Raw genomic sequence first — 57,671 nt, 5'->3', positions numbered from 1 at the left:
GTTTTCTACCTTCATAGTTTCCAAGGAATTTGTCGTTTACTTCAAGAACTGCAGTTTTAGATGCTTCATCATAGCTTACAACTTTATATGGTCCAGTTGAAGGATAGCTTTCAAATCTTGCTTTATTGATTCTTTCTTCAAAATTGTCTTTAGTGAAATTGTCAGAAAAATAACAGCCATTTCCATCGTCTTTAATTTCTACTGTGTCATCAGTCCAGAAAGACAATTTTAGAGGCGAAGCACTTACAAGAGTTAGTTCGAAAAAGTAAGGAATATTTTCTGCATCAATAGTAAACGCAAAAGTTTTTTCGTCAATTAAATTAACACCAATAAATTCTTTTGCATTTCCTGTTGAATATTCTTTCCAACCTTTGAGATATTGACCACTAGTATTGTCTCCACCCATTTCACCAACTACAGGTGATGACCAGAACATATAGTATGAAACGTAATCAAGAGCTGTAATAGGGCTTCCATCGTCATAAGTAAGACCATCTTTGATAGTAAAGGCATAGGTTTTAGAACCATCGTCGTTTTCTGTAACTTCATGTTTTTCTACTACGGTGTCATTGATTAAATATTTGCCATCAAAAGTCATATCAACAGTGCCATATCCAGTAATAAAGTTATAAATATCATAGTCTGCTGCATTGTTTTGGAAATAAGGTTCCCAGTCACCAGTCAATTCTGTCGTATTCCCGATAGTTATTTGTCCCATAGGTTCAGTAGGTTCAGTATTTGTGTCTTCTTCCATTGGTTCTTCAGTTTCTTCTTCCACAACAGCAGGGTTTTCTTTTTTGCCACAGCCTGCAGTGAAAATAGTCAGTAGAAGCACCAATGCCAATAGTAATGCTAACTTTCTTTTCATTCCAACACTCCCCCTTAATTCATTTTTTTGAATATTCTTAATATATTGTATTACATCATCGCTAAACAATTTATGTCAATTAAAGACATAATACAATACATTTGTAAATATAACAAAATAATACAAGTTAAGATAAATTGTCCCTAAAAAAGACAAAATGTTTAGAAATATAGATTTAGTTATGACTTATTTATACTTTTTATGACAAAAAAGTTTTAATGCATGTCATATTGTTGAATAAATTAGAGAAAATATATATTTTTTATTGCCATGATAAATGATTGCCATATTTAATAAGTATGCAACTTGTACTTAGACTATGAATTTTATATGATTAAGATTTTGGATTATATAATAGGTATTTGTGAAATGTGATATAATTGTTAAATGAAAATATTATTTTAGGGAGTCTGATAGTATGAAAAAAACAGTTTTGATTACAGGTTCTTCTAGAGGAATTGGGAGAGCCACTGCCAAAAAATTTGCAAAAGAAGGATACAATGTCATTGTAAATTTCCATAAAAGTGAAGACAAGGCTCTTTTACTGGTAGAAGAATTGCTTTCATATGGAGTTGATGCTATAGCTATAAAGGCAGATGTTTCTGATAGAACACAGGTTGAGAAAATGTTTGAAGAAGGGTATAAAAAATTTAGAAACATTGATGTACTTGTGAACAATGCAGCTATAGCTGACATGACTTTGTTTACGGATATAACAGTAGAACAATGGAAAAGAATTTTTGATGTAAATGTAGGAGGAATGTTTAATTGCTGTCAATGCGTTCTTCCAAAGATGATTAGTGAAAAATCAGGAAGAATCATAAATCTTTCTTCCATATGGGGACTTGTTGGAGCCTCCTGTGAAGTACATTATTCTGCAACAAAAGGAGCAGTCATAAGTTTCACAAAGGCCTTGGCAAAAGAACTAGGCCCTTCAAATATATTGGTGAATGCTGTTGCACCAGGAGCAGTATATACAGATATGATTTCAGGTGTTGACAAAGAAGTTCTTGAAGGCATTAGATATGACACACCTCTTGAAGTAATTGCAAAACCAGAAGACATAGCAGATGTAATATACTTCCTTTCAACAGAAGAAGCCAAACTCATCACAGGCCAAATAATAAATGCAAGTGCTGGATTCGTAATCAATTAGGTGGCAAGGGGACGTTTTGTTTGCCACCCTTTTTTGTGATGCACTGGGTGATGCACTGGGGACGGTTCTTTTTGCATCAAAATTAGAGGGACTGATTAAAAGTATAGCCATGAGGTGATATTGTGTACAAGATACTTATAGTTGAGGATGACAAAATTCTTTGTGACAATATAAAACAAGGTATTTCTAAATGGGGATACGATGCGTTTTCTATTGAAAACTTTGAAAACGTATTGGAGGAATTTGCAAAGTACAATCCTCATTTAGTTATTATGGATATAAATTTACCTTCTTTTGATGGATTTTATTGGTGTCAAAAAATAAGGAGTATGTCTAAAGTTCCAATTATATTTCTATCTTCAAGGGACAGCAATATGGATATAATAATGGCGGTCAATTTGGGGGGAGATGATTTTGTGACAAAACCATTTTCCATGGATATATTATTAGCCAAAATACAAGCTGTCATAAGAAGAACTTATTCCTATGGAGAAAATGAAGGCAGTATAATAGAATGTCATGGAGCTATTTTAAGCATAAATGATGGGACACTTGTCTATGAGGAGGAGAAAATAGAACTCACCAAGAATGAATTTAAAATACTTCAACTTCTTATGAAAAACAAAGGCAAGATAATATCAAGGGATAGAATCATGAGAGTGCTTTGGGAAAGTGAATATTTTATAAGTGAAAACACTTTGACTGTAAATGTAAATAGACTTAGAAAAAGGCTGGAAGATGTGGGACTTAAGGATTTTATAGTCACTAAAAAATCTCAAGGATATATGATACCATGAGTTTCTTTAAATATCTAAAAGATTCACTTTGGACAATTTTATATTTTATAGTAATAATATTAATAATTAACTTGATATTGATAAGTAGTACAGCTTTGGACAAATCCTTATCTGATATCCTCTATATGAATATACTCATATTCTCTATTTCATTGATATTTTTGTTAATAGATTATATAAAATGGAGAAACAGTTATAGTGGTCTAAGAAAGGCTCTCTGTAATAAGGAAGATATTGATAGATTACTCCCAAATGGTGAAAAATTGGAACAAGTCCTTATAAGGGAAATAATAGCTTTTAAAAATGATGAAAAATTAAAAAAAACAAATGAATTAATAAATGATTTAGAAGAGATAAATGATTATATAACAAGATGGGTTCACGAGATTAAGATACCCTTATCCGTATGTGAGCTTATAGCTGACAAAATTGAGGAAGAAGAACTATATGATATTTCAGAAGAGTTGAGAGGGGAATTAGAAAGAATAAATTTTCTCACCAATCAAGTACTGTATACTAGCAGGGCTTCAAACTATTCTGAAGACTTTGCAATAGAAGAAATAAATTTATATACATTAGTCAAAAGCGTAATTAAAAACAATATGAATTCTTTTATATCTAAAAAGATAGAAGTAGAAATGGATAATTTGGATTTTAATGTATTTTTAGACATCAAATGGACTTTTTATGTATTAGATCAAATAATAAATAATGCTTGCAAATATACCGATGTGCATGGGAAAATTAAAATTTTTGCAAGGGAAGATGAAGAAAGTATAAAACTTTTTATAAAAGATAATGGTATGGGCATATCTCCTAAAGATATAGAAAGAATTTTTGACAAGGGGTTTACAGGAGATAATGGAAGAAAAACAACCAAATCCACAGGCATGGGACTTTATATATGTAAAAAAATTGCAAATAAGCTAAATTTCAATATAGAAGTATCTTCTCAAGTATCACAATACACAGAATTTAAAATAACTTTTTATAAAATAGCTGATTATTTCAATGTGACAAAGATGTAATATTAAGTTCTATATTGTCACTATAAATGATGGCATACAGACAGGGAAAATACTAGAATATAGACAAATACTAAATAAAAAATCTCTCTTAGATTAAGAGAGATTTTTCAAATGATATAGGAGGTTAGAAAATGGACGTGGTACTTGAAACGAAAAATTTAAGAAAAGAATATGGCTCAAAAGGAATGACTTTTACAGCTGTAGATGATATTGATTTAAAAGTATATAAGGGTGAATTTTTAGGAATAATGGGACCATCTGGAGCAGGAAAGACTACACTTTTAAATCTGTTATCTACTATTGACAGACCTACTTCTGGAGAAATATATTATGAAGGAAATAGTATTTTAAATATGCAAAACAAGGAGCTTTCCATATTTAGACGAAATAATATAGGTTTTATATTTCAAGATTTTAACTTGTTGGACAGTATGTCTATTGAGGACAATATGGCTTTGCCCCTTGCTCTTTCAAAAGTAGATATAAGAGAAATAAATAAAAAGATAGAAGACTTAAGCAAATTTTTTGGATTAAAAGAGCATTTAAAAAAATATCCCTATCAATTGTCAGGAGGGCAAAAGCAGAGAGTAGCAGCAGCAAGGGCACTCATTACTTCTCCTTCCATAGTTTTTGCAGATGAACCCACTGGAGCATTGGATTCAAAATCTTCTCAAGAATTGTTGCAATGCTTATCTCAAATGAATAAGGAATTCAACACGACTATTATCATGGTTACTCATGATGCATTTGCAGCTAGTTATTGCAAGAGGATTTTGTTTATTAAAGACGGGAAAATTCATGCAAGAATAGACAAAGATTCATCTAGCTTTAAGGGAATAGGAGGCTTTAAAATGGAGACTACAATTAAAAAACCATCTGTTTTTACTGCCATGGGTGCAGTTTTCAAAAAAGAATTTAAGATAGCATTTAGATATCCTACTTGGTTTATCTCTATGCTCATATGGCCTATACTATTGCCTCTTGGATATGTATTTACTGCAAAAGCACTATCTGGGACAGATACTAGTTCATTAGTTTCTTTTGCTACTTTAACAGGAACTAGTGATTACAAAACATATATGCTCATAGGTACTGTCATGTGGTCATGGATGAATTCTATACTTTGGTCTTTTGGTACCAGCCTTAGAGTTGAACAAGTAAGAGGTACACTAGAATCTAATTGGCTTTGTCCAGTGCCTAAAATTAGTTTGCTTTTAGGATATTCACTTTTCGATATGATTTTTAGTATAATATATATTCCAATTATAGTATTAGAGTTTAAATTGGTATATAATTTTCATTTTGTAGGGAGTCCTCTTTTAGCTTTGTTGGTTCTTTTGGTATCTATACCTGCAGTTTATGGAATTGGTTTCATATTTGCAAGTCTGGTTATGTGGGTCAAAGAAGCAAATTCTATGGTGTTTTTAGTAAGAGGAATGATCATGGTTTTTTGTGGAATAACTTATCCTTTGGCAGTTCTACCAAATTGGATGAGAAATGTATCTAAATTTATACCTATAACTTATAGCATAAATGCTTTGCGGGCAGTTATTACAGAAGGAGTAAGCGTAGGGGATATAAAAAGTGAAATTTTTATACTTCTCATATTTGGAGCTGTACTCATGACATTAGGTTTATTGGCCTTTAATTATACACAAAAAAGAGTAAAAAGTTCTGGATCATTAGGCCAATACTAAGGGGGGATACAAAATGAATAGGAACAAAATTAAAACTTATATGATGGCAATAGGTGCTATTTTTAAAAAAGATATAAAAATATTTTTTAGCTATCGTGTCAATGCAATATTGAGTATATTAGAGCCTATTATTTGGGTTGTTCCAGTGTATTTTTTGTCTAAATCTTTTCAAATAGGTGGAAAAAACATTGGATTTGCTCAATATACTGGGACAACTGACTATATGGGCTTTTTAGTAATGGGAAGTATAGTATCAAGCTTTGTAAGTGCAGTACTTTGGAGTATGGGATTTTCTCTAAAAAATGAAATGGATGCAGGGGTGATTGAATCCAATTGGCTTACTCCTATTCCTCTTTGGGTGCAACTTGTTGGAAGATCTATTTTCTCATTGGTTTCTACTACTGCTAGTACCCTCATAGTGGCATTTCTTATATGGTTGTTGTTTGGATTTAGCATAAGTGGTAGTATACTTTCTTCAATAGCAACTCTCATTCCACTCCTTATAGGGCTGTATGGTTTGGGATTTGGGATAGCTGGTTTGGTTCTCATAACCAACAATGCCAACAATATAATAGATATAACCAATGCTACATTAAATATGATATGTGGATCAGAATTTCCTGTAACTGTTCTTCCAAAAGGAATTTTAGCAGTATCTTTGATTATTCCTCTGACTTATGGTTATGATTCCATAAGAGGAATACTCTTAGGCACCAAAACTTTGTTACCTATCCACATAGAACAGTTGATATTGGTACTTTTTATGGGCATAAGTATCTATTTAGGCATATTTATACTCAACAAAGTAGAAAAATACTGCAAAACCATTGGAAACATAGGCTTTCATTAATGAGATGCGTTGGGGATGCGTTGGGGACAGTTCTTTTTGCATCACTTTTTGCATCAGATAACCCTGGATTTTTTCCGGGGTTATCTATAAATATCTCCTCTTGAATCTATTTTTAATATTTTTACTTCATCATGGCCATACTACATTTTTCAGTTAAATATTTTACTAATTCTAGTTTTCTAAAGATGCAATTGCCTTACTTCTCTATATTTTCTGTTTTCAAGTATCTCTTTTACCTTTTCTACACTATCTTGATTTTCATTTGACAGTTCTTCATTGTTTTCTATTTTCATAAGTATCCTATCTAATTCTTCATATCCAATTCCAAGAGCAAATTCATCGGTTATTCCTGGTGCAATATCAGGACTGGGTTTCTTATCAATTATTTTTTGAGGAATGTTTAATTTTTTTGCAAGTTCAAATACTTCAGTTTTATATAGATGTCTTATTGGCTCAATATCGCAGGCTTCATCTCCCCATTTTGTATAAAATCCAGTCATTTCTTCAGTTTTGTTGGTACATCCAGCTACGGCATATCCCCTTTTTTCAGCTTCAAAGTATAGCATTATTGTTCTCGTTCTAGGTTTTGCTCTGTAATATGCAAGGCTTTCAGAAAAATTTTTATCTCCTTGAGTAGTTAAGTCTTGTATAAAAGGTTTTTTTTGAGAAGTCCATACATTTCTAGAATATCTATTTTGAATGGTTTTTGGAAAAGGAAAAGCGGGAGGCTTTAAAGAGTAAACTCCTATTTTTCTTATGATTCCAGTCAAGTCAATTATTTTATATTCGATTCCAATATAATCACATACAAGAATTGCATCTTGAACTGTATCTTTGGCAGTGTCCCTTTCAGGAAGTATCAAACCTAAAACCTTGTCTCTTCCCAAGGAGTCTTTAAGTAGTTTACCTACTACAGCCGAATCAATTCCTCCGCTGATCCCAACAACAACACCTTTATACTTATATTTTTCTATATTATCCGCTATAAATTTTTTTATCTCTTCCATTTTACCCAACTCCCAGATTAGATTTAATTTTCAATTATATTATACTACTATTTCTATTGACGATAATATATTTTGTTTGATACTAATTATATTATGTGCAATAATTGACTTAAAAGAAGGAAAGTATAAAGAAATGTAGAAATTTTTCATGAATTCAATAGGCTGGAGGGAAGTTTATGGATAAAAACAAAAATTATCATTTTGATACTAGAACAATACATGGTGGAAGTTCAGGGAAAAACCCAAACAATGCTTTAAATCCACCAATATTTCAAACTTCAACTTTTGTATTTGATGATATAGAACATGTAGAAAAGGTAATGAGTTTTCAGTCAGATGATTATGTATATACTAGGGGAAACAATCCAACGCTGAGATTGTTTGAAAATAGAATGGCTGAATTAGAATTTGGAACTGGAGCTGTGGCTTTTGCTTCGGGAATGGCAGCTATTAGTTCAGTTTTGTTTTCTCTCTTAAAACCAGATGATAAAGTTATAGTTCATAGGACTCTTTATGGTTCAAGCTACAATGTAGTTACCAATATTTTGCCTCAATATAATGTGAAATATAAAATGATAGATCTTGGGAAATTGGAAGAATTAAAATCTTCCATAGATGAAAACACAAAGGTCATATATTTTGAAACCCCATCAAATCCCAATTTATCAGTTATAGACATAAAAGGGGTAGTGGAAATAGCAAAGGAAAGAAATATAAAAGTAGTGGTAGATAATACTTTTGCTTCTCCATATTTCCAAAATCCATTACTATTGGGAGCAGATGTGGTAGTTCATAGTGCTACAAAATACATATGCGGTCATGGAGATGTAGTAGGTGGAGTTGCAATAGCTAAAGATGCGGATTACATAAAGTATTTAAAATTTGATTATATGTGTGAATTTGGTGGAGTCATGAGTCCCTTTAATGCGTGGTTACTTTTGAGAGGACTTAAAACCCTTGGGGTTAGAATGAGGCAACATGAAGAAAATGCAATGAAGGTAGCAAAATTTCTTCAATCTCACAAAAAAATAAATAAAGTTATGTACCCTGGACTTGAAAGTTTTGAGAGCCATGAGATAGCTAAAAAACAGATGAATGGATTTGGAGCAATGATAAGCTTTGAAATAGATGGTGGAATGGAAGAAGCCAAAAAATTTGTGGAAAAATTGAAATTGGCTCAGTTGGCAGTTAGTTTGGGAGATTGTGAGACATTGGTGGAATTTCCGGCAGCCATGACTCATAGAGGATATCCCCATGAGAAATTGATAGAATTTGGACTTACAGAGAGTATGGTTAGAATATCTGTTGGACTTGAAGATTATAGAGATATAATAGAAGATTTAGAACAAGCTTTGGAAAGGTAGCAAGGATGTTTTTATATTTAGAAAAGAGGGACAAGCAATTTTAAATAGAATAATAGATTTATTTCATTTATATATCAAAGAGCCATTAGTAATTGACAATGTTGAAAATATGTCAATTGATGATGTGGTCGAGTCTATGATAGACAAATTTTCAGAAGTTATGGCAACTATATCGGGGAAAGTTAGACTATTTAATCAGTAAAAACTGAGATGGTCCTATTTTTGCTTTTATATAATTTAAAAAGAACAATAAATATTATTGGAGTAAAGGAAATGATAAGCAGGCTATTGCCTGCTTATTAAGTATATAAAAAGGTATTTGCCATTTTTGATACTTTGTTATCTTTCGGAAAATAAATTTTCCTTTGGAATATCATTAATGTCTATGCCAATCATTGCTTCTCCTAAATCTTTTGATACTTCAGCTAGTATTTTAGGGTCATTGTAGTTTTTTACAGCATTAACTATTGCTTTTGCTCTTTTTTCTGGATTTTGGGATTTGAAAATACCTGAACCTACAAATATACCATCACAACCTAATTGCATCATCAAAGCTGCATCTGCTGGTGTTGCAATTCCTCCTGCTGCAAAATTTAGTACTGGCAATTTGCCGTTTTCAGCTACATATACTACTAAATCATAGGGTGCTCCCATTTCTTTAGCTATAGTCATTAGTTCTTCTTTAGGTGTATTTTCCAATCTTCTTATTTGAGACATTACTGTTCGCATATGCCTTACTGCTTCAACTACATTTCCAGTACCCGCTTCTCCTTTTGTTCTTATCATTGATGCACCTTCACCAATACGTCTTAATGCTTCACCTAAATTTCTTGCTCCACAAACAAAAGGTGTATTGAAACTCTTTTTATTTATATGATAGCAATCATCAGCTGGTGTTAAGACTTCGCTTTCATCTATGTAATCTACACCCAAGGCTTCAATGATTTGTGCTTCAACAAAATGACCAATTCGTACTTTTGCCATTACAGGAATAGATACAGCTTTTAGTATTTCTTCTATCAATTTAGGATCTGACATTCTAGCAACTCCACCATCTTTTCTAATATCTGATGGGACTCTTTCCAATGCCATGACAGCAACAGCACCACTGCTTTCGGCAATTTTAGCTTGTTCTGCATTGACTACATCCATTATAACTCCACCTGCAAGCTTATCGTTTAATTCTTTTAAATTTTTCATAAAGTGTCCTCCTTTATATAGATACAATTTATATTTGTACCCATATACTATCAAAAGAGTATGTGCATTGTCAATACAATAAATAAAAATCATATATATATTTATATTTTGTATTGGTAGAAATTTATATATTTTTATGTAAAATAAACAAAGAAGCCCTTTAATCTTAAAGATTAAAGGGCTTTATAGTGTGCCTATTCTACAGGAGCTATCAAATATTCTCCATCTATGAAATTTATGACTATATAGGATTCTTCGTCAAATTCATAGATTAATCCGCCATTTTCTTCTGCTTCAAATTCCAATATAGAAAGGGTATCTATATATTCTTCCAATTCTTCTTCAGTTTCACAATCATCTGGATAGATCCCCATATACTCTAAAAATTTGATAGATTTTTTTCTTAAAATGCTTTGCGGAATCATAAAATCACCTCTTAAATCTTTGTATTCATTCAGTACAATCATACCCTGATTGTTGGAAATTAAAATATAAGTTAAGCTATATTTTACAATGAATGATGTATAAAAGTAAAGGGTTTTATGAAAATAGTTTTAAAAAAGATTTACAATTGTCGAATATATATATACAATTATCATGGAGGTAATTTTAATGAAAATATATGTTCTTGATAAAATATTAGAATACAAAAATGAAAAAAAGTATATAGACAATATATTTGAGGATTTGGGCAATATACTTTCAGATGAAAAATATGCCCTGAGCCATTTAGAAGTGGATGGGAAACATGTTTATGAGGATTTTTATGACTATTTTAGTGAAAATATTCATGATATAAAGGAAGTAAAAGTTTTCATTAAAACTTCAAGAGAATTGGCAAAGGATTTGATTGTATATATTATAGAAACTATAGAAGAGTATGTTCCAGAAATCCAAATATTGTCAAATGAATTTTACAATGAGGCTGCAGAAGAAACTTGGGGAAAACTTGTGGATTTGTTTGAAAAAATAAAATGGATATTAGATGCTACTGAAACATTAGATGTTGATAGAGAAATCAAATATATAGTTAGTGATTATAAATTGTGGAATGCATATGTAAAAGACACTTATGAACTAAGAGAGATTATGGTTGATTTTCAGGATATATTAGCTAATGATGATTTAAATTTTGTTCCAGAGATACTTTCTGGTGAAATAGCTCCATTATTTGAAGATATGAAGGAGAAGTTGGAGCTTTTAGTGAATAGAGAATTGGATATGAGTTTACTTAATTAAAATTATTCATAGGAGTTGATTTTATGATACCATTGTGTGTGGCAGAAATTAAAGGAAATGAGTGGAAATATATAGAGGAATGTTTGAAAAATAATGAAGTTGGTGGAGTAGGAAGTTTTGTAGATAGATTTGAGAAGGATTTTAAAGAATTTGTAGGAGCAAATATGGCAGTAGTAACTCCAAATGGGACCAGTGCTCTTCATTTGGCTTTGAGAGTATTGGGTATAAAAGAAGGAGATGAGGTTATAGTACCATCTCTTACATATATAGCTACAGTTAATCCTATAAAATATTTAGGGGCAGAGCCTGTATTTGTAGATGTATGTAGGGATACTTTTTCTATGGATGTAAAAAAGGTAGAAGAGCTTATAACTCCAAAGACTAAAGCTATTATGCCAGTTCATTTGTATGGGCATCCTGTAGATATGGATAGTTTAATGGAATTGGCAGATAAGTACAATTTGTATGTAATAGAAGATGCTACGGAAGGATTGGGTTCTTTGTATAAGGGAAATTCTGTAGGAAGTATTGGGCATATAGGATGTTTTAGCTTTAATGCCAATAAGCTTATGACTACTGGTGGCGGAGGAATGTTAGTGACCAATGATGTGGAATTGGGGAAAAGGGCCAAATTTTTGTCTACTCAGGCTAGAGTATTCCATGAAAACAATGGATTTAGCTATACGGATATAGGCTACAATTTTAGACTTCCAAATATAAATGCTAGTATGGGATGTGCTCAGTTGGAGAATTTGGATGAGTTTATATTGAAAAAAAGAGAGCATAGAGAATATTATGATGAACTCTTGAAGGATGTCAAGGGAATAACTTTGCCTGTAGAAAAGGAATGGGCCAAAAATGTATTTTGGCTATATTCTATAGTAGTGGAAGATGATTTTAGAATGAGTAGAGATGAGCTTATAAAGGCTTTTTCTGAAAATGATATTGAGACTAGACCATTTTTTGAACCAGTTCATGAGATGATACCCTATAAAAATTGTAGACATGGGGATTTAACTGTTACAGAAGAATTGGGCAAAAAAGGCATAAATTTGCCAAGTTCAGTAGGACTTAAAAAAGAAGAAATAGAGAAAGTGTGTGAAATCATAATAGGATAGCATGGTGGCAAATAAAATGTCTCCATGCAACCAAAGGAGTGTGAAAATTGTGATTTTTCCGGAAAAGCTAAAAAAAGGTGATACGATTGCCATTGTAGCACCTTCTTCTCCTGTATCAAGAGAAAACTTAGATGCTTGCAAGAAATTAGTTGAGGATATGGGATACAAGGTGAAAATGGGAAGATGTACTTATCTATCTATTCATGGATATTCTGCAGGTACTGGAGAAGAAAGGGCAAAAGAAATAAATGAGATGTTTGCTGACAAGGAGGTAAAGGCTATATGGTGTATAAGAGGTGGAGATACTAGTTCTCATATTATGGATAAATTAGATTTTGATTTGATAGCTGCAAATCCTAAAATATTTGTTGGATATAGTGATATTACAAATCTTAATGTAAATTTCAATCAAAGATGTGAAATGGTAACTTTTCATGGCCCTATGGTAGAATCTGATATGCTATATAATTTTGATGATTTTACAATGACAAGTTTCAAGAAGGCTATAAACATGGAAGATGAATTGATACTGGAAAATCCCCCTAGAGAAGATTTCAAGGTTATGGTGGAAGGTTATAGTGAAGGAATCATTGTAGGGGGCAATTTGGCATTACTTACATCTATGATTGGAACACCCTATGAAGTAGATACAAAAGGCAAGATACTTTTTATTGAAGATGTAAATGAAAGTGTTGAAAGACTTGATAGAATGATGTATCAATTGAAATATTCAGGGAAATTAGAGGATGCAGAAGGAATAATATTTGGTGAATTTACAAATTGTATAAATAAATCAGATAGGGATTATACAACGGAAGAAATGTTAAAAGATGTTTTAAGAGATTATAAAAAGCCTGTAATGTACAATATAAAATCAGGACATTGCCATCCTATGTCAACAATTCCACTTGGGACAATGTGCAATATGAATACAAAGACAAAAACAATTAAGTTTACAAGATAACCACTCCGCCACGCCGCCACGGGGACGTTTCGTTTGGCTGGTCTATTTTGGTCCCGCTGTTTGTTATGGCGAATACAAATAAAAAATGATTAGGGGTGAAGGAAATGGGAAAAATATTAGGAGCTTATGTTTCTCCGCATCCTCCTATAATAGTTGAGGAGATTGGAAGAGGCGAGGAAAAAAGAGCCAAAAAAACTCTTGATGGGGTTAAAAAGTTGGCATTAGACATTAAAGGGGAAAGTCCTTCTACTATAATACTTGTCACGCCTCATGGACCTTTGTTTAGTGATGCAATTGCTATTTCTTATGAAGATACTTTGGTGGGCAGTTTTTGGAATTTTGGTAGACCAGATTTAAGTTTTAAATTTCAAAATGATAAAGCTCTTGTTAAGGATATAGTAGATAGAGCAGCAAAAGAAGGTATTACGGTAGCTAAGATAGATAAAAAATTTTCATATATGTATAATGATGTGGATTTTCATTTAGACCATGGAGCGTTGGTTCCATTGTATTTTGTCAATAAAGAATATATGGATTATAAATTGGTCCATATAACCTATGGCCTTTTGTCTCCAACTGAACTTTATAGATTTGGCACTATTATTCAAGAAGCGGTTTTAGCATCAGCTGAAAGAGCTGTGTTTATAGCTAGTGGGGATTTATCTCATAGGCTTAAAGAAGATGCTCCAGCTGGATATAGCCCTAAGGGAGAAGTATTTGATAGAAAAATAGTTGAACTTTTTAAGAATAATGATTTTGAAGGAATAGCAAATTTTGATTTAGAATTGGCAGAAGCAGCTGGTGAATGTGGTTTGAGATCTTTTATAGTTATGTCAGGATTTTTAGATGGATTTAAGAAGAAAACAGAAGTATATTCCTATGAAGGTCCCTTTGGAGTAGGATATTGCACAGCTAAGGTATCTGTATATGAAGGAGGAGAAGATTACAAATTGTTGGACAAAATAAAAAAGGCTAAAAAAGAGAAAATAATTAGTATAAGAGAAAAAGAAGACGAATATGTGAGATTGGCAAGACAAAGTTTAGAATATTATATAAAATATGGGGAAATAATGGATTTACCTAAGAATTTGAGTGAAGAATTATTAAAGAATAGAAGTGGGGTATTTGTATCCTTAAAAAAGGATTCCATGCTAAGAGGATGTATTGGCACTATAGAACCTACTAAAGAAAATATAGCTATGGAGATAATCAAAAATGCAGTGAGTGCTGGAGTTGAAGACCCAAGATTTTTGCCAGTGGACGAAAGTGAATTGGACGAAATTGTATATTCGGTAGATGTACTAAAAGAACCAGAAAAGATTGATTCTATAGAAGAACTGGATGTAAAAAAATATGGTGTTATTGTCAGCAAAGGCATGAGGAGAGGTGTTCTTCTTCCAAATTTGGAAGGCATAGAAACTCCAGAAGAACAGATAAATATAGCTCTAAAAAAGGCTGGAATAAGTCCAGATGAAGATTATAGCATAGAGAGATTTGAAGTGGAAAGGCATATATAGTGGGTGAATAGAAATGAAACTTAAAGAAGCTTTATATTATACTCAACTAGAGGGCAAAAAAGTAAGGTGCAATCTTTGCCCTCATGGATGTATTATAGATGATAAAAATATTGGAATATGCAAAGCAAGAAAAAATGAAGGTGGAAAACTATATACACTAAATTATGGCAAGATAACATCTTATGCTTTTGACCCAATAGAAAAAAAGCCTTTATATCATTTTTATCCAGGGAGCAAGATTTTTTCTATTGGCAGTTTTGGTTGCAACTTAAAATGTGAGTTTTGTCAAAATTGGGAGATAGCTCATGAGAAACCAGTATCTATTGAAATACAAGATGAAGATTTGTTAAGTCTTGCAAAAGCCAATGGCTCTATAGGTATTGCCTACACCTACAATGAGCCTTCTATTTGGTATGAATATGTATTATATATATCTAAAAAAGTGAAAAATCAGGGGCTAAAAAATGTATTAGTCACCAATGGATATATTCAGAAAGAGCCTTTAGAGGAGATTTTACCATATATAGATGCTATGAATATAGATTTGAAATCTTTTGATGAAAGCTACTACAATAGATTGTGCAAAGGGAAACTTTCATCAGTTTTGGATACAATAGAAATAAGCAGAAAATCTACTTGGGTTGAAATTACAACGCTTATAATAGAAGGAGAAAATGATTCTTTAGATGAAATACAAAAGCTTTCTAAGTGGATTTCAGAAATAGATGAAGATATTCCTCTTCATTTGACCAGATATCATCCAGCATATAAAATGTTCAAACCACCGACAAGCTATGATATTCTTGTAAAAGCTAAAGATATAGCTAGAGAGTATTTGAATTATGTATATATAGGGAATGTGTGGGGAATTGATTTAAATACCTATTGTCCTAATTGTGGGAGCAAAATAGTGGATAGGGATTTGCCTGTAGAAATAATTGGAATAAATAATGGGAAATGTGCTAAATGTGGAAAGAATATAGAGATAATATATTGAAATGCAAGATGCGTGAAAGTATCACAAAAGCCTCAGTATCGGGACAAAAAACGACCAGCCAAACGAAACGTCCCCGTGGCGGAGTGGCGGAGTGATGGATATTGATTTATATAAGATAAAATGATATTCTATGAATAGAAAACGTTTACTATTGTTTGTTAGGAGGATGAAAATGGCAAATTTGAAAGATTGGAACAATTTAAAGGTTTTAAAATACAATAGATTAAATAGTAGAGCATATTTTAGTTCTTATAAAGATATAGATTCTGCCCTTAATTTTGGAATGGAAAATAGAAAGGGATTTAAACTTTTGAATGGTATGTGGAAGTTTTACTATTCCCATACTCCAGAAGAGTCTCCACAGAATTTTTATGATAGAGATTTTGATGCAAGAGATTGGGATGATATTAGAGTTCCTGGGAACTGGCAGTTAGAGGGATATGGCTATCCTCACTATACTGATTTAATATATCCTTTTCCCGTTGATCCTCCAAGGGTTCCATCAGAAAATCCTACAGGCTATTATAGGAGAAATTTTTATATACCAAAAGATTGGAATGGTTTGCAAGTCATTATCAGATTTGAAGGCGTAGATAGTGGATTTCATCTATGGATAAATGGCAAAAAAGTTGGATATAGTCAAGGGAGCAGAATGCCTTCAGAGTTTGATATAACTCCATACATAAATACTGGTGAAAATCTTTTAGCTGTAAGAGTATATCAGTGGACGGATGGCAGTTATTTAGAGGATCAGGATATGTGGTGGTTAAGTGGCATATTTAGAGATGTATCCCTTATTGCCAGGGAAAAGATTCATATTGAAGACTTTTTTGTAAAGACTCAGCTTGATGAGAGTTATGAAGATGGGATACTAAATATAGAAACTAAAGTGACAAATGTGGATTTTGTAGAGTATAGAGATTACAAACTTCGATATATATTGTTTGATGAGAATTTGTCAAAAGTTGGGGAAACTGCTATGGATTTAGATTTGGCTTCTCAATGTGAGAAAATAGTGTCATTAGATATACCAGTTAAAAGTCCTCATAAGTGGTCTGCAGAAGCTCCATATTTGTACAATTTTCTTATTGTACTTGAAGATTTAAAAGGAAATATTTTAGAAGTTGTGCCTTCAAAGATAGGTTTTAGGACTGTGGAAGTTAAGGATGGAAATTTTCTTGTAAATGGTGTCCCCATAATGCTAAAGGGAGTTAATCGTCATGAAATACATCCCGAACTTGGAAGAGCTGTACCTTTTCATTCTATGGAAGAAGATATAGTGCTTATGAAAAAATACAATATAAATGCTGTTCGTACTTCTCATTATCCAAATCACCCAAGATTTTATGAACTTTGCGATATGTATGGGTTATATGTAATAGATGAGGCTGATTTGGAATGTCATGGATTTGAGTTAATGGGAGATATTAGCCAAATAAGCAAAGACCCAGCATGGGAGGAGGCCTATGTTGATAGGGTAGAGAGAATGGTTGAAAGAGACAAAAACCATCCTTCTATTATAATGTGGTCCTTGGGAAATGAATCAGGTTTTGGCTCAAATTTCAAGGCTATGGCAGATTGGTGCCATAAAAGGGATTCTACTAGATTGGTTCATTATGAGGGAGATTTTGATGTAGAAGTGGCTGATGTAGTGAGTACTATGTATTCTTCTCATGAAAGAATGGAGGAGTATGGGAAAATGGAAAATATGGATAAGCCTCATATTCTCTGTGAATATGCTCATGCTATGGGAAATGGGCCAGGAGGGCTTAAAGAGTATTGGGATATTTTCTATAAATACAAGAGACTTCAAGGTGGATTTGTGTGGGAATGGGTTGACCATGGTATTAGAAAATATACAGAGGATGGCAGAGAATATTTTGCATATGGTGGAGATTTTGGAGATGAACCCAACAATTCAAATTTCTGTTGTGATGGACTTTTAAGGCCTGATAGAATTCCTACACCAGGACTAATCCAGTACAAGAAAATAATTGAACCTGTAAAGGTGGAAGAAGTTAATTTAAACAAAGGTCAAGTAAAGATTAAAAATATATATGATTTTATATCATTGGATCATTTGAATTTGGCTTGGAATGTTTCAGGGGATGGGAAAATACTTCAAAGTGGAATACTTAATATGCCTCATATTGAAGCTCGTGAAAGCAAAGTGGTTACAATACCTTTTGATTTAAAGAAAAAATACAATTTGAATACAGATTTATGGCTAAATATTGAATTTGTTTTGGCTGTAGATACTCCTTGGGCCAATAAAGGTCATGTAGTTGCTTGGGAACAATTTAAACTTTCTTCAGAATATAAATTGCCGGTTTTAGATATAGAATCTATGGCTAATGTAGATGTAAAAGAAGACTATAAATTTATATATGTAAAAGGTTGCAATTTCAATTTGTTATTTAACAAGTTGAAGGGTCAAATATATAGTTGGAATTATGAAGGAGTAGATATTTTAAAGGAAGGGCCCAAGTTGAATTTTTGGAGAGCTCCAATAGATAATGATATGTATATAGTGAAGGAGTGGAGGAAAAAAGGACTAGATATATTACATCATAGGATAGATGAAGTTGAGACTACTATAGAGGATAAATTGGCAATTGTGAATATAAAAACTTTTATTTCACCACCAAATGGAGATTGGGCTTTAGAATGTAGATATATTTACAAGATATATGGTAGCGGCCATGTAGATATGTCCATAGTAGGTAGTCCTAAAGGAAATATTCCAGGAACTCTTCCAAAGATTGGATTACAGATGAAATTGCCTAAATTTATGTCAAGAGTTAAATGGTATGGGAGAGGGCCAGGTGAATCGTATATTGATAGCAAAGAAGCTAATCCTTTTGGAGTATACAAAAGCACTGTAGATGAACTTTATACTCCCTATGTGTATCCTCAGGACAATGGAAATAGAACTGATGTAAAATGGGTTTCTTTTTCTGATGAATTGGGGGTAGGATTTGTAGTATATGCTGAAGAAAGTTTAAACTTTAGTGCTCATTATTATACTACAGAAGATATAGAAAAGGCTAGGCATCTATCAGATTTAAGCAAAAGAGATTTTATCACATTGAATATTGATTATAAGCATTATGGACTTGGAAGTAATAGCTGTGGGCCTCTTCCACTACCACAACATAGACTTGAAACTAAGGAGTTTCAGTTTAATATTAGATGGAAACCCTATTCTGGGGGTGATGTAGATGGAATTTGATATAAAGGAAATACCTTTTAGTTCTTATGGTTCAACTTTTTCTATATCCTATATTGAAAATATAAAGGATATAGAAGATGGACTGTATATAAGGAATGTAAAAGGAGGAGACAATTTTATAAGTCGACTTTTTAGAATAGATTTAGTTGAAAATGGAGATATTGTTTCTTTTAAGAGCATTTTTAATCCTACTTTGTTGAAATTAGAGAGTTCAAAAGGGTTTGTGGAGTTTTGTATATCTAAGGATATTCTCCGTATTCGTGGCGAGAATACAAGTTTAAGATTGACTATGGATACAAAGTCCTATGACAATGCTATACCTATTGGTAAAAAACAGTGGGAAGTCAATAGCTATGAAGAGCAACTAAAGCTTTTGATTACATCTTTAGAGGGAGAGCTTGTTGTAGATGCACCTTGGAATATAGTTAAATCAGAATATATTGTGGCAAATTTTTCATGTGATGAAAACAATAGATTTGATGCTACTATTGAGGCCTATGAGACGGTTTGGCAAGAAAAAGAATATGATAGTTTTGAAAAATATCATGCAAAAATAAAGGAAAGCTATGATGCATGGATGGATAGTATAGCTGAAGTTTCAGATGAAATAGAAAAGGGAAGGCAATTGGCAGGATATTTTACTTGGTCATGTGTTGTAAATCCAAAGGGAAAGCTTACTAGGCCAGCTATATATATGTCTAAAAATTATATGTCAAATATATGGAGCTGGGATAATTGTTTTAATGCTATGGCTCTTATAAATAGATATCCAGAACTAGCTTGGGATCAAATAATGATATTTTTTGACAATCAAGATGAAAGTGGTTTGATTCCTGATTATATAAATGATGCCTTTGCAAGTTGGAATTGTACTAAACCTCCTATACATGGTTGGGCTATTGATTGGATGATGAAGAAAAGTGATTTTATAACTAAAGAGAAGATGGAAGAAGTATATGAGCCTTTGGTCAAGTGGACTAATTGGTGGTTTAAATATCGTGATTATGACAAGGATGGAATACCTACATATAATCATGGAAATGATTGTGGCTGGGACAATTCTACAGTTTTTAATGAAAGACCACCTATTAAAAGTCCCGATCTTTTAAGCTATTTAGTGATTCAAATGGATGTGTTGTCCACATTAGCTAAAAATATTGGTAGGAAAGAAGAATCACTATATTGGAAAGATAGAGCTTCTAGTTTGCTAGATAAGCTAATAGATTGTTTTTACGATGGAAAAAAATTTGTTGCTAGATTGGCTGGGAGCAATAAAATCATTGAGTCTAATAGTTTGCTTCTTTATATGCCTATTGTTCTTGGAGATAGGCTTCCTGTAGATATAGCTAAAAAATTGGTAGAGGATTTAAAGGAGAAGGGCAAATTTTATACTGAATATGGTTTGGCAACGGAAAGAATAGATAGCCCTTTTTATGAAGAAAAGGGCTATTGGAGAGGTCCAATTTGGGCACCTACAACTATGATTATTGTTGATGGATTGTACAATATGGGGGAATTAGACTTTGCACGTGATATTGCTTGGAAATTTTGTAGAATGGCTTCTCAAAGAGGAATGACTGAAAATTACAATGCCCTTACAGGTGAAGGGCTTGAGGAAAATGCTTTTACTATGACATCAGCAGTTTTTCTTACATTGGCAATGGAGTTGAGGTGAGATGTAAATGGGAGCTACTATACATGATGTGGCAAAGAGGGCAGGAGTCTCTATTGCCACTGTATCTCGTGCAATAAATAACAATTACCCTGTAAAGGCGGAAACTAGAGAAAAAATAGAAAAGGCTATTGAGGAATTGGGATATGTACCCAATGAAATAGCACGAAGTTTGATACTTAAAACTACATCTAGTGTAGGAATACTTGTACCGGGTATTACCAATCTTTTTTTTCCAACAATAGTTGAGGAAATAAATAGAACCTTGGTGAATAATGGATTTACAATGTCTTTATATAGTACAGATGGTAATCCTATTATGGAAAAGAATGTAATAGATAATATTATTTCAAGGAATATGGATGGAATAATAGCTATTGACCCTTCAATGGAAAATTTGGATAATGGGTATTTTAAAGATTTATCAAAGAAAATTCCAATTATTATTATCAACGGAAATACTAACAAGTACAAAGGCAATTTTATTTGTTATGATGAAGAAGTGGGAAGTATAGAAGCTCTTCAGTATTTGTTTAAGTTGGGGCATAGAAAAATTGTCTTTGTCCGTGGTGATAGAAGTTTGTCTTATGATTTAAAAGAAAATTTGTATAGACAATTTGTTAAATCCAACAATCTCAAGTATGAAAAAATAATTTCAGTAGGAATGGGAAATAGTTTGGAAGTGGTTGAAAAGACAAGGGAAATATTTGAGAAATTTTTACATTCTAAGGAAAATGCAACTGCAGTATTTGCCTGCAATGATTTGATGGCAGTAGGAGTGATAAATGCCTGCAAGAATGCCCAAATACAGATTCCTCAAGATATTTCTGTGATTGGATGTGACAATACATTGCTTTCAAATATTATTCATCCAAAGCTTACTACTATAGATTTAAAAATGGATGAAATAGGGAGGAAGGCAGCTGTAGAGATTATTGATATGATAGAGAAAAAATCTATTGTAAATAAAAAGATTGTCTATGATACGAAATTGGTGATTAGAGATAGTTGTGGTGAGAAAAAATAAATAGGAGTGATAATATGGCAGAACTTAGGTGGAATCCATTATTGAGAGATTGGACAATGGTGGCTTCTCATAGGCAAAATAGACCTGAAATGCCTGAAGATTGGTGTCCATTTTGTCCTGGTTCAGGAAAAGTTCCAGAAGATTATGATGTATATGAGTATGACAATGATTTTCCTGCACTTTGCCAAGAGCCAATGGAAACAGATGATATAGGAAGTGATTTTTATAGGACAAGACCTGCTTATGGAAAATGTGAAGTAATATTGTATTCTCCTAAACATGATGCATTGATATGGCAATTAGATTTAAATCATTTGAGAAAACTTGTAGATTTATGGTGTGAAAGATATATAGAACTTTCAAAAGATAAAAAAATTAAATATATTTTCCCATTTGAAAATAGGGGAAAGGAAGTAGGGGTGAGTATGCCTCATCCTCATGGTCAGATATATGGATATTCATTTATGCCGTTGAAGTTGCAATTGGAATTGAATTCCTGTAGAGATTACTACATAGAAAACAATGAGTGTCTAATATGTAGAATGAATATGGAAGAAGAAAAATTTCAAGAAAGAATAATTATGGAAAATGAAGATTTTTTATGTTATCTTCCTTTTTTTACTGATTATCCTTTTGGAGCCTTTATAGTTTCTAAAGTTCATAGGAGTAAAATCATTGATTTTACAGAAAGAGAAAAAAATAATTTTGCGAGGATTTTAAGAGATTTGACAGCTACATTTGATGCACTTTATGATAGACCATTTCCTTATATGATGGCAATTCATCAAGCACCTGTAAATTCACCAGAGTATGGGGATTGTGATAAATACTTTCATTTTCATGTAGAGTTTTATCCGCCTTTAAGATCTTCAGATAGAATAAAATACAACGCATCTTCTGAAACTGGGGCTTGGGCCAATTGCAATCCAAGAAGAGTAGAAGATACTGCTTTGGAGCTTAAAAAAGCATATAAGAAATTTTTAAATAAGAATTTTTAAAGATTAAATGAGGTGTGAAAATGGATTTATGTAGTTTAATTGATAGATTTCATGAAATTTATGGTTTTGGAGAGATAAGAAAGTTTTTTTCTCCTAGTAGAGTAAATTTAATTGGAGAACATATTGATTACAATGGAGGTCATGTATTGCCTTGTGCTCTTGAAATAGGAACTTATGGTTTGGTTAGAAAGAGAGATGACAACAATATAAGACTTGCTTCTGAAAATTTTGAATTAAAAGTAGAAGTAAATATTGAGGATTTAAAATATAAAAGTCAAGATGGGTGGGGCAATTATCCTAAAGGGGTTATTTATTTTATGAAACAAAAGGGTTATAGAATTTCAGGAATGGATATTTTAGTGTGGGGAAATATCCCCAATGGAGCTGGGCTTTCTTCTTCAGCATCTTTGGAATTGCTAATAGCTGAAATAATCAATAGTTTATTTAATGATGGAAGGATTCCTAAAATTGATTTAATAAAGCTTTGCCAAGAGGCAGAAAATGAATTTATAGGAGTAAGATGCGGGATTATGGACCAGTTTGCTATTTCTATGGGCAAAAAAGATAAGGTAATACTTTTGGATTGCAGTAGCCTCCAGTTTGAGTATATAGATATAAATATAAATATGAACGATTGTATATTAGTCATTATGAATACCAACAAAAGAAGGAAATTAAATGAATCAAGATACAATGAAAGAAGAGATGAGTGTAAAAAAGCTTTAAATATTATTAAAAACTATAAAGATATAGACAATCTCTGCCAAATTTCAATAGAAGAATATGAAGAAGTAGAAAAGCATATATTTGAAGATTGTATTAAAAAGAGAGTTCGTCATGTGGTCTATGAAAATCAAAGAGTTTTGAATGCTGCTGAAGCTTTAAAAAATGGAGATATAAATAGAGTAGGTAAACTTCTTGTTGAATCTCACAATTCTTTAAAGGATTTATATGAAGTGACAGGAAATGAATTAGATACTATAGTGGAAGTTTCTTTAGAGCAATCTGGGTGTATAGGTGCCAGAATGACTGGAGGAGGATTTGGAGGGTGTGCAATAGCAATTGTAAAAAATGATAGTGTAGATAATTTCATAAATAAAGTTGGTACCTTGTATAAAAGAAAAATAGGATATAGTCCTGAGTTTTATATTACAGGTATAGGTCATGGAACTAGAGAACTATTTTAAAGAGGTGATTTTATATGGCTATACTGGTTACTGGTGGTGCAGGGTATATTGGAAGCCATACAGTAATGGAATTGTTGGAAAATAGAGCTGAAGTAGTTGTTGTTGATAATTTAGTTAAAGGTCATAAGAATGCAATTAAAGGTGGAAAATTTTATTGTGGAGATATTAGAGATGAGGATTTTTTAGATAGAGTATTTAAAGAAAATGAAATAGAAGCTGTCATTCATTTTGCTGCATATTCTCTTGTTGGAGAAAGTATGAAAGATCCAATAGGCTATTACAACAACAATGTAAGGGGAACTATCACTCTTTTGCATTTTATGAAAAAGTATGGAGTAAAAAATATAGTATTTTCATCTACTGCTGCAGTATATGGAGAAACTAAAAAAATTCCTATAAAAGAAGATGTTGATACTTGTCCTGGGAATCCCTATGGTGAAAGTAAATTGGCTATTGAAAAATTGCTCAAGTGGGCAGGTGATTCTTTAGATATAAATTATATTGCTCTTAGATATTTTAATGCTGCTGGAGCTCATGAAAGTGGAGTTATAGGAGAAGACCATGATCCAGAAACTCATTTGATACCCATTGTATTGGAAACAGCTTTAGGAAAAACGAGATAAAATCATTATATTTGGGGATGACTACAATACTCCTGATGGAACTTGCATAAGGGATTATATTCATGTGATGGATTTAGCTCAAGCCCATTTATTAGCATTAGATAAACTTAAAAAAGATGGTGAAAGTGGAATTTATAATTTAGGCAATGGAAAGGGATTTTCTGTAAAAGAAGTTATTGAGAAATCTAAAGAAGTTACAGGACGAGACATCCCTGTGGAAATAGGAAATAGAAGAAAAGGTGATCCTCATATATTGGTAGCATCTTCTGAAAAAGCTAAAAAAGAATTGGGATGGAAACCTAAATACAATAGTTTAGAAAAGATCATAGAAGATGCATGGAGATGGCATAGCAAAACTCATTAGTGGGACCAAAAATGACCAGCCAAACGAAACGTCCCCGTGGCGGAGGGAAAAATAAATGTCGGTATTTTTAACCGACATTTATTTTTATATGGGAAATCTATTAAATTTATTTTAGATATTTATCCATCCAATTGGTGATTTCAGTCAATCTTCTAATTCTATGTTTTGGTTTTCCACTTCTGCTAAGTTCATGATTTTCCCCACGGAACATGCAAAGTCTTGCATCTACTCCATGATATTTTAGAGCAGTGAACATTTGAATTCCCTCTGCTAGCCAACAACGATAATCTTCTTCTGAATGAATAAATAATGTAGGAGTTGTAGCCTTATTTGCATATTTTAGTGGAGAGTGGAACCAAAGTTTCTCCATATTGTTCCAAGGGGTACCACCTTGTTCATTTTCTACAAAATAATATCCAATATCAGTAGTACAGAATTTTGAAATCCAGTTTGAAATACTTCTTTGACTTGCAGCAGCACTAAATCTATCAGTATGGCCTATTATCCAGTTTGTCATAAATCCACCATAGGAGCCACCAGTCACACCAATTCTTTTCTCATCTATAAATGGATATTTTTCAAGTATTTTATCTGTAAATTTCATGAGATCATCATAGTCAATAGTTCCATATTTTCCACGAATATCGGCAAATTCATTTCCTCTTCCGTCACTGCCTCTAGGATTGCAGAAAAATACGGCATATCCTTCATTTGCCCAGTATTGCATTTCATGATAGAACACTTCACCATAGACAGTTTTTGGTCCACCATGGATATCTAATATTCCAGGATATTTTTTATTTTTGTCAAAGTCTACAGGTTTAAGTATCCAACCTTCAATAGTTGTTCCATTTTCAGTTTCAAAAGTAATTCTTTCAGGTTTAGAAATTTTTTTAGTTTCAACTACCCATTCATTAAAATCTGTAATTTGAATTTCTTCACCATCTTCTAGAGAATACAATTCTTGAAGTTTCATATTTCTTAATCCTATAAATAGGATTTTTCCATTGTGTACATCAAAACCATCAATAGCTCCACCCTTAGTGATTAGTTTATCAATATGGCCGTTTTTATCTATTCTATTTATATAGGAGGAGTTCCACTCTGTAGTTTCAAAATATAAATAGTCTTCATCTATTCGGATAGATAGAGTTCCGCCATATCTACAGTCAGAACCTACTGAATTCCAAATACTTAAATCAAACTTGTCTGTTATCTTTTTTACATCTTTTGTATTTTCATTCATGATGTAGAAATGATTATTTTCATTGACTCCATAGTGTTTCATATTACTTCCAGCAAAAATAATACTATCTCCTAGAAAATCAGCATATGCATAAGCAAATCCACCTTCATGAGTCAATCTTTCAAGATTTTTTTTAGCTATATTGTATATATATAAATCCGATGATAGAGGCATTTTATCTTTGAAGGAATTAGATATAAATAGAGCTTTTGAATGATCTTTATTGAGTTTAACAGCTTCAACATTTGTCCATTCATCAGTTATAGCTTCAACATTTCCACTATCTACATTAAATAAATACAATCTATTTCTTTTTTTATTGGTGAAACCTTCTCCATTGGCCCAGAAAGGTATTTCATCCAATACCTCATAGTCTTTTTCTTCTTTTATTTTAGCTATGGCTTCTTCTCTTTCGCTGCCTTCCAATTGTTCTAAATGCATTTTATAGTGATTGTACACTCCAGTCACTAGATAATTTTTATCATCTACTTTTTTTATTCCAGTCACAGTTAAAGGCACTTTGAAAGCCTCACAAGCTTCTCCACCATGAATATTTATTTTATAATAAACTGTAAATTCTTCTCCCATTTCAAGTGCTTCTTTATCTTTTGGATTTCTAATAGCAGGGAATAGAATATTTTCATCATCTAGCCATATAAAAGTTTTTTCGCTATCTAAAGAAGTAAGCTTAAAATATTTTTTTGTCTCTACATTGTAAATCCAAATGTTTGATAAGTACTTATTTTCATCAACATCCATTCTATGAACTACAAATCCCGCATATTTTCCATCAGGAGAATAATTAAGTCCTGAAAGAAATTTGTACTTTGTAAAATCATCTAGTTTTAAATTTTCCAAAGATATCCCCTCCAAATAAATATTTCGAGTCTCTAATAATATTATACACCAATATGTCAATAGGGAAAAGTGAAAGTTGTTTTTTGAGTATAATAGTATATAATGAGATTAAATAATAGTAGAGGTGATAATGTGGAAAAAGGATATATACATATATACACAGGCAATGGGAAAGGAAAGACTACGGCAAGTTTAGGACTTTCAGTGAGAGCAGCATTGGCAGGAAAGAAAGTGTTTTTTGGTCAATTTGTCAAAGGTATGGAATATAGCGAATTAAAAATAGTAGACTATTTGCCAAATATAGAAATACATCAATTTGGAAGAGATTGTTTTATATACAATGAGCCTACAGAAAAAGACATATTGGCTGCTAAAAAGGGGCTTGAAATATGCAAAGAGGTTTTAAAAAATGGAGAATATGATTTGGTAGTATTAGATGAAATAAATATAGCCCTATATTATAAACTTTTCTCTGTAGAAGAAGTTTTAGAAATGATAAAAGAAAGACAGCCTCATGTAGAAGTAGTATTGACAGGAAGATATGCACCAGAGGAAATAATAGAAATAGCAGATTTAGTGACGGAAATGAAAGAAATAAAACACTATTATACAACTGGACTAATGGCGAGAAAAGGCATAGAATTTTAATTGTAATCATAAGCCTCTCCCTTGTGTTTTACATTTATTACAGATTCCACTGTAATAAATGCTTTTTTTATTTATTTCAAAGTCTTCAATACCTTCTTCTTCAAAATTAGTGACGAACACTTTAAAATCATATATATTGCCACAGTTTTCACATTTAAAATGACCATGAATTGAAGTATCTATATCATATCTAGATTCTTTTTCATCTATAGTGACAATGGAAACAACACCTTTTTTTAAGAATATATCCAATGTGTTATATACGCTGGTTTTAGATAGAGTAGGTATATCATCAGTTAGTGCTTCGTATATTTCATCAACTGTTGGATGAGTTTTATTTTCCATCAAATATTTAAGTATTTTTATTCGAATGGTAGATGGTTTTATATAATGATTTCGTAGATATTCTTTCAATTCCAATGTGTCAGTTTTCATGGATATTGCTCCTTTCAAACAGCATAAATTAAAATGAATTCATAATTGCAATGATTCCAGTTGATTATATAATCGATAATTTTTTTTGTCAACATCTTTTCTTAAAAGATTTTATATTGTATTATAATGTTTAGGCAATAAAAGAAAATAGACAGAAAAGGAGAGCAGAAATATGTATCAATATATACCTAAAGGAGTTTGTAGTCAATATATTTATTTTGATGTAGTAGATGGAAAAGTTAAGAATGTAGAATTTATTGGGGGATGCCATGGAAATCTTCAAGGAATTTCAAAGCTTGTAGATGGTATGAAAGTAGATGAAGTTATAGATAGACTTTCCGGTATCAAATGTGGAAATAAAGATACTTCATGTCCAGATCAGTTTTCAAAGGCACTTATGGAGTATAAAAAGATAGATAAAAAAAGTTTGTAGAAATATTTCTACAAACTTTTTTATCTGTCTTTTTTCCATTGATTTAAATGAATGATTTTTCCCATATTTTCTATATTTTTGTTTTTATCTTCTTTAAGCACATCGAAAACTTTTTTCCCCAAAGGCGTAATAGATATACTTGGGGCAGAATTGTTTTCGAATATAGAATTTTCATCATAATTCAACAAACCCATAAGATCAAAAAACTTAATTATATATTTATCAAAAATTGGGGTTTCAATAGATTTATATTTTATTTTTTCATAATTGTATATAGTATTTGTCGTTAAATTGCTTAAATTATCTGCTATTTCAAATCTATTGTCTTGTTCTAATGTATTTTGAGTAGAATGAGTAAGTTCATCCCATTTCAGTATATTCCAGATATAATCTATGAATAAAGCAGCTTTTTCCCAATCGCTTAATTTTAGATATTCTTCTTTTTTTGAAGAGTACACTAGTTTTTTTCTCGAAACAGACAATATATTGTAACATAGAGAAAATTTATAAAATAGATTTAATAATGGAGATTTATAATCAATATTTTCTTCATCATTTTCTATGCTAAATAAATACTTTTCATAATTTTTCAAAAAACTAATAGTTTTTGAATTTAAATTGTCTTTTATAGACATATCAAGGTCTTTATCCCATTTAAATGGAATAGCTATAGGGGCTTTTGGTGTAAAATAACTTTCTCTATTTTTGCTTATATCAATTATGTCATTGTAACTTTTTTCATAATCTCCCTCTACTTCATTGTCAATTAAAAACTTTATATATTTTTTAATTGTAGCAATATAAGAGTTGAGCTGAGCTTGAGATCTTATAAGTCCTGAATTTACACCTTCTTTAAAAAGAGAATCAAAATTTATTTTATCTATATCATACAAGGTAAGTTCATTGTCATATAGATAATAATCATACAAATCAATAAGATTTTTTATATGTTTTTTAACTGTATTTTCACTTAAATTTTCTTCAAGATAGTCTTCAAATTCGCCTAGTTCTTTTGAAAGCTTTAGGCTTTCATCATCATCAAAATCTAAAATTTCATAAATGCAGTCAGTATAGGCTTTATAGATATTTAAACTGTATTTTCTAAGATACTCTTCCATGGAAATATTAGGTTCTTTTCTTCTAATCAAATTATAATCATAATATATAGCTCTTGCAAAAGGTTCTTTACCTATTAGAGGAAGAAAACTAATATCTCCTACAAATTTTTCATATACAATTACCTTTGCAACTCTACCAAATATCAATTCTGATTTTTCAACAATTTGAGATAACTCTGGTTCCCAAACTATATGATGTGTGTGGCTAAATATATCTTCAACATACATGAGATCTCCGTTTATATTTTTTATTTCAAATAAACTTATGTGGGATTTGTTTCTTTCTATAAGTACTTCTTTTTCTAAATCATCCAGTTTATGAGATTCTTCTTCGAGAAAGTGTTCAATAAAATTTTTGCCATATTTAGTCCTATAGTCTAAACTTATCCATACATTGAAGGCCATTCTAGTTCTTCTTTCATCAAAATCTGGATAATAAAATTCAATTGAATCAATAGTTTTTTCTTTCTGGAAAAAATCATCTATATAATTGAGAAGTTTTCTTGTGGTATTTTCTTGAATAGTCATTATTTGTTCATAGTCAAGTTTACCCATATTTTCCTCCAAGTCTAAAAATAATAGTATATAATATTATATACTATTTGGATATATTTTGCATATATTTTGAAATATATTTTGGAAAGTTTTATATTGTATACAAAAAAAGTCCTGAATTTCAGGACTTTTATCTTTGAGATAGGGAGTATTTTAATGAAGTGTTTTCTAAATCAGTATATATGTCTATTTTTTCAAAATAACCATTTTTTCTTATAACAGGGCAAAAGTTTTTTGATTTTACAGCTTCAATGAAATCTTCTTCATCTCGAATAGTAGAATCAAAATAAGTAGCATACTTTCCCACATTTTGAGATACATGGGCATCACTTGCTCCTAAGCAGGGTATATTAAGTTCAGTGGCTAATGCATAAGCATATAGATTATGATAAGGGAAAGTGCTTCCATTGAAAGCTTCTACTCCAGAAAGAATATTTGATACCTTTCTTATATGTTCTCCTAATCCTCTATTGTTATTTCTAAAAGGGTGAGCACTTATTGCTACCCCATTATTTTTTTCAACTATTTCAAGTAATTCATTGGCATGGAGCATATTTTCTGGAACATTGTCAACTCCAAAAACTAGTATATCTCCTTCAAAAGTAAGTATTTCAGCTCCAACTATGACTAAAATATCATTTATCTTTGCAGAATTTCCTATTTCTTTTCGCAAATAGTTATTGTCATGATTTGTTACACATATTCCATCTAGTCCTACAAATTTTGCAGTTTCAATAGCTTCTTTAAAGGTTAAATGACTATCAAAAGAGTATTTGCTTTCGTGCAAATGTGTATCTATGATCATTATTTATTACCTCCATATACATTCTATTAGAATTTTACCACAGAAGTGCTTGTCTATAAGCAATTATAGAAAATAATAATAGGCATATAAAAATATATAGAAAAAATCTATGTATTTTATTATTTTTTCTTAATAAATGATTCTTTTTTCAGAAAATTTGATATCATTGAACTAATAAATGATTGAATGTTGAGAGGAGGAAAGATATGCTTAAGTTTAAAGATTATGAGTACAAAAGACCAGATATGGAAAAGATAAGAGAAGATTTTACACATTTGATTGAAAAATTCGAGGCTTCTTCAAATGCAGAAGAACAAAATGAAGTCATGAGAGAGATAAATGCGTTGAGAGAAGAAGTAGAGACTATGGCAAATTTAGTGTATATAAGACATTCTATAAATACAGAAGATGAATTCTATGAGAAGGAACAAGAATTTATTGATGAGAATATGCCACTATATGAAGAAGTCATGACTCAATACTATAGGGCTTTGGTGAATTCGAATTTTAGAAGTGAACTTGAAGAAAAATGGGGAAGGCATCTATTTAATTTAGCTGAAATGAAACTTAAAACTTTTTCACCAGAGATAATTGAAGATTTAATCAGAGAAAACAAGCTTGTATCAGAATATGATAAATTGATAGCTTCTGCTAAGATAGTATTTGAAGGAGAAGAGAGAAATCTTTCTCAAATGCAACCTTTTATGCAATCTAAAGATAGAGAAACAAGAAAGAAAGCTTATGAAGCCTATACAAGCTTCTTTGAAGAAAATGAAGAAAAGTTTGATGAAATATATGACAATTTAGTTAAAGTAAGAGATGGAATGGCTAAAAAACTAGGTTTTAAAAACTTTGTAGAACTTGGATATGCTAGAATGTCTAGAACAGACTACAACAAAGAAATGGTGGCTAATTATAGAAAACAAGTAGAAGAAGATCTGGTACCAGTAGTTAGTGAACTTAAAGAAAGGCAAAGGAAAAGACTTGGTCTTGATGAGCTTAAATACTATGATGAACCATTAGAGTTTTTAACTGGAAATGCAACTCCAAAGGGAGATGCTGATTGGATTCTTGAAAATGGAAAGAAAATGTATAGTGAACTTTCTCCTGAAACAAATGAGTTTTTTACATTTATGGTGGAAAGGGAACTTATGGATCTTGTAAGTAAAAAGGGCAAGATGAGCGGAGGATATTGTACTTATATACCAAAATATAAATCGCCATTTATATTCTCAAATTTCAATGGAACTAGCGGAGATGTAGATGTACTTACTCATGAAGCAGGTCATGCTTTTCAAGGATATTTAAGCAGAGAAATTGAAGTGCCAGAATATATTGCTCCAACTCTTGAAGCTTGTGAAATTCATTCTATGAGTATGGAATTTATAACTTGGCCTTGGATGGGATTGTTCTTCAAAGATGAAGAAGAGAAATATAAATTTAGTCACTTAAGTGGAGCTGTAAATTTTATTCCTTATGGTGTGACAGTAGATGAATTTCAACATTTTGTCTATGAAAATCCCGAAGCTACTCCTTGTGAAAGAAAAGCTAAATGGAGAGAAATAGAAAAGAAATATCTTCCATTCAGAGATTATGAGGACAATGATTTCTTAAATAGAGGTGGATATTGGTTTAGACAAGGTCATATATTTCAAGTGCCTTTCTATTATATAGATTATACTTTGGCTCAAGTTTGTGCATTCCAATTTTGGATTAAATTTAAAGAAGATAGAGAAAAGGCTTGGAGTGATTATATAAGACTTTGCAAAGCTGGAGGAAGTATGCCTTTCTCAAAATTAGTTCAATATGCAGGCCTACAAGTTCCTTTTGAGGATGGATGTATAAAGAAAGTCATGGGACCTATAAAAGAATGGCTTGACAGTGTAGATGATTCAAAGTTTTAGATATATTAAAGCCCTGATATTATTTATCGGGGCTTTAATATATCTAACAAATTTTCAAGGTATGGATTGTAATTTTTTTGTTAAAATAGAAGTATCATAGTTGAAAAAAATATAAATTGAAGTAAAGTATAGATATAAGGGAAATTAGGGGTGTTTTTATGAAAGATAAGAAAAAAACTATGAAAATAGGACTTATAATTGTATTTATAGCTGTACTCATTTATCTTATCAACAATATAAATATATATAACAAAGAAAGTTTAACAGATTTTTTTTCTACTGCCAGAGAGGATAGGAACTTTTCTGTGTTTTTCACTGTTATTTCAACAATATTAGTTGTTTTTTTTGTACCTATTTCTTGGCTCAATGCACTGTCAGCTTTCTTTTTTGGAATGAAGGGCTTTATATTTATAGCTATTGCTGGTGTGGTAGGTTCTATTGTGTCTTTTTATATAGCTAGAGTATTTCAAGAAGATGTAATGAAATTTATATATAAGATATATAACAAAAAGAAGAGAAAAGTTACATTAGATGAAGTAACGGAAAAGATAGATAAGTTTGGAATGGGCTATGTGTTTTTCATGAGAAGTATGCCTTTTATACCTTTTAGTATAGCAAATTTTACCTCAGGGGTTACTTCTATTAAATTTGTTGATTATTTACTTGGAACTATATTGGGACTCCTTCCAGGACAGTTTATAACCAATTTATTTTTTGCAAAAGCAGTCAGCATAAAAGAAGATCCTATGGGAGCTATAATTGCAGCTGGAATTAAAATAGGATATGTTGCAATAATTTTATTGTGGCAAAAGAAAAGCAAATATAGATCTAAAGAATAGGATATTTTAACCGATATATATGGTAGAAGGATATAAGGGGGAGTACTTATGCACATAAATGGTGTATCAAATACTATTTCAAATCAACAATATGATTTATCCATAGCTCAAAAAAATATTCAGGTTGGAGATAAAGTTGTAAGAACAGATATGGAAAATAGGCAGTCAAGTGGTCATGGAGAAAGAAAATGCAGTGAGGAAGAAATCATAGGCGCAATAGAATCGGCAAATGATAAATTTATTGCATATGATAGAAGATTTGAATTCTCTATTCATGAAAAGACAAAGCAGATAATGGTCAAAGTGATAGATGTGACTACAGATGAAGTCATAAGGGAAATACCGCCTGAAAAGATATTGGATATGGTAGCTTATATTTGGGAGTCAGCAGGACTCATAGTTGATAAAAAGATATAAGGTGGTGATAATGTGTATAACAATTTGAGAATTACAGGACTTGCTTCAGGGATAGACACAGAAGAAATGATAAAAGGGCTTATGGAGGCAGAAAGAGTAAGGCTCAACAAGGTAGAACAGGACAAGCAACTTTTAGTATGGAAAAGAGAAATGTACAATAGTCTAAATAAAGACTATGCCAATTTTATATTGAATAGTAGAAAAAATTTTGGTCTAACTACTACTACATCTACAGGAGCTTTTGTATCCAGATCTTATGAAAATTTAACTTGGGTAAAAAAGGCTACTTCGTCTAATGAAACTATTGCAACAGTCAGCAGTACATCTAAAGCTATGAACGGGAACTATGAGATGGAAGTTAAGCAATTGGCTGAAGGAGTAAAGGCTGTTAGTGGAGAAAAGATAACTGTTGAAAATGGAAACAATGAAAATCTGGCAAGTCAATTTGAACTAGGAAATGATGCTATAATAAAATTTACTATTGAAACTAAAAATGGCATCAAAACATTTAAATTTGGGAATGTAGAAGATGCTGATATTAAAAAGTCCTTAAATGAAATTTCCTTAAATGATGTGGTTAAAGCTATAAATAGTGCAAAGGTTAAAGATGGAGAAAAAGAAGTATCCTTGGGTTTAAAAGCCAGCTATGATGCAAATATAGATAGATTTTTCTTGCAGACACAAGATACAGGAGTAGAGGCAAAGTTGAAGATTTCAGCGGATGTTTATAGTGATGGCAAAGCTTTTATTGATGCACTTAATCTAAATGTAAATGGCACAAAGTATAATATTGGTGACGAAAAAACTGGCAAATCTGCTGTTGTAAATTTTGATGGGGCAGAAAATATTGTTATGGATTCCAATCAATTTACCATAAATGGTATAGACTTCAATTTAAAATCTATAGGCACATTTACTACTACTGTAGAGACAGATGTAGATGCTTTTTATGACAAGATAAAGCAATTTGTAAATGATTACAATGAATTGGTGGAAAAGACAAGTAAATTTCTTACAGATAAAAGGTATAGAGATTATCAACCTCTTACAGCAGATCAGAAAAAAACAATGGAAAAAGAAGATATAGAGCTTTGGGAGGAAAAGGCTAAAAGTGGGCTATTAAGAAGTGATGATTTATTGTCTAGAACCATGCAAAATTTAAGAACTTGGATGTATGATGAAGTAAAAGATGTAGAGGGAAGTTTCAATCGCCTATTTCAAATAGGAATAGATACAGAAAAGTATTCAAGAGGAGTTACAGGTGGCAAACTTGTCATTGATGAAGTCAAACTAAAAGATGCTATAAGAAAAGATCCAAATGGAGTATTGGAGTTGTTCTTTAAAGAACCTGAATATGGGAAAGATAAACTTAAAGGTGTTACTTCTTATATGTCAGAAAAGGATTTGAGTGGTGAACAAATTAGAGCTAAAAGACAACAAAGCGGTATTGTCACAAGACTTTATGACAGCCTTATTTCTGGTATGCAGGATATAATTGAAAAATCTGGCACAGGAGAAGATTCAAATATATATAGAAATGTAAAATCTAATATGCTCATAGAATTTGTCACAAAGCATGGTAGTATTAGTACTATTGACAAAGATGTGTTAGAATTGGAAAAGAGGATAGATGATTTAAATGATTATTTAATCAGAAAGGAGAATAGTTATTATTCACAATTTGCTGCTATGGAAAAGGCTATTTCTCGTATGAATCAGCAAAGTATGTGGCTTATGCAACAATTTTCTAGTAAATAGTTGAAAGGATGGGGAATATGGCATACGATGCTCTCAATCAATATAAACAAAACGCAGTTTTTACTGCAACACCTGAAGAATTGACTCTTATGTTGTATGATGGTGCAATAAAATTTATAAATATTGCAAAGCTAAATATAGAAAAAGGTGATGTAGTTAAAGCTCATGAGGCAATTATTAGAGCAGAGGATATAGTAATTGAGTTAAATGCTTCACTCAATATGGACTATGAAATATCTAAAAATTTGAGAAGTATATATGATTTTATGATGGAAAAATTGGTAGATGGAAATATTAAGAAGGAAGTAAAGCCATTAGATGAAGCATTAGAGCTCTTGACGGATTTAAGAGACACTTGGAAGGAAGCAATAAAACAAGTTAAAAAAACTAGATATAGTGCTAAGTAGGTGTTTAAATGGGAAAAAATTTAGTTGATGAATTGATAAGGATATCTAATGAAAAGCTTAAATTGTTAAATGTCATATTGGATTTGACCAAATTGGAAAGAGAATATATTGACAAAGAGGATATGAACAAGATAAATGGAGCGTTAGATGAAAAAGACAATGTTATTTGTAGAATTGAGAAATTAGATATAGAATTTTTGACTTGTTTTTCTCAACTTAAAAAAGAAAACAATATAAGTGAATTAGATGAATTGGATATAGAAGAGTATCCAAATTTAAAGGAATTGAAAGAAGTAGTTATTGAAATAAAATCAACACTTATGGCTATATCTCTTATAGATGATGAGAACAATAAGGAAATGGTCAGAGGACTTGAGAAGATAAAAGCAAACTTAAAAAGTATAAAAAAGGGCCAAAAAGCATATAAAGGATATAACAAGACTTTAAATGAAAGTATATTTATTGATGAAAAAAAATAGCTGCTGATTTAGCGGTTATTTTTTTAAACACAAATTTCAACATGTAGTGCTTGACTTTTTCATAAATACTACAATAAGAATAAGTATAATTATCAAACAATTATCAATATTATCATATATGGACGAATTTTGTATCAAAAAAACTTGTCCACCAATTATCAAGAATTCTATCCACAGCCAAAAAATTATTATGTACAGTTTTCCACAGACTTATACACATTATCCACAAAAAAGCCTTAATATTATCCACAAATTTTTTTTGGAAATCTGTTGATAATTATATAAATAAATATACAATGGTGTTGAATAAATTATATTCACAAAATATTTTGTTATAAGTGAGTTTTAGATGGGTATTATATATAATAAACTAAATATAGGTGGCTTAGCTACTTATACTGAAAGGAGTTGGGTTTATGAAGATAAATATTACAGGTAAAAATATGGAGATAACAGATGCTCTTAGAGATGTTACTTACAAGAAATTGGGGAAACTTGACAAGTATTTTCAAAGTGATGTGGAAGCAAATATTACTTATAGTGTAGAAAAAAATAGACAAATTATTGAAGTAACCATAAACCTTCCTGGAACCATTCTTCGAGCTGAGGAGTCAAGTGATGATATGTATGCTTCTATAGACAAAGCGGTAGATGTATTGGAGAGGCAAATCAGAAAATATAAAACGAAACTTCAGAAGAGATATCAAAATGGAGAAACCATAAGATTTGAAAATATCCAACCATTGCCACAGGAAAGTCAAGATACAAATAAACCTAAGATAGTGAAGACTAAAAAGTTTGCTATGAAACCAATGAACACAGAGGAAGCGATACTTCAAATGGAATTGTTAAGACACAATTTTTTCATGTTTATGAATGCAGAAACTGATGAAGTAAATGTTATATATAAAAGAAAAGATGGGAATTATGGGTTGATTGAACCAGAGTTTTAATAGTATAATTGATATATAAATTGCAGGATAAATATCCTGCAATTTTTTATTAGAAGGGGAGGGGTAGAATTGTTTATTGAATTTATTATTTTATCTATTGTCATAGGTATCATAAGAGGAGGTAAATTTTCCAATCTATTTAAAGTGAATTTTAAAAAGATGTGGCTTTTGATTGTGGCATTGATTATACAATATTTGCTTGTAGTTATAAATTTTACGGATGAAGTCAATTATATTGATAAGCTGTTTAAGTACATGAACAAATTAGCTATTATATCCTATGTGTTGTTGTTTATTGGTATAATAATGAATTTAAGATATAAATCCCTATGGGCAGTACTTGGAGGGGCAGTTTTAAATTTTGTAGCTATAGCGGCAAACAACTGGAAAATGCCAATTCTTTTGGAAGGAATAGGGTTAGAAGGGTTTGAAAAATTTCATGGATTGTTAGAACAAGGAAATCTTCCGCTATATACAACTATAACTCAAAATACAAAACTTTCAGTACTTGGAGATATCATAATAATTCCTAAGCCTTATCCATATCCACATATATTTAGTATTGGAGATTTGATAATTTCTTTGGGACTTTTTACATTGATACAGGAGATAATGTTTTTTGGCAATAAGTACAATGGTTTAAGATATAATTATATAGGGAGAATTTGACAGGTATTGTAACTAGAAAAAATTAGTGATAAAATTAGATGATGTATAGATACACTTTTGAGAGGTGGTTAAATAAATGAAGAATTTTTTTGAAAAAGTATTTGGAAGTTTTTCTGAAAAAGAAATAAAGAAAATTAGTCCATTGGCAGATAAAATAGAAGAACTGGAGGATGAGGTAAGGAAACTTTCAGATGAGGCTCTTAGAGGAAAGACTAGGGAGTTTAAAGATAGAGTGGCAAAAGGTGAGAGTTTAGATGATATTCTTCCTGAAGCTTTTGCAGTAGTGAGAGAAGCTTCGTCTAGAGTACTTGGAATGAGACATTTTAGGGTACAACTTTTAGGTGGTATAATACTTCATCAGGGAAGAATTGCAGAAATGAAAACTGGAGAAGGAAAAACCCTTGTTGCAACTCTTCCTGCCTATTTAAATGCTCTATCAGGTAAAGGAGTTCATATAGTTACAGTTAATGACTATTTGGCAAAAAGAGATAGAGAGTGGATGGGTAAGATATATGAATTTTTGGGACTAAGTGTAGGATGTATAGTTCATGATATGGAAAACGATGAAAGAAAAAGAGCCTACAATTGTGATATAACTTATGGTACAAACAATGAGTTTGGATTTGACTATTTAAGGGACAATATGGTTATATATAAAGAGGAGATGGTTCAAAGACCATTAAATTTTGCCATTATTGATGAGGTAGACAGTATTTTAATAGACGAAGCTAGAACGCCTCTTATAATATCTGGTGAAGGAGACAAATCTACAAAGCTCTATTATGTAGCTGATACTTTTGTGAAGGATTTGAAGGGAAGAAAAATAGATCCAAGTGAAAGAACTACAGATCCTTTTGATAGAGAAATAAAGGAAGAAGTAGTTGATTTTGTTGTGGATGAAAAAGCAAGAACTGTTACATTGACTGAAAAGGGAACTAAAAAAGCAGAGAGCTTTTTTGGCATTGAAAATTTAGCAGATCCTGAAAATATGGAAATAGCTCATCATATAAATCAAGCATTGAAGGCCAGATATCTTATGAAGAAAGATATAGATTATGTAGCAAAGGATGGAGAAATCATCATAGTAGATGAGTTTACAGGAAGACTTATGTATGGTAGAAGATATAGTGATGGACTTCATCAGGCAATTGAAGCTAAAGAAGGATTGGAAGTAAGAAGCGAGTCCAAAACATTAGCTACTATTACATTCCAAAATTATTTTAGAATGTATGATAAACTTTCTGGTATGACAGGTACAGCTAAAACTGAAGAAGATGAATTTAGAGAAATATACAATATGGATGTAGTGGAAATCCCAACAAATAGACCTGTCATAAGGGAAGATTTACATGATAGCGTATATAAGACAGAAGAAGCTAAATTTGCCGCAGTAGTAAAGGAAATAAAGGAAAGACATGCAACTGGTCAACCTATACTTGTGGGTACCATTTCTATTGAGAAATCTGAAATTTTAAGCAAAATGCTCAAGAAAGAAAATATACCTCATGAGGTTTTGAATGCAAAGCATCATGAAAGAGAGGCAGAAATTGTTGCTCAAGCAGGTAGAATAAATGCTGTGACTATTGCAACCAATATGGCTGGTCGTGGTACTGATATTGTTCTTGGAGGAAATCCAGAATATCTTGCAAAGGAAGAGATGAGAAAGAAAAAGTATTCAGATCATGTCATCTCGCTTGTAGATAGTTTTTATGAAACAGATGATGAAGAGATATTGGAAGCAAGAGATACCTATAAGAAACTTTATGCTAAATATAAAGAAGAAACTGATAAAGAACATGAAGAAGTAGTGAAAGTTGGAGGACTTCATATTATAGGTACAGAAAGGCATGAATCAAGACGAATAGATAATCAGCTTAGAGGTAGGGCAGGGCGTCAAGGAGACCCAGGAAGTACTAGATTTTATGTTTCTCTTGAGGACGATTTGATGCGTTTGTTTGGTGGAGATAGAATTCAAGTAATAGCAGATAGTTTAAAACTGCCAGATGATGAACCACTAGAGCATAAATTTCTCAACAAGGCTATTGAAAATGCACAAATGAAAGTTGAAGGAAACAATTTTGCCATAAGAAAACATGTACTCCAATATGATGATGTTATGAACAAGCAAAGAGAAGTAATTTATGGCGAGAGAAGAAAGGTATTGGAGGGTGAAAATTTAAGAGAGTATATCATATCTATGACTAAAACCATAATAGATGGTGCTATAGATATGTATTCTCAAGGCAATAAGTTTCCAGAGGAATGGGATTTGGAAGGACTTGAAAATTATTTAGGAAATATATTTTTACCTAAAGGATTTTTGACTATTGAAAAAGTTCAAAAATTAAGTGCTGAAGAACTTAAAGATGAATTGTATAAATTGGCCGAGGAATTGTACAAAAAGAAAGAAGAAGGTATAGGAGAAGAAAGATTTAGAGAGATTGAAAGAATTGTACTTCTTCAAGTTGTTGATAACAAATGGATGGATCATATAGATGCAATGGACCAGTTGAGACAAGGTATAGGTCTTAGAGCTTATGGTCAAGAAGATCCTGTAAGGGCATATCAAATGGAAGGATTTGATATGTTTGAAGAAATGATAAAGAGCATTCAAGAAGATACAGTTAGATTTTTGTATCATGTGGAAATGCCTGACAAGATGGAAAGAAAAAGAGTTGCAAATGTAATGGGAACCAATCAAGAAGGTGAAGATGCAAAACAAAAGCCAATCGTTAAAGGCAAAAAAGTTGGTAGAAATGATCCATGTCCTTGTGGAAGTGGCAAGAAATATAAGAAATGTTGTGGAAAAGATTTATAAGATTGGAGTGATTTAATGGAAGATATCTATGTATATAGAGAAAATATTCAAGATATGAAAAGCCAAATTGAAGAATTGGGTGTTTCACTTTGACATTGAAAACATTAAAAAAAGAGTGCAAGAATTAGATGAGAGTGCTACAGATGAAAATTTTTGGCAAGATATAGAAAATGCTCAAAAAATTCTTCAAGAGTCTAAAAACTTAAAGAACAAAATTGAAGAGTATGAAAATTTGAAAAATGAAATAGAAGATTTAGAGGTGCTAATAGATTTAGCTTTTGAGGAAGAAGATTTTTCATTGGGAAAAGAAATAAAAGCTGCTTATGAAAAAGTTGAAGTTGAAATGGAAGATTTAAGATTGGCTACTCTTTTAAACGGAGAATATGACAAAAATAATGCTATTCTTTCAATTCATTCTGGGGCAGGAGGGCTTGAAGCTCAGGACTGGGCAGAGATGCTTTTGAGAATGTATACTCGTTGGGCAGATAAGAAAGGATTTAATGTCAAGACATTAGATATTCTTCCAGATACGGAAGGAGGTATAAAGTCTGTAACCCTTCTTATAGAAGGGTTTAACGCTTATGGATATCTGAAATCTGAAAAGGGCGTCCATAGGCTTGTGAGGATTTCACCCTTTGATTCTTCTGGAAGAAGACATACTTCTTTTGCAAGTGTAGATGTGTATCCAGAACTTGACGATGATATTGATATAGATATAAAGGAATCAGATTTAAAAATAGATACCTATAGATCTAGTGGGGCTGGAGGTCAGTATGTAAATACTACTGACTCTGCTGTTAGAATCACTCATATTCCTACTGGAATAGTAGTCCAGTGTCAAAATGAAAGATCTCAACATAGCAATAGACTTACTGCTATGAAGATGCTCAGTGCTAAACTTATTCAGCTAAAAGAAGAAGAACATAAGGAAAAGATTGAAGATTTGCAGGGGAAATACACGCAAATTGCTTGGGGTTCTCAGATAAGATCCTATGTTTTTCATCCCTACAATTTAGTTAAAGACCATAGAACAGATGTAGAAGTAGGGGACATAAATGGTGTAATGGATGGAGATTTGGATGTGTTTATAAATGAATATTTAAAAAAAAGAGCTCTTTCAAAATAAAGAGCTCTTTTCATGAAATTATTTTCATGAAAATAAAGGAATTATATAAAATTTGTAGAAATATAGATAGTATGATATGTGTATTTAGAATGTCTAAATAGTAGAGGTGGTATTGATGAGAAAAAAGATTTTTCCTAAGTATAAACTTAAGGAGAAAAAAGAAAGAGGTTTTAAAAAGATTAGATTAGAACAATTCAAGTTTAAAAGAGATCACAAGAGGATAAAGAATGGCTCTGACAAAAAAATTCAAAATCAATTGATTGCAATTTTTTTATTAATATCTATCATACCAATACTATTGACAGGATATCTAAATTATAAATTTAGTAGTACGGATATAAAAAACAACATAAAATCTTCTAATTTACATCTTACTTATGCTCTTTCTTCTCAAGTAGATGAATTCATGACAAATACAATGAAAATTATAGAAAATATGATTAAGACTCAAGACTTTTACAGCATGGATAGGGTGAAAGGAGAAATAATTCTTTCTTCTACTACAAAGGATGTAAATCATATTTTGTCTATTCATTTGTTTGAGAGCAATGGACAACCTTATATGTCCACATTAGGAGTGGGGAAGTTAAAAAACTCTAAGGATGAGGAATGGTTTAAAAAAGCCGAAAAGGGAGAAAATTATGTATCTAATTCTTATATGGAAGGTAAACTTCCTGTGGTTGTCATAGCAATGCCTTGGAAGGATTCAACAGGTACTCAAAGAGGAGTTGTGGCAGCTAATATAAATCTTTTAGGCCTTACTGAAATGGTGGGTGAGCATAAAATCGGAAAGACAGGTGTAGTCTATATAATAGACAAGCAGGGAATAGTTATTGCTCATCCAGATTTTAAAGGGAAAGTTGCAAAACAGTACAATGTATTAGAAAAAAATATAAAGGGGCCAGTTCTATCACTAAAAGAAGAAAAAGGAGGCTCAGTTTACTACAAAAATGACAATAAAGAAAAAGTGTTGGGAAGTTTTGTGAGAGTACCTTCTACAGGGTGGGGACTTATATTAGAACAAAATGAAAGTGAAATAGAAAGTATTGCAAAACAAGGTTTTAGAAGAACGCTTCTTATGACTTTAGTCATTGCATTTTTAATAATAGCTATATCTATGCGTGTAGCTAGGATATTTTCATCTCCAATAGAAAAAATGGTAGTGGCAGTTGATGAGATAGGAAGTGGAGATTTAACTAAGAAGGTAGAGGTTACTTCTAAAAATGAAATAGGGGAGCTTGAAAAGGCCTTTAACAAAATGGTGGATTCATTGTATACTTTAGTTTTAAGTGCTAAAGCTGCAGCACAAAGCGTAGAAGAGTCTGCAGTTGAGCTTAGTCAAAATGCTAGTATGACTATATCTGCTTCTAGTGAAATAAGTAGTGTTGTAGAACAAGTTGCTGAAGATACTGAAAGGCAAATGGTGGAAGTAGAAAAAACTACTGATATATTGAAAAACTTAAACTATTTGACTAGTCAAGTAGAAGAGAAATTTGCTTATATATTTGATTCTTCTAGCACTGCATTTAAAACAGCTCAAGATGGTTCAAAAGATATTAAAGAAACTATTTTTACTATGGATTCTATTTCAGAAAAAGTGAATAAATCTGCAGAGGAAATGAATAGTTTGATTAGCTATACCAATGAAATAAACAATATTGTCTCTTTTATAAACGATATATCAAAGCAGACCAATTTGTTGGCATTAAATGCTGCTATAGAAGCAGCTAGAGCAGGGGAGGCTGGTAAAGGGTTTGCGGTTGTTGCAGAAGAAATAAGGAAATTAGCTGAAGAAACAGCTGAGGCTTCTAAAAATATTGTAGATATCATTGGGAAAATTCAGTTGAAATCTGATTTAACACTTAAATCTATGGAAGAAGGAGTAGAAGAAGTAAAAAGAGGAAATGAAACTATAGAAAAGACTACTGAGACTTTCCAAGATATAATGGTACATACAGAAAAAGTGTCTACTACGGTAGAAAATTTCAAGGAAGTGTTGGAGGAATTAACCAAAGGTATGGAAGATATAAACAATGCTGTAATTTTGGTGAGCAAAATTTCACAAGAGACTTTTTCAGGTACTGAAACAGTACTGGCTAGTACAGAAGAGCAAGAAGCCTATTTGGAATCAATAGAAGAATCTGCAAAGAATTTGAAAACTATGAGCAATCAATTAGCAGAAATAATTAAAGAATTTAAAATTAACTAGATATTAGAATAGGATGTGAATGTAAATTGGATATTGTAAATATTTTAGTCAAAGAGTTGAAACTTAAACGATTTCAAGTGGAAAATACTATTAAACTTATTGATGAGGGAAATACTATTCCTTTTATTGCAAGATATAGAAAAGAAAAAACTGGTGAATTGGACGATGTAGTATTAAGAGAGTTTAATGAAAGACTGATGTATTTAAGAAACTTGGAAAATAGGCAAGAAGAAGTATTGCGTTTAATTGACGAGCAAGGAAAACTTACAGAAGAATTAAAAGAAGATATACTCTCAGCAGAAACTCTTCAAAGAGTAGAGGATTTATATAGACCTTATAAACAAAAGAGAAAGACAAGAGCAACAAAGGCAAAAGCAAAGGGATTGGAGCCTTTGGCAAATATCATATTGAATGAAAAAATACTTAAGGGAAATTTAGAGGATATAGCAATAGATTTTGTTGATAGTGAAAAGGATGTAAATAGTGTAGATGAGGCATTTGCTGGAGCTATGGATATAATAGCAGAAAAAGTTTCTGACAATGCAGAATACAGAAAGATAGCAAGAAATATATTTGCTGAAAAGGGAATTTTAGTGTCAGAAGGTATAGATAAAGAGGCGGAATCAGTGTATGAGATGTATTATTCCTATAGAGAAAAAGTAAAAAGTATTCCTAATCATAGGATATTGGCTATAAATAGAGGAGAAAGAGAAAAGATTTTAAGAGTGAAAATAGATGTACCTGATGATGAAATTCTTAAATATATAAAGGAAGATATGATAAAAAACAACAAGGCCCTAACTACCATGTATTTAGAAAAAGCTATTGAAGATGGATACAAAAGACTTATTTCACCTTCCATAGAAAGAGAAATAAGAACTAGCCTTACAGAAAGAGCTGAAGAGGAAGGTATAAAAGTTTTTGCAGGAAATTTAAAACCTCTTTTGATGCAAAGTCCTATAAAAGGCAAAATGGTTATGGGGATAGATCCTGGATTTAGAACGGGATGTAAAGTAGCAGTTGTGGATGAAACAGGGAAACTTTTAGATTATACAGTAGTTTATCCTACTGAGCCTCAAAATCAGATTGAAAAGACCAAAGAAAAATTAAAAGAACTTATAAATAAATTTAATATAGATATTATCTCTATAGGAAATGGAACAGCTTCTAGAGAGACGGAAATGGTAGTAGCTGAAACGCTGCAAGAAATAAAGGGTGAGGTTTCTTATGCCATAACTAGTGAAGCTGGAGCAAGTGTGTATTCAGCTTCTATTGTTGCGAATGAAGAATTTCCAGACATAGATGTGTCTATAAGGGGAGCTGTATCTATAGCTAGGAGATTGCAAGATCCTTTGGCTGAACTTGTGAAAATCGAACCAAAGCATATAGGAGTAGGTCAATATCAGCATGATTTAAATCAAACCAAATTGGATTTAGCTCTTAAGGGAGTAGTGGAGGATTGTGTGAATACCGTAGGAGTAGATTTAAATACTGCTAGCGTTTCTCTTTTAAAATATGTATCAGGAATATCTAATAGTGTAGCTCAAAATATAGTTAAATATAGAGAAGAAAATGGGAAATTTAGGGATAGAATGGAATTAAAGAAAGTTAAGGGTTTGGGAGAAAAAACTTTTGTTCAATGTGCTGGATTTTTAAGAATTCCAGAAGGAAACAATATATTAGATAATACAGGAGTTCATCCAGAATCCTATGATATAGCTAAAAAAATTTTGAAAAAAGATGCATTATTTGATATGGATTTAAATAAACTATCAAAAGAATTAGATGTAGGACTACCTACATTAAAAGATATAATAAAAGAATTGAAAAAGCCAGGCAGAGATCCTAGAGATGAAATGCCTAAACCTGTATTTAGAAAAGATGTATTGAAAATGGAGGATTTGAAAACAGATATGGTTCTTACTGGAACTGTAAGAAATGTTGTGGATTTTGGAGTTTTTGTAGATATTGGAGTAAAACAAGATGGATTAGTTCATATCTCTAAATTGAGCAATAAATTTATAAAACATCCTATGGAAGTAGTAAAAGTTGGAGACATAGTTAATGTTAGGGTATTGGATGTAGATATAAATAAGGGAAAAATTTCTTTGAGTATGAAGGATATTTAATCTCTTCTTGGGGGTGATGCTGTGGATGATAGAAGAGAAATAGAGTATATTGGTGGGCTTTTTTGTGGTGCTATTAGTTCTAGTTTTTCTAAACCTCATATTGCTCAATTTCAAAAGCTTGTAAACAGTGCACTAGAGGACAATGGTATCATTATATATGTTTACAATAAAAAAGAAGAAAAACCTAATATTGATTTGTTAGAACTATATTTTAAAATTGATATAAAGAAACTATTGGAAAATGGGCAGTTAGTATTTTTGTGTTCAGAAGAAATATTTTTAGATAAAAATGGAAAATTAAGTTTGGATAGAGCGTTAAAGTTTTATGAAAGTGAGATTGATAGATATAGAAAGAATGGATTTGAAAAGGTTTTAGTTTATGCTACAAAGGATAAATTTCACACAAATAGTATGGATATAGAAGAAATATTGATATTTCAAAAGGAAATGAAAAAATTTTGTCAGAGAAAGAACATTATGGTTATTGTAAAATACGTTGTTGATGATTTTCTTGAAAAAGATTTGCTAAATTTGTTGAGTATCCATGATGCATTTATACTTGATGGTGCGGAAAAGGGCTATGTATATGATTATTTTGGACTTATGAAATTTTCCCTTATGAATTTATCTATGAAGGAAAAAATTGATTATGAACATAGAGAAGAACTAAAACGAATGGAAAATCTAAAAATATTGGGAGAACTATCTGAAAGTGTAGTTCACGATCTTAACAATCTTTTGACTGCTATTGTTGGTTATTCTCAAATGGCTATTTTAAAGGAATCTAATCCTCAAGTAAAAGATTATTTAGATATTATATATAAAACTGCCTTTGATGGAAAAGCCATGATGGACAAAATCAAAGGCTATATTAAGGGAAGTTACAATGAGGAAATTAAATTACATAGGGTGGACAATATACTGATAGATAGCATCAATATGGCTAAATATAAAATAAAAAACAACAATTCTACATCTAAAAACACTATACATTTGGTGGAAGAATTGAATTCGGAAAAGTGCATTTGGTGTGATGAGTTTGAAATGAGGCAAGTAATATTAAATATACTTTTAAATGCAATAGATGCTATGGAATGTGGAGGGGTGCTTACAGTTAGAAGTTATGACAAGGATGAAAAGGTTTTCATAGAAATAGAAGATACTGGGGTAGGAATGAGTGAAAAAATACTTTCCCAAATTTTCGATCCTTTTTTTACTACAAAAGGTGCAAAAGGAACTGGTTTAGGACTAAATACTACAAAGAAGATATTAGAAAAATATTCTGCAGATATAATGGTAGATAGCAAAGTAGGAGTAGGAAGTAAATTTACTATTGTATTTTCTATTAGTGAAAAAGAAAATGTTGTTGTTAGAGAATCAGAATTAGAATCAAAATATATTGAAATTGGTGCTAAAAACATATTGGTAGTAGATGACAGATATTCTGTAGCCAGTACCGTTTCTCAGCTTATTGCACTATTAAATATAGATGCAGATTTAGAGACCAAAGGAGAAAGGGTTTTAAGTCGACTTGAAGAAAAGGAATATGATTTAATAATATGTGATTATTTTATGCCAAATATGAATGGTATTGAAGTTTCAAAATTGGTAAAAGAAAAATATCCTTATAAGCCTTTTGTACTTATGACAGGATATTTAGAAAATAATTTGTATAATGTTGATACTATAGATTACATTCTTAAAAAGCCTTATACAATTGAAGAGTTGTCTCAGACTATAGAAAAGGCTTTTAGGACTGTTGATAGAAGCAAAAATAAGAGATATAATATTAGTTGATTATAGTACATTTAAGGGGGAGTATATATGTTGCTTATAAAAAATGGTTATATTTATACCATGAAGGGACAAGTAATTGAAGGAGGAAGTATATTAATAGATGAAGGGAAAATTATGGAGGTAGGTAAGGATATTGTAGCACCATTAGATGCAGAAGTAATAGATGCAGAAGGGAAAATGATTACTCCAGGATTTATAGATGCTCACTGCCATATAGGTATGTGGGAAGATGGGATGGGTTTTGAAGGTGATGATGGAAATGAATGGGTAGACCCTGTGACACCTCAATTGAGAGCCATTGATGGTTTAAATCCTATGGATCGTGCTTTTGAAGAAGCCTATATGGGAGGAGTGACTACAGCAGTTACAGGTCCTGGAAGTGCCAATGTAGTAGGAGGACAATTTGTGGCAGTAAAGACTTACGGAAAAAGAGTAGATGATATGATTGTTAAAGAACCTGTAGCTATGAAAATTGCTTTTGGAGAAAATCCTAAGAGAGTCTACGAAAGTCAAAAGAGATCTCCTATAACTAGAATGGCTACAGCAGCTATTTTGAGGGAAACATTGTTTAAAGCACAAGAGTATTTAAAGAAGAAGGAAAGTGCAATAGAAGATCCATCTAAGATGCCAGAGTTTGATATGAAAATGGAAGCTATGGCAAAGGTACTTAAAAAAGAAATTCCACTTAAGGCTCATGCTCATAGAGCAGATGATATATTGACTGCTTTAAGAATTGCCAAAGAATTTGATGTAGATATAACTCTTGATCATTGTACAGAAGGGCATCTTATTGCAGATATTTTGAGGGAAGAAGGGAAACCAGCTCTTGTTGGACCATCTTTGACTGATAGATCTAAAATAGAACTTAGAAATCAAACTTTTGATACTCCAAGAATACTTCATGAAGCAGGAGTGAAAATTGCTATAATCACAGATTCACCAGTTATTCCACTACAATATTTACCTCTTTGTGCTGGACTTGCAGCTAAATCTGGATTAGATGAAATGGAAGCACTAAAAGCTATAACTATAAATCCTGCTGAAATCATAGGAATTGCTGATAGAGTTGGAAGTATAGAAGTAGGAAAGGATGCAGATATAGTTATATTTGATGGAAATCCACTAAAAGATATAGATTGCAAGACTTATGCAACTATTATAAATGGAGAAGTAGTTTATAGAAGTTAAAAGTTGACATATACTTTATTTATATGTATAATCAAATTGTAAATAAATAATCTTCAGGGCGAGGTGTAATTCCTCACCGGCGGTTATAGCCCGCGAGCCATATATCGTTTATGTGGTTGATTTGGTGAAAATCCAAAGCCGACAGTTAAAGTCTGGATGGAAGAAGATATTGTATACTTAAAAAAAGTATATTTTGCCCCGAAGGTTTTCCTTCGGGGTTTTGTAATCCTTCTTAAGTCCCTGGAGAAATATTATACTTGGAGGGATTTTTTATGGAATTGAAAAAAGAAAAAGGTAAGATGTCAACAAAGATGTTGACCAAAATTGGAATTCTTTCAGCTGTTTCATTTGTACTTATGCTCATTGAATTTCCACTATGGTTTGCACCAGGGTTTTTGAAAATGGACCTAAGCGAAGTACCAGCTCTTATGGGAGCTTTTGCATTAGGACCAATGGCTGGAGTTTTAATAGAACTTATAAAAAATATACTACACATTGTCATAAGAGGAACTTCTACTATGGTAGTAGGAGAACTTGCAAACTTTGTTGTAGGAAGTGTATTTGTATATGTAGCAGGATGGATGTATCATAGAGAAAAGAATTTGAAAAACGCAGTTGTTGGAATGATTTTAGGAACTATAGCTATGACAGTAGTCATGTCTTTTGTAAATTATTTCATAATGATACCTTTTTATGCAAAGTTATTTGGAATGCCATTAGATAAAATTGTTGCTATGGGAAGTGCAGTTAACAAATATGTAGTTGACTTAAAGTCTCTTATAGTATATGCAGTAGCTCCTTTCAATTTGCTTAAAGGTGTTATAGTTACATTGATTACATTGCTTTTATATAAAAAAGTATCACCGGTACTTCATAGATAAAAACTAGAGTCAAGGGAACTATCAATTTGCCCTTGACTCTAGTTTTTTTATGGCTTAAACTTTATGGGAATGCTATAATTATATATAGTTTATGGATGGAAAGGTTGAGTTTAGATGGAAATAATACTTAAAAATACAAAAGATACAGAACAATTTGGCTACAAATTGGGTAAAATATTAAAAGGTGGAGAAATTATATGTCTAATAGGAGATTTAGGTGCAGGAAAAACTACTATGACTAAATCCATAGCTAAGGGATTAGATGTAGAGGAATATGTGACAAGTCCTACTTTTACTCTCATAAATGAGTACAAGGGAAGAGTTCCACTATACCATTTTGATGTATATAGACTAGAAGAAGTAGAAAGTATATATGATTTAGGATTTGAAGAATATTTTTATTCCAATGGAGTGTCCATTATAGAATGGGCAGATAAAATAAAAAATGTTCTTCCAGAAGATGTACTCACCATAGAAATAAAGAGAGGTTCTAATGATGAAGAGAGAGTACTTAATATTTATGGTAGTGGAGAAAGAAATAAAAGTATAATAGAGGAGTTGAAGAGATATTGAAAGTATTAGCTATAGATACATCCAGTATGGTAGCAACTTGTGCGGTACTAGATGAAGAAAAAGTACTAGGTGAATACAATTTAAATCAAGACATGACCCATTCGGAAAGACTTATACCTATGATAAAGGTTATAATGGACAGTTTAAGTTTAAAAATTGAGGAGATTGATTTATTTGCTGGTGCGAAAGGCCCAGGTTCTTTTACAGGACTTAGAATTGGTTTAGCTACAATAAAGAGTTTAGCTCATGTGTTAGATAAACCTGTTTTAGGGATATCAACCTTAGAGGCCCTTGCATTTAATATTCCTTTTGGGGGAATAGTTGTACCTATAATGGATGCAAGAAGAAATAGAGTTTTTACAGGAATATACCAATGGGAAAATGGAATACTTATAAATAGATTTGAACCAAATATAATGGAAATAGATGAACTTATAGAAAAAGTTCAAAGCTTTGATGGAAAAGTTGTGTTTAATGGCGATGGAACTGTTGTATATAAAGATAATATAAGTAAAAAATTAGGGCCTAATGCTATATTTGCTCCTATACATTTAAATGGGGCTAAAGCTTCAAGTGTGGGGGAATTGGCAATGCTTAAATGGAATAAAGGTCAAAGAGAGAATTATTTTGATTTGGTGCCAGAATATCTAAGAGAGTCTCAAGCTCAAAGAGAATATAAGAAAAGGTAGTGATGTCTATGGACATTTTAGTTAGAAATATGCGTGAAGAAGATATAGATGAAGTTTTAGAGATAGAAAGGACTTCTTTTACCACTCCTTGGTCCAAAGAAGCTTTTACATTGGAAATAACTAAAAATATGCTTGCGAAGTATGTAGTAGCAGAAATTGAAGGAAAAGTTGTAGGTTATGGTGGGATATGGCTTATAATAGATGAAGGGCATGTGACAAATATTGCAGTTCATGAAAAATACAGAGGTCTTGGGGTTGGGAAAAAAATAATGGAAGCTTTGATAGATATATGTAGTGATAGAAACATTGTTGCTATGACTTTAGAAGTGAGAAAGACTAATGAGATAGCAAAATCTTTATACACTAAATATGGATTTAAAGAATATGGTATTCGACCTGGATATTATTCTGACAACAATGAGGATGCAATAATTATGTGGAAAAGAATATGAGAAATTTGATTGAGGTGAAAAAGATGAAAAAGGACATCATGACATTGGCAATAGAAACTTCTTGCGATGAAACTTCCTGTGCGGTGCTTAAAAATGGTAGGGAAGTTTTTTCAAATATTATCTCATCACAAATTGAGATTCATAGAAAATTTGGTGGAGTAGTACCAGAAGTTGCTTCAAGAAAACATATAGAAAGTATAAATTCCATCATACAACAAGCTCTTGATGAAGCGAATATTAAATTTAAAGATATTGATATAGTAGGGGTGACTAGAGGTCCAGGACTTGTAGGGGCACTTCTTGTGGGTATATCCAGTGCTAAAGCTATAGCTTATGCGTTAGATGTGCCTCTTGTAGGGGTAAACCACATAGAAGGTCATATATGTGCCAATTACATTACTCACAAGGATTTAGAGCCACCTTTTACTTGCCTTGTAGTATCAGGAGGGCATACTTATTTAGTACAAGCCAACTCCTATACTGAGTATGAACTTGTAGGCAGGACAAGAGATGATGCTGCTGGAGAGGCTTTTGACAAAGTAGCTAGATCCCTAGGACTTCCATATCCAGGAGGGCCTCTTATAGATAAATTGGCAGTGGAGGGAAATAGTGAAGCAATAAACTTTCCAAGACCTTGCCTAGAAGAAGATAGCTATGATTTTAGTTTTAGCGGTTTAAAAACTGCTGTACTAAACTATCTAAATCACGCAAAGCAAATGGGAGAAGAAATAGTAATAGAAGATGTAGCAGCAAGTTTTCAAGCCGCAACAACAGAAGTTCTTGTAGAAAAAACCATAAGACTTGCCCTTGAAAGAAAATCTAAAACTATAGTAGTGGCAGGTGGTGTAGCAGCCAATAAAGGACTTAGAAACATGCTTTTAGATAGAGGAAATAAAGAAGGAATAGATATAAAATATCCATCTACAATTTTATGCACAGACAATGCTGCTATGATAGGTTCTGCTGCATATTTCAACTATATTAGTGGATATACTTCTAAATTTGATTTGAATGTAGAACCAAATTTAGAGTTAGGGTTTAAATAATCAACAAATTTTGCACACATTATCCACACAATTTATAAAAATTCAAAAGAAAAAGTGTGGATAATGTGGAAAAAGCTAAAAATTTAAATTAGAATAGCTAAAATACTTGTGGATAAATATGTGGATAATGTGAATAAGTTGTGGATTTATTGGGGACAAATTTCCTATGAATCTTCTGTAAGACTTATCCATTCCTCATATAGCATATCTAATTTGCTTTGAATTTCATCTCTTTTTATGGCTAAGTCTTGTACTTTTTCTGGTTCATCATAAATTTGGGGATTGCACATTATAGCATCTATTTCTTTGATTTTTTCTTCTTCATTTGCAATTAGACTTTCTAGTTTTGAAATTTCCTTTTTTCTTTCTTTTTCTTTTTCTTTTTTTTCTCTTTCCTTTTTTCTTTCAATTTTCATTTGAGTTTTAGTCTTAGTTTCTTCTTCTTCATCTTCTTCTAAAATTTGATTTTTCTTTTCTAAATAATAATCAAAATTTCCCAAAAACTCTTCAGTGCCATCTTTAGATAATTCAACGATTTTATCTGTGACTTTATTTAAGAAATATCTGTCATGAGAAATAACTAAAATTGTCCCATCATAATTTTCTAAAGCCTCTTCTAGAACTTCTTTTGAATCTATGTCCAAATGGTTGGTAGGTTCGTCCATTAAAAGAAAATTGGATTTAGAAAGCATAAGCTTAAGTAGTGATATTCTGCTTCTCTCACCACCGCTTAAATCTTTTATTTCTTTAAATATATCATCTCCAAAAAATAAAAACTGGCTTAAATAAGTTCTTATTTGATAATAATCTAAATTGGGATTTTCGTCCCATATTTCATCAATAACGGTTTTGTTGGGGTCTAAGTTTGCCTGCTCTTGATCAAAATATCCAATATGGACATTAGACCCAAGTACTATATCTCCATTAGTTTGAGATATCTTTCCCAAGATTATTTTAAACAAAGTAGTTTTACCTATTCCATTAGGACCAATAAGTCCTACTTTTTCACCTCTATAGACATTGAAATTCACATTTTCAAACAGTACATTATTGTCAAAAGATTTACTTACTCCTTCTATTTTAAGGACTTCTCTTCCACTTTCTATTTTAGGCTCAAATCTAAGTTTTGTTTTTTTCCCATCAGCTATAGGTTTATCAACTTTTTTCATTTTTTCAAGGAGTTTTTGCCTGCTTTGAGCTTGTTTGATATATCTTTGTCCTCCATAGCTTAAAAATCTCTTGATTATTTCTTCTTGTCTTTCTATTTCTTTTTGTTGATTGTCATATTGTTTTTTTAAAAGTTCTATTTCTATTTTTCGTTTTTTCATAAATTCTGTATAATTTCCATTGTAGGTTTTAAGGGTTAAATTTTCTAGTTGAAATATTTTATCTACAACATTGTCTAAGAAATATCTGTCATGAGAGATGATGAGGGCAGTACCATTGTATTCTTTTAGAAATTTTTCTAGCCAAGAGACAGCTTCTATATCTAAATGGTTGGTAGGCTCGTCCAATAAAAGCAAATCAGGCTTTTCAAGAAGTAGTTTTCCTAAAGACAATCTAGCTTTTTGTCCACCACTCAACTTGTTTATTTCTTTTTCCATATCTTCATCAGAAAAGCCAAGACCTTTTAAAACGCCTTTTATTTCACTTTTAAATCCATATCCATTTTTATTTGAAAACTCTTCTAGTAGATTAGAGTATTCTTCCATAAGCTTATTTAGCTTTTCTGTTTCACCTTTTGCCCCCTCTATACTTATTAGTTTTTCAAGTTTTCTTAAATTTTTTTCTATTTCCATTATAGGTGCAAATACTTCTAGGCATTCTTCAAATACGGTTTTATTACTTTGAATTTGAACATGTTGTTTTAAATATCCTATTTTTAAGTCTTTTTGAACATATATATCTCCACTATCTTTAGAAATTTCTCCAGCTAAAATATTGAAAAGAGTTGTTTTTCCAGAACCATTTAGTCCCACAAGACCAACTTTTTCTCCACTATTTATAGCAAAAGTTATATTATCTAATATAGTATCGATGCCAAAAGTTTTAGATAAATTGCTGCAAGATAGTACTATCATTTTTATTCACTCCTAATATAAACACTTTAATTTAATTTTACCAAAAAAAATAGCCCTATGAAAGATTAAGGACTATTTTTTATCTAATTCCATTGCCATACTAGATAAAACTTTATCTACTAAATTCATGTCGCATTTGTGATCTCTTGTGAAATGAATACAATTTTCACAACTTTTTATGTTTTCAACACTAAAGTCAGAGGATAGTTCCACAGAAAAATCTTCCTTCATATTGTATTCATCACATTGTGTTGCCACTTTTTGTAGTTGTTCTTTACTTGCCATAAAAAAACCTCCTTTGACTATTATATTTTTTAGTATTTCAATAAAAAATATATATATTCATTCAAAGGATATAATATAAAAATAATAAATAATGATAGAAAGATGAAAAAATGAGGTATAATAAAAAGTGAGATATAGCTTGTTACTTAAAATTGACGTATAAATATAGAAATGATATAATTTGAAAAAGTAATTCGTTAAAATTCGATAGTAGGAGAGGAAGTTTGAATATGGATAGAGAAAGTAGAGTTTCAATGACAGTCATAAGAAGACTTCCTAAATATTATAGGTATTTGGGAGAACTTCTTAACAAAGGAATAACTAGAATTTCATCACAGGAATTGAGCAAGTTGACAGGTTTTACAGCTTCTCAAATAAGACAAGATTTAAACAATTTCGGAGGATTTGGCCAACAAGGGTATGGGTACAATGTTGAAGATTTGCACAAAGAATTAGGTATAATATTGGGTCTAGATAAAAAGTACAATGCCGTAATTGCTGGTGCAGGCAATTTAGGTCAGGCCATAGCAAATTATAAAGGATTTGAAGATGCAGGATTTAAAGTATTGTCACTGTTTGATAAAAATCCTAAAATGATTGGATTAAAAATCAGAGATATTGAGATAAGAGATGTAGATTTGTTGGAACAATTCATAAAGGACAATAATGTGGAAATTGGTATCATAACAACGCCTAAAGACAATGCTCAAGAGGTTGCAAATATATATGTAAGAAGTGGTATAAAGGGTATATGGAATTTTGCCCCTGCTGACTTGATAGTGCCAGACAGTATTGTTGTAGAAAATGTGCATTTAAATGAAAGTTTATTTACATTGTCTTATTTTTTGAAAAATCGTTCTAGTTTTGATACTGAATCCTAGTAAGAAACATTGTTAACTAAATGACGTAAAATTTGTGATTATATTATTTGTTTCACATAAATAATTTAAACTTATATGTTCTAAAAAGCCAATATATCATATGTTTATATAGATATATTGGCTTTTTTTGTTATTTACCTATAAAAATACAATGCGAACAAAGATAAATAATTAACAAATGTTGTAGAAATAAAATTGGAAATGAATTATAATATATTTGGACAATATTTAGCCAATATTATAGGGAGGGAAATATAATATGAATTTCACTTTGACGAAAGAGCAAGAAATGGTTAGAAATGTAATGAGGGATTTTGCTGAAAAAGAAGTAAAGCCAATTGCAGCGGAAATCGATGAAACTGAAAGGTTCCCAAGAGAAAATGTAGAAAAAATGGCTAGATACAATATGCTTGGTATACCTTTCCCTGAAGAATATGGCGGAGCTGGTGGAGATGAACTGGCTTATGCTATAGCTGTTGAAGAATTGTCAAAAGTATGTGCTACTACAGGAGTTATTTTATCTGCTCATACATCTTTAGGATGTTGGCCAATATATAAATATGGAACAGAAGAACAAAAGCAAAAATATTTAGTACCTTTGGCAAAGGGCGAAAAATTGGGTGCTTTTGCATTAACTGAACCAAATGCAGGTACAGATGCAGCTGGACAACAAACTGTAGCAGTGGAAGACGGAGACAACTATATACTTAATGGGTCAAAGATATTTATCACAAATGGTGGACAGGCAGATGTATATATAGTTTTTGCTATGACAGATAGAACAAAAGGAACTAGAGGAATAAGTGCGTTTATAGTAGAAAAAGATTTTCCAGGATTTAGCATCGGGAAGATAGAAGACAAGATGGGAATTAGAGCATCTTCAACTGCAGAGCTTATTTTCCAAAACTGTGTAGTTCCAAAGGAAAACTTACTTGGAGAATTAGGAAAAGGTTTTAAAATTGCTATGACTACTTTAGATGGCGGTAGAATAGGAATTGCTTCTCAAGCTCTTGGAATTGCAGAAGGCGCATTGGAAGAAACTATTAAATACCTAAAAGAAAGAAAACAATTTGGTAGACCATTATCT

At 31.5% G+C, this 57,671-nt stretch carries 51 protein-coding genes and 1 riboswitch (2 of these 52 cut by a window edge); of the genes, 41 read left to right on the top strand and 10 right to left on the bottom strand.

Annotated elements, in window-relative coordinates; translation table 11 throughout:
- Positions 1-868: the 5' portion of an ABC transporter substrate-binding protein gene (locus ACFWUA_RS02750; RefSeq protein ID WP_416198641.1), read on the bottom strand. It extends 1,031 nt beyond the left edge of the window; the window shows 868 of its 1,899 coding nt (coding positions 1-868); its start codon is at positions 866-868; its stop codon lies beyond the left edge, outside the window.
- Between the two features lie 418 nt (positions 869-1,286).
- Between ACFWUA_RS02750 and ymfI the strand changes: the two genes are divergently transcribed.
- The 5 genes from ymfI (at position 1,287) to ACFWUA_RS02725 (ending at position 6,396) form a co-directional block, all read left to right on the top strand.
- Entirely contained in the window at positions 1,287-2,024 is a 738-nt protein-coding gene (ymfI, locus tag ACFWUA_RS02745) for an elongation factor P 5-aminopentanone reductase (RefSeq protein ID WP_416198640.1), read from the top strand.
- A 122-nt stretch (positions 2,025-2,146) separates the two neighbouring features.
- Positions 2,147-2,821, top strand: a complete 675-nt coding sequence (locus ACFWUA_RS02740; protein WP_416198639.1) for a response regulator transcription factor — start codon at positions 2,147-2,149, stop codon at positions 2,819-2,821.
- Positions 2,818-3,849, top strand: coding sequence for a sensor histidine kinase (locus ACFWUA_RS02735; protein WP_416198638.1), 1,032 nt, complete (start codon positions 2,818-2,820; stop codon positions 3,847-3,849). Before ACFWUA_RS02740 ends, ACFWUA_RS02735 begins: the two co-directional genes overlap by 4 nt.
- Positions 3,850-3,980: 131 nt before the next feature.
- Positions 3,981-5,546: an ATP-binding cassette domain-containing protein gene (locus tag ACFWUA_RS02730; RefSeq protein ID WP_416198637.1), complete on the top strand. Its 1,566-nt coding sequence runs from the start codon at positions 3,981-3,983 to the stop codon at positions 5,544-5,546.
- 13 nt (positions 5,547-5,559) lie between these two features.
- Positions 5,560-6,396 carry an ABC transporter permease gene (locus ACFWUA_RS02725; RefSeq protein ID WP_416198636.1) on the top strand — a complete coding sequence of 279 codons (837 nt, stop codon included), beginning with the start codon at positions 5,560-5,562 and terminating at the stop codon, positions 6,394-6,396.
- Between the two features lie 179 nt (positions 6,397-6,575).
- On the opposite strand, the gene nadE is transcribed toward ACFWUA_RS02725, so the two are convergent.
- On the bottom strand, positions 6,576-7,403 hold the full coding sequence (nadE, locus tag ACFWUA_RS02720) for an NAD(+) synthase (protein WP_416198635.1): 828 nt from the start codon (positions 7,401-7,403) through the stop codon (positions 6,576-6,578).
- A 176-nt stretch (positions 7,404-7,579) separates the two neighbouring features.
- On the opposite strand from nadE, the gene ACFWUA_RS02715 reads away from it, so the two are divergent.
- Complete coding sequence (locus tag ACFWUA_RS02715; protein ID WP_416198634.1) at positions 7,580-8,767, top strand: trans-sulfuration enzyme family protein; 1,188 nt, start codon at positions 7,580-7,582, stop codon at positions 8,765-8,767.
- Between the two features lie 339 nt (positions 8,768-9,106).
- On the opposite strand, the gene pdxS is transcribed toward ACFWUA_RS02715, so the two are convergent.
- Both pdxS and ACFWUA_RS02705 read right to left on the bottom strand, forming a co-directional pair.
- The gene (gene pdxS, locus ACFWUA_RS02710; protein WP_416198633.1) at positions 9,107-9,967 is read right to left on the bottom strand and encodes a pyridoxal 5'-phosphate synthase lyase subunit PdxS; all 861 of its coding nucleotides are present in this window, start codon (positions 9,965-9,967) and stop codon (positions 9,107-9,109) included.
- Between the two features lie 194 nt (positions 9,968-10,161).
- A complete protein-coding gene (locus ACFWUA_RS02705) occupies positions 10,162-10,392 on the bottom strand; it encodes a hypothetical protein (RefSeq protein WP_416198632.1) in 231 nt (76 codons plus the stop codon).
- 187 nt (positions 10,393-10,579) lie between these two features.
- On the opposite strand from ACFWUA_RS02705, the gene ACFWUA_RS02700 reads away from it, so the two are divergent.
- From ACFWUA_RS02700 to ACFWUA_RS02645, 12 genes are all read left to right on the top strand, one after another.
- A complete protein-coding gene (locus ACFWUA_RS02700; protein ID WP_416198631.1) occupies positions 10,580-11,206 on the top strand; it encodes a hypothetical protein in 627 nt (208 codons plus the stop codon).
- A 23-nt stretch (positions 11,207-11,229) separates the two neighbouring features.
- Positions 11,230-12,324, top strand: a complete 1,095-nt coding sequence (locus ACFWUA_RS02695) for a LegC family aminotransferase (RefSeq protein WP_416198630.1) — start codon at positions 11,230-11,232, stop codon at positions 12,322-12,324.
- 49 nt (positions 12,325-12,373) lie between these two features.
- Positions 12,374-13,288: a S66 peptidase family protein gene (locus tag ACFWUA_RS02690; protein WP_416198629.1), complete on the top strand. Its 915-nt coding sequence runs from the start codon at positions 12,374-12,376 to the stop codon at positions 13,286-13,288.
- 104 nt (positions 13,289-13,392) lie between these two features.
- Entirely contained in the window at positions 13,393-14,805 is a 1,413-nt protein-coding gene (gene amrA, locus ACFWUA_RS02685; RefSeq protein WP_416198628.1) for an AmmeMemoRadiSam system protein A, read from the top strand.
- 13 nt (positions 14,806-14,818) lie between these two features.
- Positions 14,819-15,802, top strand: a complete 984-nt coding sequence (amrS, locus tag ACFWUA_RS02680) for an AmmeMemoRadiSam system radical SAM enzyme (protein WP_416198627.1) — start codon at positions 14,819-14,821, stop codon at positions 15,800-15,802.
- A gap of 172 nt (positions 15,803-15,974) precedes the next feature.
- Positions 15,975-19,034 carry a beta-galactosidase subunit alpha gene (gene ebgA, locus ACFWUA_RS02675; RefSeq protein ID WP_416198626.1) on the top strand — a complete coding sequence of 1,020 codons (3,060 nt, stop codon included), beginning with the start codon at positions 15,975-15,977 and terminating at the stop codon, positions 19,032-19,034.
- Positions 19,024-20,709: an amylo-alpha-1,6-glucosidase gene (locus tag ACFWUA_RS02670; protein WP_416198625.1), complete on the top strand. Its 1,686-nt coding sequence runs from the start codon at positions 19,024-19,026 to the stop codon at positions 20,707-20,709. The genes ebgA and ACFWUA_RS02670 overlap by 11 nt, the downstream gene beginning before the upstream one ends.
- Positions 20,710-20,716: 7 nt before the next feature.
- Positions 20,717-21,733 carry a LacI family DNA-binding transcriptional regulator gene (locus ACFWUA_RS02665; protein ID WP_416198624.1) on the top strand — a complete coding sequence of 339 codons (1,017 nt, stop codon included), beginning with the start codon at positions 20,717-20,719 and terminating at the stop codon, positions 21,731-21,733.
- A 14-nt stretch (positions 21,734-21,747) separates the two neighbouring features.
- Complete coding sequence (gene galT / locus ACFWUA_RS02660) at positions 21,748-22,731, top strand: galactose-1-phosphate uridylyltransferase (protein ID WP_416198623.1); 984 nt, start codon at positions 21,748-21,750, stop codon at positions 22,729-22,731.
- Between the two features lie 20 nt (positions 22,732-22,751).
- The gene (locus ACFWUA_RS02655) at positions 22,752-23,918 is read left to right on the top strand and encodes a galactokinase (protein ID WP_416198622.1); all 1,167 of its coding nucleotides are present in this window, start codon (positions 22,752-22,754) and stop codon (positions 23,916-23,918) included.
- A 14-nt stretch (positions 23,919-23,932) separates the two neighbouring features.
- Positions 23,933-24,541, top strand: coding sequence for a UDP-glucose 4-epimerase GalE (gene galE, locus ACFWUA_RS02650; protein ID WP_416198621.1), 609 nt, complete (start codon positions 23,933-23,935; stop codon positions 24,539-24,541).
- A gap of 1 nt (position 24,542) precedes the next feature.
- Positions 24,543-24,905 (top strand): GDP-mannose 4,6-dehydratase, encoded by a 363-nt coding sequence (locus tag ACFWUA_RS02645; protein WP_416199164.1) that lies wholly within the window; start codon positions 24,543-24,545, stop codon positions 24,903-24,905.
- Between the two features lie 106 nt (positions 24,906-25,011).
- Here the strand turns inward: ACFWUA_RS02645 and ACFWUA_RS02640 are convergent, their stop codons facing one another.
- Positions 25,012-27,009: a prolyl oligopeptidase family serine peptidase gene (locus ACFWUA_RS02640; protein WP_416198620.1), complete on the bottom strand. Its 1,998-nt coding sequence runs from the start codon at positions 27,007-27,009 to the stop codon at positions 25,012-25,014.
- A gap of 132 nt (positions 27,010-27,141) precedes the next feature.
- Here ACFWUA_RS02640 and cobO point away from each other — a divergent pair, with 132 nt between their 5' ends.
- Positions 27,142-27,657 (top strand): cob(I)yrinic acid a,c-diamide adenosyltransferase, encoded by a 516-nt coding sequence (gene cobO, locus ACFWUA_RS02635; protein WP_416198619.1) that lies wholly within the window; start codon positions 27,142-27,144, stop codon positions 27,655-27,657.
- Positions 27,658-27,663: 6 nt separating this feature from the next.
- On the opposite strand, the gene ACFWUA_RS02630 is transcribed toward cobO, so the two are convergent.
- Positions 27,664-28,092 carry a Fur family transcriptional regulator gene (locus tag ACFWUA_RS02630; protein WP_416198618.1) on the bottom strand — a complete coding sequence of 143 codons (429 nt, stop codon included), beginning with the start codon at positions 28,090-28,092 and terminating at the stop codon, positions 27,664-27,666.
- Positions 28,093-28,264: 172 nt separating this feature from the next.
- Between ACFWUA_RS02630 and ACFWUA_RS02625 the strand changes: the two genes are divergently transcribed.
- Entirely contained in the window at positions 28,265-28,525 is a 261-nt protein-coding gene (locus tag ACFWUA_RS02625; RefSeq protein ID WP_416198617.1) for a TIGR03905 family TSCPD domain-containing protein, read from the top strand.
- Between the two features lie 20 nt (positions 28,526-28,545).
- Here the strand turns inward: ACFWUA_RS02625 and ACFWUA_RS02620 are convergent, their stop codons facing one another.
- Complete coding sequence (locus tag ACFWUA_RS02620; RefSeq protein WP_416198616.1) at positions 28,546-30,198, bottom strand: hypothetical protein; 1,653 nt, start codon at positions 30,196-30,198, stop codon at positions 28,546-28,548.
- Between the two features lie 130 nt (positions 30,199-30,328).
- Positions 30,329-31,003: a PHP-associated domain-containing protein gene (locus ACFWUA_RS02615; protein WP_072742630.1), complete on the bottom strand. Its 675-nt coding sequence runs from the start codon at positions 31,001-31,003 to the stop codon at positions 30,329-30,331.
- 206 nt (positions 31,004-31,209) lie between these two features.
- Between ACFWUA_RS02615 and ACFWUA_RS02610 the strand changes: the two genes are divergently transcribed.
- The 19 genes from ACFWUA_RS02610 to tsaD all read left to right on the top strand — a co-directional run bounded on the left by ACFWUA_RS02610 (position 31,210) and on the right by tsaD (position 53,337).
- A complete protein-coding gene (locus ACFWUA_RS02610; protein WP_416198615.1) occupies positions 31,210-32,907 on the top strand; it encodes a M3 family oligoendopeptidase in 1,698 nt (565 codons plus the stop codon).
- Between the two features lie 158 nt (positions 32,908-33,065).
- Positions 33,066-33,746 carry a TVP38/TMEM64 family protein gene (locus ACFWUA_RS02605; RefSeq protein ID WP_416198614.1) on the top strand — a complete coding sequence of 227 codons (681 nt, stop codon included), beginning with the start codon at positions 33,066-33,068 and terminating at the stop codon, positions 33,744-33,746.
- A 48-nt stretch (positions 33,747-33,794) separates the two neighbouring features.
- On the top strand, positions 33,795-34,163 hold the full coding sequence (locus tag ACFWUA_RS02600) for a flagellar protein FlaG (protein WP_416198613.1): 369 nt from the start codon (positions 33,795-33,797) through the stop codon (positions 34,161-34,163).
- 12 nt (positions 34,164-34,175) lie between these two features.
- Positions 34,176-35,921 carry a flagellar filament capping protein FliD gene (gene fliD, locus ACFWUA_RS02595; protein ID WP_416198612.1) on the top strand — a complete coding sequence of 582 codons (1,746 nt, stop codon included), beginning with the start codon at positions 34,176-34,178 and terminating at the stop codon, positions 35,919-35,921.
- Between the two features lie 17 nt (positions 35,922-35,938).
- Positions 35,939-36,328: a flagellar export chaperone FliS gene (fliS, locus tag ACFWUA_RS02590; protein ID WP_416198611.1), complete on the top strand. Its 390-nt coding sequence runs from the start codon at positions 35,939-35,941 to the stop codon at positions 36,326-36,328.
- Positions 36,329-36,336: 8 nt separating this feature from the next.
- Positions 36,337-36,807 (top strand): flagellar protein FlgN, encoded by a 471-nt coding sequence (locus ACFWUA_RS02585; protein ID WP_416198610.1) that lies wholly within the window; start codon positions 36,337-36,339, stop codon positions 36,805-36,807.
- Between the two features lie 416 nt (positions 36,808-37,223).
- Positions 37,224-37,760, top strand: a complete 537-nt coding sequence (gene hpf, locus ACFWUA_RS02580; RefSeq protein ID WP_416198609.1) for a ribosome hibernation-promoting factor, HPF/YfiA family — start codon at positions 37,224-37,226, stop codon at positions 37,758-37,760.
- Positions 37,761-37,829: 69 nt separating this feature from the next.
- Positions 37,830-38,429 carry a DUF5317 domain-containing protein gene (locus tag ACFWUA_RS02575; RefSeq protein ID WP_416198608.1) on the top strand — a complete coding sequence of 200 codons (600 nt, stop codon included), beginning with the start codon at positions 37,830-37,832 and terminating at the stop codon, positions 38,427-38,429.
- A gap of 76 nt (positions 38,430-38,505) precedes the next feature.
- Positions 38,506-41,247, top strand: a complete 2,742-nt coding sequence (gene secA, locus ACFWUA_RS02570; protein ID WP_416198607.1) for a preprotein translocase subunit SecA — start codon at positions 38,506-38,508, stop codon at positions 41,245-41,247.
- 15 nt (positions 41,248-41,262) lie between these two features.
- Positions 41,263-42,373, top strand: a protein-coding gene (gene prfB / locus ACFWUA_RS02565; protein ID WP_416198606.1) for a peptide chain release factor 2 whose coding sequence is annotated in 2 segments (ribosomal slippage) — positions 41,263-41,337 and positions 41,339-42,373 — 1,110 coding nt in all. Because the reading frame shifts where the segments join, the coding sequence is not laid out codon by codon here.
- Positions 42,374-42,488: 115 nt separating this feature from the next.
- Entirely contained in the window at positions 42,489-44,582 is a 2,094-nt protein-coding gene (locus tag ACFWUA_RS02560; protein WP_416198605.1) for a methyl-accepting chemotaxis protein, read from the top strand.
- Between the two features lie 26 nt (positions 44,583-44,608).
- Positions 44,609-46,711, top strand: a complete 2,103-nt coding sequence (locus ACFWUA_RS02555) for a Tex family protein (RefSeq protein WP_416198604.1) — start codon at positions 44,609-44,611, stop codon at positions 46,709-46,711.
- 21 nt (positions 46,712-46,732) lie between these two features.
- Positions 46,733-48,508: an ATP-binding protein gene (locus tag ACFWUA_RS02550; protein WP_416198603.1), complete on the top strand. Its 1,776-nt coding sequence runs from the start codon at positions 46,733-46,735 to the stop codon at positions 48,506-48,508.
- A gap of 27 nt (positions 48,509-48,535) precedes the next feature.
- A complete protein-coding gene (locus ACFWUA_RS02545) occupies positions 48,536-49,696 on the top strand; it encodes an amidohydrolase (RefSeq protein WP_416198602.1) in 1,161 nt (386 codons plus the stop codon).
- Positions 49,697-49,741: 45 nt separating this feature from the next.
- Positions 49,742-49,868: riboswitch (FMN riboswitch) on the top strand.
- A 100-nt stretch (positions 49,869-49,968) separates the two neighbouring features.
- Entirely contained in the window at positions 49,969-50,577 is a 609-nt protein-coding gene (locus ACFWUA_RS02540) for an ECF transporter S component (protein ID WP_416198601.1), read from the top strand.
- 114 nt (positions 50,578-50,691) lie between these two features.
- Entirely contained in the window at positions 50,692-51,150 is a 459-nt protein-coding gene (gene tsaE / locus ACFWUA_RS02535; RefSeq protein ID WP_416198600.1) for a tRNA (adenosine(37)-N6)-threonylcarbamoyltransferase complex ATPase subunit type 1 TsaE, read from the top strand.
- Entirely contained in the window at positions 51,147-51,839 is a 693-nt protein-coding gene (gene tsaB, locus ACFWUA_RS02530; protein WP_416198599.1) for a tRNA (adenosine(37)-N6)-threonylcarbamoyltransferase complex dimerization subunit type 1 TsaB, read from the top strand. The genes tsaE and tsaB overlap by 4 nt, the downstream gene beginning before the upstream one ends.
- Positions 51,840-51,847: 8 nt before the next feature.
- Complete coding sequence (rimI, locus tag ACFWUA_RS02525; RefSeq protein WP_416198598.1) at positions 51,848-52,291, top strand: ribosomal protein S18-alanine N-acetyltransferase; 444 nt, start codon at positions 51,848-51,850, stop codon at positions 52,289-52,291.
- A 23-nt stretch (positions 52,292-52,314) separates the two neighbouring features.
- Positions 52,315-53,337 carry a tRNA (adenosine(37)-N6)-threonylcarbamoyltransferase complex transferase subunit TsaD gene (gene tsaD, locus ACFWUA_RS02520; protein ID WP_416199163.1) on the top strand — a complete coding sequence of 341 codons (1,023 nt, stop codon included), beginning with the start codon at positions 52,315-52,317 and terminating at the stop codon, positions 53,335-53,337.
- A 164-nt stretch (positions 53,338-53,501) separates the two neighbouring features.
- On the opposite strand, the gene ACFWUA_RS02515 is transcribed toward tsaD, so the two are convergent.
- Together ACFWUA_RS02515 and ACFWUA_RS02510 are read right to left on the bottom strand one after the other, a co-directional pair.
- Positions 53,502-55,418, bottom strand: coding sequence for an ABC-F family ATP-binding cassette domain-containing protein (locus ACFWUA_RS02515; RefSeq protein WP_416198597.1), 1,917 nt, complete (start codon positions 55,416-55,418; stop codon positions 53,502-53,504).
- A 72-nt stretch (positions 55,419-55,490) separates the two neighbouring features.
- Entirely contained in the window at positions 55,491-55,703 is a 213-nt protein-coding gene (locus tag ACFWUA_RS02510) for a hypothetical protein (RefSeq protein ID WP_416198596.1), read from the bottom strand.
- Positions 55,704-55,933: 230 nt separating this feature from the next.
- Between ACFWUA_RS02510 and ACFWUA_RS02505 the strand changes: the two genes are divergently transcribed.
- Positions 55,934-56,584 carry a redox-sensing transcriptional repressor Rex gene (locus ACFWUA_RS02505; RefSeq protein ID WP_416198595.1) on the top strand — a complete coding sequence of 217 codons (651 nt, stop codon included), beginning with the start codon at positions 55,934-55,936 and terminating at the stop codon, positions 56,582-56,584.
- A 259-nt stretch (positions 56,585-56,843) separates the two neighbouring features.
- On the top strand, positions 56,844-57,671 hold the 5' portion of the coding sequence (locus ACFWUA_RS02500; RefSeq protein WP_416198594.1) for an acyl-CoA dehydrogenase. The gene runs 312 nt beyond the window's last position; the window shows 828 of its 1,140 coding nt (coding positions 1-828); its start codon is at positions 56,844-56,846; its stop codon lies off the right edge, out of view.

The sequence above is a fragment of the Sporanaerobacter sp. genome (assembly GCF_047830725.1).
Taxonomy (GTDB): domain Bacteria; phylum Bacillota; class Clostridia; order Tissierellales; family Sporanaerobacteraceae; genus Sporanaerobacter.
This window is presented reverse-complemented; position numbering and strand designations above follow the sequence as displayed.

Coding starts and splice junctions, on each gene's coding strand:
- ymfI (WP_416198640.1), top strand. CDS start 1,287: ATGAAAAAAACAGTTTTGATTACAGGTTCTTCTAGAGGAATTGGGAGA.
- ACFWUA_RS02735 (WP_416198638.1), top strand. CDS start 2,818: ATGAGTTTCTTTAAATATCTAAAAGATTCACTTTGGACAATTTTATAT.
- ACFWUA_RS02730 (WP_416198637.1), top strand. CDS start 3,981: ATGGACGTGGTACTTGAAACGAAAAATTTAAGAAAAGAATATGGCTCA.
- ACFWUA_RS02725 (WP_416198636.1), top strand. CDS start 5,560: ATGAATAGGAACAAAATTAAAACTTATATGATGGCAATAGGTGCTATT.
- nadE (WP_416198635.1), bottom strand. CDS start 7,403: ATGGAAGAGATAAAAAAATTTATAGCGGATAATATAGAAAAATATAAG.
- ACFWUA_RS02715 (WP_416198634.1), top strand. CDS start 7,580: ATGGATAAAAACAAAAATTATCATTTTGATACTAGAACAATACATGGT.
- pdxS (WP_416198633.1), bottom strand. CDS start 9,967: ATGAAAAATTTAAAAGAATTAAACGATAAGCTTGCAGGTGGAGTTATA.
- ACFWUA_RS02705 (WP_416198632.1), bottom strand. CDS start 10,392: ATGATTCCGCAAAGCATTTTAAGAAAAAAATCTATCAAATTTTTAGAG.
- ACFWUA_RS02700 (WP_416198631.1), top strand. CDS start 10,580: ATGAAAATATATGTTCTTGATAAAATATTAGAATACAAAAATGAAAAA.
- ACFWUA_RS02695 (WP_416198630.1), top strand. CDS start 11,230: ATGATACCATTGTGTGTGGCAGAAATTAAAGGAAATGAGTGGAAATAT.
- amrA (WP_416198628.1), top strand. CDS start 13,393: ATGGGAAAAATATTAGGAGCTTATGTTTCTCCGCATCCTCCTATAATA.
- amrS (WP_416198627.1), top strand. CDS start 14,819: ATGAAACTTAAAGAAGCTTTATATTATACTCAACTAGAGGGCAAAAAA.
- ebgA (WP_416198626.1), top strand. CDS start 15,975: ATGGCAAATTTGAAAGATTGGAACAATTTAAAGGTTTTAAAATACAAT.
- ACFWUA_RS02670 (WP_416198625.1), top strand. CDS start 19,024: ATGGAATTTGATATAAAGGAAATACCTTTTAGTTCTTATGGTTCAACT.
- ACFWUA_RS02665 (WP_416198624.1), top strand. CDS start 20,717: ATGGGAGCTACTATACATGATGTGGCAAAGAGGGCAGGAGTCTCTATT.
- galT (WP_416198623.1), top strand. CDS start 21,748: ATGGCAGAACTTAGGTGGAATCCATTATTGAGAGATTGGACAATGGTG.
- ACFWUA_RS02655 (WP_416198622.1), top strand. CDS start 22,752: ATGGATTTATGTAGTTTAATTGATAGATTTCATGAAATTTATGGTTTT.
- galE (WP_416198621.1), top strand. CDS start 23,933: ATGGCTATACTGGTTACTGGTGGTGCAGGGTATATTGGAAGCCATACA.
- ACFWUA_RS02630 (WP_416198618.1), bottom strand. CDS start 28,092: ATGAAAACTGACACATTGGAATTGAAAGAATATCTACGAAATCATTAT.
- ACFWUA_RS02625 (WP_416198617.1), top strand. CDS start 28,265: ATGTATCAATATATACCTAAAGGAGTTTGTAGTCAATATATTTATTTT.
- ACFWUA_RS02620 (WP_416198616.1), bottom strand. CDS start 30,198: ATGGGTAAACTTGACTATGAACAAATAATGACTATTCAAGAAAATACC.
- ACFWUA_RS02615 (WP_072742630.1), bottom strand. CDS start 31,003: ATGATCATAGATACACATTTGCACGAAAGCAAATACTCTTTTGATAGT.
- ACFWUA_RS02610 (WP_416198615.1), top strand. CDS start 31,210: ATGCTTAAGTTTAAAGATTATGAGTACAAAAGACCAGATATGGAAAAG.
- ACFWUA_RS02605 (WP_416198614.1), top strand. CDS start 33,066: ATGAAAGATAAGAAAAAAACTATGAAAATAGGACTTATAATTGTATTT.
- ACFWUA_RS02600 (WP_416198613.1), top strand. CDS start 33,795: ATGCACATAAATGGTGTATCAAATACTATTTCAAATCAACAATATGAT.
- fliS (WP_416198611.1), top strand. CDS start 35,939: ATGGCATACGATGCTCTCAATCAATATAAACAAAACGCAGTTTTTACT.
- ACFWUA_RS02585 (WP_416198610.1), top strand. CDS start 36,337: ATGGGAAAAAATTTAGTTGATGAATTGATAAGGATATCTAATGAAAAG.
- hpf (WP_416198609.1), top strand. CDS start 37,224: ATGAAGATAAATATTACAGGTAAAAATATGGAGATAACAGATGCTCTT.
- secA (WP_416198607.1), top strand. CDS start 38,506: ATGAAGAATTTTTTTGAAAAAGTATTTGGAAGTTTTTCTGAAAAAGAA.
- ACFWUA_RS02560 (WP_416198605.1), top strand. CDS start 42,489: ATGAGAAAAAAGATTTTTCCTAAGTATAAACTTAAGGAGAAAAAAGAA.
- ACFWUA_RS02545 (WP_416198602.1), top strand. CDS start 48,536: ATGTTGCTTATAAAAAATGGTTATATTTATACCATGAAGGGACAAGTA.
- ACFWUA_RS02540 (WP_416198601.1), top strand. CDS start 49,969: ATGGAATTGAAAAAAGAAAAAGGTAAGATGTCAACAAAGATGTTGACC.
- tsaE (WP_416198600.1), top strand. CDS start 50,692: ATGGAAATAATACTTAAAAATACAAAAGATACAGAACAATTTGGCTAC.
- rimI (WP_416198598.1), top strand. CDS start 51,848: ATGGACATTTTAGTTAGAAATATGCGTGAAGAAGATATAGATGAAGTT.
- tsaD (WP_416199163.1), top strand. CDS start 52,315: ATGAAAAAGGACATCATGACATTGGCAATAGAAACTTCTTGCGATGAA.
- ACFWUA_RS02515 (WP_416198597.1), bottom strand. CDS start 55,418: ATGATAGTACTATCTTGCAGCAATTTATCTAAAACTTTTGGCATCGAT.
- ACFWUA_RS02510 (WP_416198596.1), bottom strand. CDS start 55,703: ATGGCAAGTAAAGAACAACTACAAAAAGTGGCAACACAATGTGATGAA.
- ACFWUA_RS02505 (WP_416198595.1), top strand. CDS start 55,934: ATGGATAGAGAAAGTAGAGTTTCAATGACAGTCATAAGAAGACTTCCT.